This window comes from Streptomyces sp. URMC 124 (assembly GCF_051386455.1).
GTDB lineage: Bacteria > Actinomycetota > Actinomycetes > Streptomycetales > Streptomycetaceae > Streptomyces.
In genome coordinates this window covers 1-55230 of the sequence record NZ_JBPQTS010000008.1, presented here as the reverse complement: position 1 = coordinate 55230, position 55230 = coordinate 1, and the positions used below count along the sequence as shown (strand labels likewise).

The following is a 55230-nucleotide window of genomic DNA, read 5'->3' as shown; positions in this document are numbered from 1 at the left end:
AGGTGCTCGGCGACCACATCGCCAAGGCCACGGACATCCCCTTCGCGGACTACCTGCGGGAGGCGGTCCTGGAGCCGCTGGCGATGACCGCCACGGACCTTTTGGGCTCGCCGGCCAAGGACGGCGTCTCGACCGTCGCCGACCTGGTGCGCTTCGCCGCGGAGCTGCAGGCGCCGCGGCTGCTCTCGCCGGAGACGGTGGCCGGGGCGACGTCGGTGGCCTTCCCCGGCCTGACCGGCATCCTCCCCGGCTACGGGCACCAGCGGCCCAACGACTGGGGCCTCGGCTTCGAGATCCGCGACGGCAAGTCCCCGCACTGGACGGGCGCGTCGTCCTCGCCCCGCACGTACGGGCACTTCGGGCAGTCGGGCACGTTCCTGTGGGTGGATCCCGCCGCGGGCGCGGCGTGCGTCGCCCTGACGGACCGCGCGTTCGGCCCGTGGGCCACCGAGGTCTGGCCCGCCCTGACGGACGCGGTCCTGGCCGAGCTTTCGTAAGAGGGTCTTCCGGCCCGCTCAGCCGAAGTGCGGCTCGGCGTGCATCTCCCAGCACAGGAGCTCCGCATCGGAGCCGATGGCCGTCACCTCCACGCCCGGCGCGTCGAGCAACCGCGCCGCGTCGCCGGCCCCCAGCAGGAGCTCTCCGTCCAGCCGGACCTCGCCACGTACGACGTGCACGTACACCCACGGCGCCCCCGGCAGGGAGCCCCGCTCGCCGGCCCGCAGCCGCCGCACGTGCAGCACCGCCTCGCCGCCCGCGAGGGCGTACGGCGTCCCGTCGGCGACGTCGCGGACCACCTCGTACGAGGGCTCGCCGCCGTACTCCGACGGCGTCAGCCACATCTGGACGAAGCGCAGCGGCACCGCGCCCTCGTTGCGCTCCGAGTGCCGCACCCCCGCCCCCGCGCCGAGCCGCTGCACGTCGCCGGGGCGCACGACCTCGACGTGCCCCGTGGAGTCCTCGTGAGTGAGCTCTCCCTCGACGACCCACGTGACGAGCTCGACGTCGCGGTGCGGGTGCTCGGCGAACCCCGCGCCGGGAGCGAGCCGCTCCTCGTTGCAGGCGGCGAGCGGGCCGAACCGCACGTTGTCGGGGTCGTAGAAGCCGGAGAAGGAGAAGGCGTGCCAGGTCTCGATCCCGGCGTCAGGGTCGCCGCCGCGGAAGCGTTCACCGGCGCGCTGGACGGACCGCTGTACGTGCGTCATCGGGCTACGGTAGCCCGGCGACCCCGCACCGGACCCGAATAAGGCAGGCTTGTCCCCGTGCCTGAACCCGCCGCTAACACCTCGCATCCGCACAGCGCCACCCTCCGCAGCCTGGAGAAGTCCTCGGGCATGCTGGCCGCCGCAGCCATCGCCCGGATGGACGCCCAGCTGCCGTGGTACCGGGCGATGCCCCCGGAGAACCGCTCGTGGATCGGTCTGGTCGCCCAGGCCGGCATCGCGGCCTTCACGGAGTGGTTCCGGCATCCGGAGACCCCGCAGGCCATCAGCACGGACGTGTTCGGCACGGCCCCGCGCGAGCTGACGCGGGCGATCACTTTGCGCCAGACGGTGGAGATGGTCCGCACGACCATCGAGGTCATGGAGTCGGCGATCGACGACGTGGCGGCGCCCGGCGACGAGGGCGTGCTGCGCGAGGCCCTCCTCGTCTACGCCCGCGAGATCGCGTTCGCCACCGCGCAGGTCTACGCGCAGGCCGCCGAGGCGCGCGGCGCGTGGGACGCCCGCCTGGAGTCGCTGGTGGTCAACGCGGTGCTGTCGGGCGAGGCGGACGAGGGCGCCCTGTCCCGGGCCGCGGCCCTGGGCTGGAGCGCCCCGGCACACGTCTGCGTGGTGCTCGGCACCGCCCCGAACGGGGACAGCGAGCTGACGGTCGAGGCGATCCGGCGCGCGGCGCGGCACGCGAAGGTGCAGGTGCTGACGGGGGTGCTCGGCGACCGCCTGGTGGTGATCGCGGGCGGCTCCGACAATCCGCTGCAGACGGCCAAGGCGCTGATCGGGCCGTTCGCGGCGGGCCCGGTGGTGGCCGGCCCGGTGGTGCCGGACCTGTTGTCGGCGACGCGCTCGGCGCAGGCCGCGGCGGCCGGTCTGAAGGCGTGCGCGGCCTGGCCGGACGCCCCGCGCCCGGTCCCGGCGGACGATCTGCTGCCGGAGCGGGCGATGGCCGGGGACACCACGGCCCGCGATCAGCTGGTGGAGGAGATCTACAGACCGCTTCAGGAAGCGGGCTCGGCTCTGCTGGAGACGCTGAGTGTCTACCTGGAGCAGGCGAGTAGCTTGGAAGGCGCGGCGCGGATGCTGTTCGTCCATCCCAACACCGTGAGATACCGCCTCCGACGTGTGACGGACGTCACCGGGTGGTCACCCTCCGATGTCCGGTCGGCGTTCACGCTGCGAATCGCGCTCATCCTGGGGCGTCTGGCCGACACGGAGACGGCCCTCTAGCCTTTTGTCGAACGTCAACAATTCCCCTGACGGTTCTTGGTCCCCATCCCCACGGGTGGCCGGAGCCGTCCACGAGAGAGAGTGTGAGGGTGCTCGTACTCGTCGCTCCCGGCCAGGGCGCTCAGACGCCCGGCTTCCTGACCCCCTGGCTCGACCTCCCCGGTGTCGAAGACCGGCTCCGTGAGTGGTCCGCCGCCATCGACCTGGACCTGGTCCACTACGGCACGAACGCCGACGCGGACGAGATCCGCGACACCGCCGTCGCCCAGCCGCTGCTGGTCGCGTCGGCGCTGGTCTCGGCCCGGCAGCTGTTCCCGGCGGCGGAGGACTTCGCCCGCCTGGTGGGTGCGGCCGCGGGCCACAGCGTGGGCGAGCTGGCCGCGTCGGCCCTGACCGGCGTGCTGTCCGAAGCGGAAGCCATGGAGCTGGTCCGCAAGCGCGGTCTGGCCATGGCCGAGGCCGCGGCGGTCACCGAGACGGGCATGGCCGCCCTCCTCGGCGGTGACCCCGAGGTCGTCGTCCCGCACCTGGAGAAGCTCGGCCTGACCCCCGCGAACGTCAACGGCGCGGGCCAGATCGTGGCCGCCGGCACCGCCGCGCAGCTCGCCGCGCTCGCCGAGGACAAGCCCGAGGGCACCCGCAAGGTCGTGGCGCTGAAGGTCGCGGGCGCGTTCCACACGCACCACATGGCACCCGCCGTGTCGGCCCTGGAGGTCGCCGTGCAGGAGCTGTCGCCCGCCGAGCCGCACACCCGGTACGTCTCGAACAAGGACGGCGCCGTCGTCGCCTCGGGCGCGGAGATCGTGCAGCGGCTGGTCGGCCAGGTGGCCAACCCGGTCCGCTGGGACCTGTGCATGGAGACCTTCAAGGAGCTCGGCGTCACGGCCCTGATCGAGGTGGCCCCCGGCGGCACCCTGACCGGCCTGGCCAAGCGTGCCCTGCCCGGTGTGAAGACCCTGGCCCTGAAGTCGCCGGCCGACCTCGACGCAGCCCGGGAGCTGATCGCCGAGCACGCCGCACCCGCCGGGTCCCCGGCCGAATAAGGAGCCTCAGAGCATGACCTCGAAGATCAAGCCGAGCAAGGGCGCCCCGTACGCCCGCATCCTCGGCGTGGGCGGCTACCGCCCCACCCGGGTGGTGCCGAACGAGGAGATCCTGAAGTACATCGACTCCTCGGACGAGTGGATCCGCTCCCGCTCCGGCATCGCGACCCGCCACTGGGCCGGCCCGGAGGAGACGGTGTCCGCGATGTCGGTCGAGGCGGCCGGCAAGGCCATCGCCGACGCGGGCATCACCCCCGAGCAGGTCGGTGCCGTGGTCGTCTCGACGGTCTCGCACTTCCATCAGACCCCGGCCATCGCCACCGAGATCGCGCACAAGATCGGCGCGGGCAACCCGGCCGCCTTCGACATCTCGGCCGGCTGCGCGGGCTTCGGCTACGGACTGACGCTGGCCAAGGGCCTGGTCGTCGAGGGCTCGGCGCAGTACGTCGTCGTCATCGGCGTCGAGCGGCTCTCCGACCTGACCGACCTGGAGGACCGTGCGACGGCCTTCCTCTTCGGCGACGGCGCGGGCGCCGTGGTCGTCGGCCCCTCCGACGAGCCGGCCATAGGCCCCACCGTCTGGGGTTCCGAGGGCGACAAGTCGCACACCATCAAGCAGACCCTGGGGTGGGACGCCTACCGCACCACCCCGGTGCCCGGCGGTGACGGCCCCGAGGCCCGCAAGGCCCTCGACGAGCTCCGTTTCCCGGCCATCACGCAGGAGGGCCAGGCGGTCTTCCGCTGGGCCGTCTTCGAGATGGCCAAGGTCGCCCAGCAGGCGCTGGACGACGCCGGGGTCAGTGCGGAGGACCTGGACGTCTTCATCCCGCACCAGGCGAACATGCGGATCATCGACTCGATGGTCAAGACCCTCAAGCTGCCGGAGAGCGTCACGGTCGCCCGTGACGTGGAGACCACGGGCAACACCTCCGCGGCCTCCATTCCGCTGGCCATGGAGCGGCTCCTGGCCACCGGCGCGGCGAAGAGCGGGGACACCGCGCTCGTCATCGGTTTCGGGGCGGGTCTCGTCTACGCCGCCACGGTCGTTACCCTCCCCTAGGCGAGATGCGCGCGGCCCGGCCCCCGCCCCGCCGCACGAACCTCGCCGACCAGCAGTTCTCTACCACGCAGTTCCACCGCACAGATAGAAGGAGCGCCACATGGCCGCCACCCAGGAAGAGATCCTCAAGGGCCTCGCCGAGATCGTCAACGAGATCGCCGGCATCCCGGTCGAGGACGTCCAGCTGGACAAGTCCTTCACCGACGACCTGGACGTCGACTCGCTGTCCATGGTCGAGGTCGTCGTCGCCGCCGAGGAGCGCTTCGACGTCAAGATCCCCGACGAGGACGTCAAGAACCTGAAGACCGTCGGCGACGCCGCGGACTACATCCTGAAGCACCAGGCCTGACCTGAGCGTTCGTCGCCACCCCAGCGGTGGCGGTTTCACCAGCACCTCTACACGTGGAGACAGAATTCCTGTGAGCTCGACCAATCGCACCGTGGTCGTCACCGGTATCGGCGCAACCACACCGCTGGGTGGCGACAGCGCGACGACCTGGGAGGCTCTGCTCGCCGGCCGGTCCGGCGTCAAGCCCCTCGAGGGTGAGCGCTTCGCCGGCCTTCCGGTCCGCATCGCCGCCACCGCGGCGGTGGACCCCGGCGATGTCCTGCCCCGCCCGCTCGCCCGGAAGCTGGACCGCTCGGCGCAGTTCGCGCTGATCGCGGCCCGTGAGGCCTGGGCCGACGCGGGCTACACCGCCCAGGCCGGCGAGGACTCCTCCATCGCCCCCGAGCGCCTCGGCACGGTCATCGCCTCCGGCATCGGCGGCGTGACCACCCTGCTCGACCAGTACGACGTGCTCAAGGAGAAGGGCGTCCGCCGCGTCTCCCCGCACACCGTGCCCATGCTCATGCCGAACAGCCCCTCGGCCAACGTCGGCCTGGAGGTGAACGCCCAGGCGGGCGTGCACACCCCCGTCAGCGCCTGCGCGTCCGGCGCCGAGGCCATCGGCTACGCCGTCGAGATGATCCGCACCGGCCGTGCCGACGTGGTCGTCGCCGGCGGCACCGAGGCGGCGATCCACCCGCTGCCCATCACCGCCTTCGCCAACATGATGGCGATGTCGAAGAACAACGAGGAGCCCCAGAAGGCCTCCCGCCCGTACGACAAGGCCCGTGACGGCTTCGTCCTGGGCGAGGGCGCCGGCGTCGTGATCCTGGAGTCGGCCGAGCACGCCGCCCGGCGCGGCGCGCGGGTCTACTGCGAGGTGCTGGGCCAGGGCCTGTCCGCGGACAGCCACCACATCGCCCAGCCCGAGCCGACGGGCCGCGGCATCGCCGCCGCCCTGCAGAGCCTGCTCGACAGCACCGACCTCAAGCCGTCCGAGGTCGTGCACCTCAACGCGCACGCCACGTCCACCCCGCAGGGTGACGCGGCCGAGATCAAGGCGCTGCGCAAGGTCCTGGGCGACGACCTCGACCACGTCGCGGTCTCCGCGACCAAGTCGATGACCGGCCACCTGCTGGGCGGCGCGGGCGGCATCGAGACGGTCATGACCGTCCTCGCCCTGCACCACCGCACGGCCCCGCCGACCATCAACGTCGACGACCTGGACGAGGACATCGACGCGGACATCGTCCGCGACGAGCCGCGCGCGCTGCCCGCCGAGGGCCCGATCGCCGCGATCAACAACTCGTTCGGCTTCGGTGGCCACAACGTGGTCCTGGCGCTGCGCTCGGTCTGACCGCGCTGATCTGCGCGAAACGGCCCGCCCCGGTACTCCCGGGGCGGGCCGTTTCGCGCAGCGGGCGCTTGCGGGTCAGGAGGCGTCGAACGACGCGTAGTACGAGGCGGCCATGTCCTCGTCGCCGTGGCCCGCTTCCACGGCCCGGTGGAAGCGCTCGGCGCCCGCGGCCGCCACGTCCATGCGCACTCCGGCCCGCTCCCCCGCGGCGACGATCAGCCGGGCGTCCTTCTCGGCCGTGGCGGTGGCGAAGCTCGGCGGCGTGAGGCCGCCGCCGAGGATCAGCCCGGCCTTGGCGTGCAGGTAGCCCATGTCGAGCGGGCCCCCGGCGACGGCGTCCAGGAAGCCGGAGGGGTCCACGCCGAGGCCCTTCGCCAGGGCGAGCGCCTCGGCCGTGCCGTGGGTGACGGCGAGCACCCAGCTGTTGATGACCAGCTTCAGGCGGGTGGCCGTGCCGCTCGCGGCGGCGCCGTCGAGCCACACCGTGCGGCTGCCCACGGCCGCGAAGACCGGCTCCAGGGCCTCGCGCACGTCCTGCGGCCCGGCGGCCAGCACGGTCAGCTTCCCCTCTTCCGCGGGCTGCCTGGTGCCGAGGACGGGGGCGTCCACGAGGACCAGTCCGTGCTCGTCCGCGAGGGCGGCGAGGTCCTCGAAGCCCTCCAGGCCGACGGTGCCCGACTGGACCCAGAGCGTGCCGGGCCGCAGCCCGGGTGCGGCGGCGCCCATCGCGGCGAGCGTGGCCGGGCCGTCGTACAGCACGGTCAGGACGACATCGGCGGCCGCGACGGCCTCGGCGGGGGTGCCGGCGATCCGCACGCCGTCGGCGGCGAGGGGCTCGGCCTTGTCCCTGCTGCGGTTCCAGGCGGTGACGGCGAGCCCGGCGCGGGCGAGGTTGCGGGCCATGGCGGCGCCCATGATGCCGGTGCCGAGGACGGCGACGGCCGGTGCGCCAGGAGGAGCGGGCGTGCTGGTTTCGGTCATGCCCCGACGCTAGGCGCTGGAGTCCGCTCCAAGGCAAGCGCTTTAAGGCAAGCGCGCCGGTCAGACGACCTGGTGCAGCCAGCGCACCGGCGCGCCCTCGCCCGCGTACCGGAAGGGCTCCAGCTCGTCGTCCCAGGGCTTGCCGAGGAGCTTGGCGACCTCGGCCTCCAGCTGGGTCTCGCCGCGGGCGGCGCGGGCGAGGGCGGCCCGCAGCCGGTCCTCGGGGACGAGGATGTCGCCGTGGATGCCGGTGACGGCGTGGAAGATGCCGAGGTCGGGGGTGGAGCTGTAGCGCTCGCCCTCCGCGGTGGCGCACGGCTCGGCGGTCACCTCGAAGCGCAGCAGGTGCCAGCCGCGCAGGGCGGAGGCGAGCTTGGAGGCGGTGCCGACCTGGCCCTGCCACGAGAATTCGGCGCGCCAGGTGCCGGGCGAGGCGGGTTGTCGGATCCAGTCGAGGGTGACCCGCACACCGAGCACGCCCGCGACCGCCCATTCGACGTGCGGGCACAGCGCGCGCGGCGCGGAGTGCACATACAGAACTCCACGTGTCGTCACCGGGACCTCCAGTGCGGTTCGAGGTTCGCCTTCCCCAGCGGCCTCGCACCCGTACCGGTCCCGCCTGGGACAGCGTGAGACATTCTGCCCCAATGGCCACTCCCGCACCAGCTCGCGAGGTTACCAACAGTAAACACCATCGGGAGCATTTCTCCTGAAAGGGACAGGATGTGACGTGTCGTATTTCAGTTGTGCCGGAAGTGCAAAGCCGCCCCGGGGCCCGGCACAACCACCCCGGGGAAAAGCTACCGTGCGAACGGACCCCCGCGGTGACGTACCGTCGGACCCGAACAGATATCACCCGGCCGGAGGGGAAGAAGCGATGCGCCGCAGCACGGTGCGGAAGGTGCGCACAGCCGCCAGGGCGGCCGTCGCGGCGGTCTCCGCCTTCTCGGTGACCCTGCTCGTCACGGGCTGTGACAGTGGCGGAGGGGACACTTCGGCGGCAAAGCCCAGCGCGGCGAAGCCCAGCGCCTCACCCGCGGCCCCCGCGTGGAATACCCGCCCGCAGTCCATCGTCTCGCTGGGTGACTCCATTACGCGCGGATTCGACGCCTGCGCGGTGTTCAAGGACTGCCCGGAAGTCTCCTGGGCCACGGGCACCCAGGTCGACAGCGTCGCCCGCAAACTGCTGGCCTCGCCGCAGACCAGCAGCTGGAATTACGCGCGGACGGGCGCCCGGATGGCCGATCTCCCGGGCCAGATGCAGTCGGCGATCGCGCACAAACCGCAGTTGGTGACCGTACTCCTGGGCGCCAATGACGCCTGCCGCCCGAATGTGGCCGACATGACCCCGACGGCCTCGTTCCGCGCCGACTTCGAAGCCGCGGTGAAGGCGCTGCGCACGGCCCTGCCGAAGTCGCAGATCTACGTCGCGAGCGTGCCCGACCTGCAGCGCCTGTGGTCGCAGGGGCGTGTGAACGACTACGCCAAGACGGTCTGGAAGCTGGGCATCTGCCCGTCGATGCTCAAGGACTCCGAGTCCGCCGACCCGGCGGTGGAGCAGCGCCGCGCCCAGGTGGTCAAGCGGGTCGCCGAGTACAACGCGATCCTGAAGGACGTCTGCGGCCGGGACGCGCTCTGCCGCTACGACGGCGCGGTCCACGGCTACGACTTCACCAGTGAGGCGCTGAGCAGGTGGGACTGGTTCCACCCGAGCCGCAAGGGCCAGGGGGAGCTGGCGGCGCTGGCCTACCGGACCATCACCGCGGAGAAGAACCCGGCCTGACGCCCGGCGCCGGGAGGTGGCTGGGGCGGGACCTGTCAGGTGGCCCCGCCCCGGTCAGACGCGGTCGTACGGACCGCGCGCGGCACGGACGGGCGTACCCTCGCTCCGCCATCCGCCGCCGCGCGCACGCGCACTGCACGCCCCCGGCTTTGGCCAAGGCCGTGTCCGGGCGGGCGTCCGCGCCTGCTCATCAGCACGGTATCGGATGAACACACCTTACTCATAAGCAAGTTCACCCCTGCGCGGGTCAACTTCCGTCCCCGGTGCTCCGCTACGGCCCCGCGGACGTCGGCCAAGCTTTACCTATCGTCATCCCGGAGGCGTTCCGCAGGCCGCCCGCGGTCCGTGCCCGACCGGTACGGTCTGGCCATGACGGAAATCGACCCGCAGCGCACCGCCCTCGTCCTCGTCGACCTGATGGAGCGCATGGTCGCGCTCCCCCTCGCGCCCCGCAGCGGGGACGAAGTGGTCCGCACGGCGGAGGAGTTGGCGCGGTCGTTCCGGAAGTCCGGGGGCACGGTGGTCGTGGTGCGCACCGAGCGGCCGGGGCCGGCGGAGCAGCCGCCGGGGAGCGGGCTGCTCGCGGGGTTCGCCGAGGAGGGCGACGTCGAGGTGGTGAAGCGGTCCGTCGGCGCCTTCCACGGCACGGACCTGGACGCGCGGCTGCGCGAGCGCGGCGTGCGCACGCTCGTCCTCGGCGGGATCGCCACCAACCTGGGCGTGGAGTCGACGGCCCGCGCGGCGGCCGACCACGGCTACGGGCTGGTGTTCGCGGAGGACGCGATGAGCGCGCTGACGGCGGAGGAGCACCGGGGGGCCGTGACGCTGGACATGCCGCGGCTGGGCACGGTGACGACGGTCGCGGAGCTGCGCTTTCCCGCGTAGCGGGCCACCCGGGCCGGGCCTTCGGCTGCGGATCGTGCGTGGCCGGTCGCGCAGTTCCCCGCGCCCCTTACGGGGTGCTCAGGCGCCCTGCCCCAGCATGCGGCGCAGCAGGTCCCGCAGGACGCCCCGTTCCTCGGCCGAGAGGCCGGCCAGGGGCTCGCGGGCGAAGTCCAGGGATTCGCCGAGGCGGCCGGCGGTGTCGAGGCCGGCCGGGGTGGCCGCCGCGAGCTTGATGCGGCGGTCGTCGGGGTCGGGGCGCCGCTCGACCAGGCCGCGGGTCTCCAGGCGGTCGACGATGCCGGTGACGTTGGACGGCTCGCACTTGAGGAGCTGGGCGATGCGGCGCATCGGCAGGGGCTCGCGCGCGAGCAGGGCGAGGACCTTGGCCTGGGCTCCGGTGAGCGCGTGCTTGGCCGCCGCCTCCTCGTACTCCTCGTGGTAGCGGGCCACGACGGCCGCGATGAGGTCGACGACCTCACGGGTCAGGGCATCGGTTCGGGGGGCCATGACTCCAGGTTACCCGGTTGCTTGACAACATGAAATATCGAGGAGCATGGTTGTTTCAGTTCCTTAATCATTAGGAGGTCGCGTTCCATGTCCGCCACACCCGCCACCAGCCGTGAATGGCACCTCGTCGCCCGCCCGCACGGCTGGCCGAAGCCGGAGGAGTTCGCGCTGCGGGAGACCGCCGTAGCCGAGCCCGGCGAGGGGCAGATCCTGGTGCGCAACATCCACATGTCGGTGGACCCGTACATGCGCGGCCGGATGAACGACGTCCGTTCCTACATCCCGCCCTTCCAGCTCGACCAGCCGATGGAGGGCGGCGCGGTCGGCGAGGTCGTCGCCTCGCGCAGCGACGCCTTCAAGCCCGGCGACCACGTCCTGCACGGCCTGGGCTGGCGGGAGTACGCCCTGGTCGAGGGGGCGCACGCGGTCAAGGTCGACCCTGCGGTCGCGCCCCTGTCCACCTACCTCGGCGTCCTCGGCATGCCGGGCCTGACCGCCTACGCGGGCCTGCTGGAGGTCGCCTCCTTCAAGGAGGGCGACTCCGTCTTCGTCTCCGGCGCCGCGGGCGCGGTCGGCCTCCAGGTCGGCCAGATCGCCCGCCTCAAGGGCGCCTCGCGCGTCGTCGGCAGCGCGGGTACGGACGAGAAGGTCCGGGCCCTCGTCGAGGAGTACGGCTTCGACGCCGCCTTCAACTACAAGGACGGGCCCGTCGCCGAGCAGCTCAAGCAGGTCGCGCCCGAGGGCATCGACGTCTACTTCGACAACGTCGGCGGCGAGCACCTGGAGGCCGCGATCGGCGCGATGAAGCTGCACGGCCGCGCCACCCTGTGCGGCGCCATCGCCGGCTACAACGAGACCGAGCCGCAGCCCGGCCCGCGCAACATGATCGCGATCATCGGCAAGCGGCTGCGCCTGCAGGGCATGATCGTCCGCGACCACCAGGCGCTGCAGCCGCAGTTCGTGCAGGAGGTCGGCGGCTGGGTGCGCTCCGGCGAGCTGAAGTACCGCGAGACGGTCGTGAACGGCGTCGAGAACGCTCTGGACGCCTTCCTGGGCATGCTGCGCGGCGAGAACACGGGCAAGATGATCGTCACCTTCTGACGCCCGTCCGGCGCCGGCCCGGGCCCGTCCGCGGGCCCGGGCTCGCCGGATACCCTTCCCGCCATGCGAGATCTCATGGCGGGACTGACGTACCTGGGCAAGGGCCAGCGCTGGGTGGCGCGCAACCGGCGGCAGTGGGGGTTCGGCCTGCTGCCCGGGCTCATCACCCTCGTCGGCTACGCGGCGGCGGTCGTCTGCCTCGCCCTGTACGCGGACGACGCCGTCGGCTGGGCCACGCCCTTCGCCGACGGCTGGTCCTCCCCCTGGGCCGGCCTGTTCCGGGGCGCGCTGACCGTCCTCCTCTTCGGCGGCGGCCTGCTGCTGGCCCTCATCTCCTTCACCGCCGTGACCCTGCTGGTCGGCCAGCCCTTCTACGAGGAGCTGTCCGAGCGGGTCGACCGCTCGGAGGGCGGCGACGTCCCCGAGTCGGGGCTGCCGCTCTGGCGCGAGCTGTGGATCGCGGCCCGCGAGAGCCTCGCGGTGCTCGTGCGCGTCGCCGTCTGGGGCGTGCTGCTCTTCGCCCTCGGCTTCGTGCCGGTCGTCGGGCAGACCGTGATCCCCGCCCTCGGCTTCTGCGTCTCCGGCTTCTTCCTCGCCGAGGAGCTCACCGCCGTCGCCCTGCAGCGCCGCGGCGTGCCGCTGCGCGAGCGGCTGCGGCTGCTGCGCTCCCGCAAGCTGCTCGCGCTGGGCTTCGGGGTGCCGCTGACGCTGCTGTTCCTGGTGCCGTTCGTGGCGGTGTTCGTGATGCCGGGCGCGGTGGCCGGCGCGACGCTGCTCGTCCGCGACCTCATGGGAGAGGCAGCCTCGGAGGACACCGCCGACGGCCCCCGGACGCAGGACGAGAACGCCCTCGGCTGAGGGACGGCCCCGGCCGGGAGGCCTCGGCCGGGGGCGGCCTCGGGCAGGGGCGGCCTCGGGCAGGGGCGACCTCAGCCGAGGGGCAGCTCGGCCGGCACCAGCTGCGCCTCCGTCGCCGATCCTTCCGCGAGGACGGTCCCGTCCGGCGCCCACACCGCGCTGAGGCCGCAGGCGTCGTACGGGCCCGAGGGACCGCAGTGGTTGGCCAGCAGGACGTGCAGGCCGCCGGCCCGCGCCAGCTCGGGGAAGATCTCCACGCGCTCCTGCGCGCCGCCGCCCCGCCCGTACAGCGAGCCGGCGAGCAGCACCTCGCACCCGTCGGCGGCGGCGCGGACCGCGCAGTCGGGGAAGTGGGCGTCGTAGCAGATGACGAGCCCGAAGCGGACGCCGTGCAGCGTGAACCGGCCCTCCGCCGTGCCCGCCGCGAAGCCCGCCGCCCGCTCGGTGTCCGTCACGTGCACCTTGTCGTAGCGGGTGAGCAGGGCCCCGTCCGGGCCGTAGACGTAGCTGCTGATCGTCGTGCCCGCGGCGCTGCGGCCCGGGCAGTTGACCACGGCCGCGACGCCCGCCGCGCGGCACGCCTCCCGCACGGGGGAGAGCCGCGGGTCGTCGGGGTCCATGACCAGCCGGCCGTCCCCGCCGGTGATCGCCTCCAGTTCGTAGCCGGTGGCGGCGAGCTCGGCGAAGACGACGAGCGCGGCGCCGCGCTCCCCCGCCTCGGTGACGAACGCGGCCATGCGGGCCGCGTTCGCTTCGATGTCGCACGGGCGGGCGGTGAACTGGGCTGCAGCGATGATCATCCGCTCATCATGGCGTCCGGCCGGCCGCCACGGCCACCGCTGTGACCGACCGCACCTGCGCGACGATCGCCAGCCGGTTCCGTACGAACTCGGGGTCGGTGACGGTGCCGGTCGCCGGGTCCTCGTTGCCCCGGCCGAACGCCAGGACCGGGGTGTGCAGGTGCCCGCCCGGCACGCGCAGCCGCACCGCGTCGCGCAGCAGGGTCGCCCGGTAGGCGATCTCGTTGGAGAGGTAGTCGCCTCCGCCGCCCTCGCGGGCGGTCGAGCCCGGGGTCGGCCCGTCCGGCCGGTGGACCGGCTCGGTGGCGCCCGCCGGGATCTCCGTGACCCCGGTGTTGTCGTGCACGGGGAACGGCCCGGTGGCGGCCGCGGTGATCGCCGCGTACGGCAGGCTGGTGGACGTCCACTGCGGCTGCGGGTGCACGGTGGGGACGCCGGGCGGTACGGGCACCGTCCCGGTACGGGAGACGTTCGCGTTGTCCGGGTAGCCGCCGCGCCAGGCGCCGTTGGTGCGCTCGACGTCGAAGCGGCCGGGGCGGCCCTGGCTGATCGTGGTGAAGACGTCCACGCGGCGGGGGCCCGGCCGGAAGTGCGGCAGCAGCGTCCGCTCCACCGTGCCGTCGGCGAAGTCCGCCCAGCGGACGGGGAAGACGGCGGCTTCGACGCGCGCCGGGCCGGCCGGCGTGTCGATCGTCGTGCCGTCCAGGGCGAGCGCGGCCGCGCCGGAGGGGTTGGAGCGGCGCGGGTCCCCGTCGAGCTGGAACGGGTCGAAGCCGGTGATGAGGACGCGCTTGACCTGCTCGCCCGCCGGGAGGTCGAGGGAGTCCTGGCCGCGCGAGGAGCGCTCGACCCGGCCGGTGAGCTCCGCGCGCTGCGGCCCGGACAGCGCGAAGGCCGGCTTCCATTCCCGCAGGGCGCGGGTCATGCCGAGGCGCGCCCAGTACAGCGGGCGGTCGTCGTCCCGGCTCAGGTCCCCGGCGCGCCCGGGGCCCGGCCCGCGGCCCTGCGCCCGGTCCACGGCCCGCCGCCACAGCCGCTGCCCCTCGGCGGTCGCGAGCCGCTGCGCCTGCGGCAGGGTGCGCGTACGGGCCAGGGCGGCGGCGAAGTCCGGGGCCGCGTCCGCGAAGCCCCCGCGGCGCAGGATCTCCTGCGGTACGGGGCCGGAGAGGCGCTGCTCCTCCACGGTGAGGGCCTGCTGCCCGGCGGCGGGAGCCGGGGCGGCGGCGGCCGGCGGGACGGCCGCGGCGGCGAGAAGGGCGGCACCGAGGACGGCACCGACGGGTATTCCGCCAAGTCGGAAGGGATTCATGGGCCGGAACGTATCCATTGATGCCGGTCGTGCGGTAGAGGGGCGTCAACTCCCTTCTGGACCAGGGGATTTCCGGCCACAATGATGCGGCATGAACACCATGCAGCACATGGCGGCAGCACTGTTCGATCCCGGAAGCGGCCAAGGAGCACGGCAGTTCGCGGAGCTGGGCATCGCCCTGCTGCTCTCCTCCCTCATCGGCCTGGAGCGCGAGTTACAGCAGAAGAGCGCCGGGCTGCGCACCCACACCCTCGTCGGGGTGGGCAGCGCGCTGTTCATGGAGGTCTCCATCCACGGCTTCGGCGCCGTGGCCGACCTCGTCGGCGCCCGCCAGGACCCCTCGCGCGTGGCCGCCCAGATCGTCTCCGGCATCGGCTTCATCGGCGGCGGCCTGATCTTCGTGCGGCGCGACGCGGTGCGCGGCCTGACGACGGCGGCCACGATATGGCTGACCTGCGCGCTGGGCATGGCCTGCGGCGGCGGCCTGCCGCTGCTGGGCGCCGCGGCGACCCTGGTGCACTTCCTCGTGGTGCGCGGCTTCCCCGTGGTCACCCGGCGCATGGCGCTCATACCCGGCGACCGCGTCGAGCTGCACCTGTCGTACCGCACCCGCCGGGGGCTGCTGGGGCGGGTGCTGGAGCTGTGCACCAAGCGCGGGTTCCGGGTCACGGACGTGCACATCGAGCCGGAGCAGCCGGCGGAGGGGCGCGAAAGGGGCAGGGCCAAGGAGGCGGGGGTGGTGCTGTGCCTGGAGGGCAAGGGCCCGGCGTACCCGCTCGTCGAGGAGCTGACGTACTGGGACGGGATCGTCGGGGTCGGGCTGCGGGCGCACCAGGACTCCGGGGACTAGCCCCGGCTCCCGGGGGCTCCGGCCGTCCGCGGCGGGGGCGGCGCGCGTGACCTGCGCCGACGGGCGATTGTCAGTGACGGGTGTCACGCTGGCTTCGCAAAGGACCCGCGAAGGGAGATCACTTCCATGATCACCACCGACTTTGTCCCCGGCTCCCCCTCCTGGCTCGACCTCGGCGCCCCCGACGTCCCGGCCGCGGCCGCCTTCTACGGCTCGGTGTTCGGCTGGGAGTTCCGGCCCCACGGCGAGGGGGCGGGTGACTACGGCGTCTTCCATCTGGACGGCAAGGCCGTCGCCGGCATCGGCCCGCTCACCGAGGAGGGGGCCCGCTCCGCCTGGATGATCTATTTCGGGACCGCCGACGCGGACGCCACGGCCGAGGCCGTCGGGCGCGCGGGCGGCACGGTGCGGGTGCCGCCGACAGCCCCCGGCGAGGGTGCGGGCGAGGGCCGGATGGCCCAGTTCACCGACCCCCAGGGCGGCCAGTTCGCCGTCTTCCAACCGGGGACCTACCCCGGCCTGGAGGCGGCCGACACCCCCGGCACCCTGTCGTGGACCGAGCTGTACACCACCGACGCGGCGGCGGCGCGGGAGTTCTACGGCGCGGTCTTCGGCTGGACCGCGGAGGACATGCCGCTCCCCGGCGGCGGGGGGACGTACGTGCTGCTCACCCCCGCGGACCGGGACAAGGAGCTCATGCACGGCGGCCTGATGCAGCTCCCGTCCGAACACCTCGCCCTGAACGGCGGCCGCCCCTACTGGCACCCGGTCTTCGCCACGGGCGACTGCGACGCGACGGTCGCGAAGGTCGTCGAGGGCGGCGGCACGGTCCAGATGGGCCCGGAGGACGCGCAGGGCGTCGGCAGGCTGGCCGTGTGCCTGGACCCGGCGGGAGCGGACTTCGTGGTCCTGCGGCCGGAGGAGGGGGCGGGCGGCTGAACAAGTGCGCCGGTCTGACGGGGGAACAGCTCGCCGAGCGGACCGTGCCGCCTTCGGACCTGTCGCTGCTGGGCCTGATCCGCCACATGGCGAAGGTCGAGCGCATCTGGTTCCGCGAGCGGTTCGCCGGCCAGGACGTGCCCCGGCTCTTCAGCACGCGGGAGAACGGGAACGCCGACTTCGAACACGGGGACCCGGCCCGCGCCGCCGCGTACTACGCGTGCCTGCTGGAGGAGCAGCGCCTGGCCGACGAGGCGGTCGCGGGGGCGTCCCTGGACGACACGTTCACCGTCGACGGCGAGCCGTATTCGCTCCGCTTCGTCCACCTCCACCTCATCGGCGAGTACGCCCGCCACAACGGCCACGCGGACCTCCTGCGGGAGCGGGTGGACGGCGTCACCGGCGGCTGAGCGCGGGCCGCCGGCCGCGCCGGCCCGTGCGTCAGTGCCGGACCAGGCGGTTCGCCGACCAGGCCGCGAAGGCGAGCAGGCCCGCCGTCAGCAGCCCTGCCACGGCGGCCACATCGGCCACGGCCCCCGCGTCGAGCCCGTGCGCCGGCACCTTGTGCAGGGCGATCCCCAGGCCGCCCACCGTCACCAGCGGCCCGGCCGCGTACCAGCCCAGGAAGAGGAACACGCCGGGGTCGCCCATGGGGGTGCTGAGGCCGGTGACCAGCAGGTGCGTACGGGCCGGGCCCCGGCACGCCGCGAAGACCGCCGCGGCCGCGAACGGCACCGCGCACACCGGCATCAGCAGCAGCGCCCAAGGCTCCCCCGCCACGGCGAACGGCACCGCCGCGAGCAGCGCCATCAGGGCGCCCAGCACCATCGGCACCACGGCGTGCTGGAGCATCAGCGTGCGGAAGCGGAACGGGGACCAGGCCGCGCGCCGCACGTCGTCCGTCTCCAGCCGGGCCGGTTCGGCGAGCGCGCCCACGCCCACGTAGCCGAGCAGCAGAGCGACGGCCAGGCCGATCACGCGCTCCGGTCCGCCGAACCGCATCGCCAGGGCGGCCGCCGCCGTGGCGCACGCGATCCACATCAGGGCCTTCGCCGGGCGCGCGGGCGCCCTCAGCAGGGACAGCAGGTCCCGCCAGACCACCACGAGGTACTTGCTGCGCGGGCGCGGCAGCCGGACCCGGCGGGTGCTGCCGGTGCCCGTGGCGTCCACCAGGGCAAGCTTGGCGGCCCGCAGCTCCACCGAGTACATGACCGAGGAGACGGTCTGGGCGGTCGCCGCGCGCCGCCGCAGCTGCGTGGTGGGCACCCGCGCCGCGTCCCGGTGCCCCTGCACCAGGCCGGCGGCCGCCAGCAGCCCCAGCAGGGCCACCGCGGCGGGCCACCCGGGCGCGTGCCCACCGGTCGCGGAGACGACGGGCTGGGCCGCCCACCCCCACGGCCCGGACCACAGCTCCACCTGCTCCACCACCGCGCTCCGGTGCCCGTAGGCCGCTCCCGCGACCTGTCCCGCGAGCAGCATCAGCACGAGGACGGCCAGGGGCGAGTATCGCCGTACGAGGCGCGCGAGTCCGGCCCGGTGCTCCACCGCCATGCCGAGCGCGACGGCCAGCAGCGGCAGGCACACCGCGGCCGGCAGGAGCGCGAGCAGCGCGGTGCCGAGCGGGGCGAGGTCCATCACGCGCAGGACGACGGCACCGGCGACCGCCGCAAGCAGCGCCGGGACGACCGACACCGCGGCCGACAGCCAGAACCACGGGCGCAGGACGGCGCCCCTGCGCACGGGGTGCGCGAGCAGCCAGCCGACCGAGGGCGCCGGCAGGACGACGGGGCCGCGCCACAGGGCGTCGCGCGCCGCGAGCAGGGCCAGGGCGGCGGTCAGGAGGGTGAACAGGGCGGGCAGAGTGTCCTGGACGCGCTCGCCCAGGCCGCCGTAGTCCGCGCCCAGCCGGGCCCGCTGCAGGAAGTGGACGGCGTAGCTGCTGCCGTATCCGACGACGACGAGCGCGGTCCCGTAGAGGAAGACGGCGAGGTCGCGGCCCTTCTGCCGGCGGTGCGCCTTGCGCTTCTCGCGCAGCCAGGCCAGCGTCTCGGCGGTGCGGTCGTCCTCCTCCTCGGTCCACGTGCGCTCGTCGGCGCCGGCGTCGGTACCGGCGTCGGCGCCGGCGTCCATGCCCGGGGCCGGGTCTTCGTCCACGCCGGTGCCGTCGCCGAGGGCCCTCGCCTCGCCGCTCATCCGCGCAGCCCCAGCTCGTCCAGGACCTCCGCCGGCGGGCCCTCGGCGATCACCCGGCCGTCCTCCAAGGCGATCATCCGGTCGGCGACGGACCGCGCGAGGTCGGCCTGGTGGGTCGCCAGCAGGACGGCGACGCCGTCGCGCTTCTCGCCGTTGAGCAGCTCGGCGAGGCGGACGCGGGCGTCCGGGTCGAGCCGCTGCTCGGGCTCGTCCAGGACGAGCAGGTCGCGGGGGCGGACGAGCGCCGCGGCCAGCAGCAGCGACTGCAGCTGGCCGGAGGAGAGCGAGCCGGGCAGCGCCCGCGCGTGGTCGGACAGCCGGCGGTCGGCGAGCACGTGGTCGATCCAGGCGTCGGCGTCGTCCACGGCGTGGGCGACGGTGACGAGTTCGAGGTGCTCGCGCACGGTCAGGTCCGGGTAGGTGGCGACGGTGTCACCCACGACCGCGACCCTGGCCCGCACCTCGGGGTCGTCCTCGGAGACCTTGCGGCCCGCGAACCGCGCGGTGCCCGCGGTGGGCTCGTCCCGGCCGGCGGCGATGCGCAGCAGCGTGGACTTGCCCGATCCGTTGTGGCCGAAGAGGGCGGTGCAGCTCCCCGCCTCCAGGTCGAGGTCGAGCGGGTGCAGGGCCTCCCTCTCCCCGTAGGTGCGGCTGACTCCGCGCAGGCGGAGCAGAGGGGCGGTGTGGGACGCCCCGCCGTCCTGGGGGGCCTTCGAGCCGGGCATCAGAGCCTCCGTACGACAGTGATCGTTCCCGTCGACCTTAATGACCGGGGCGGTGTCCCCCGGGCCCCGCCCCGGCCCGCCGCCGGGCGCGCGACGATGGCCGTCATGAACCCAGCCTCCGACTCCCCCTCCGGTCCCGGGGATGCCTTCGGTCCCGGGGGTGCCTTCGGCCCCCTCGCCTTTCAGCTCGTCCTCCTGCGGCGGATGGCCGACCACCAGCCCGGCCTGGTCGAGGACGCCCTGCGCGAGCTCGGCGTCGGCCGTGCGGAGATGCGGGAGGCCAACCGCCGCTGGCAGGCCATGCTGCGCGCCCCGGGGCGGCGCGGGGCCGGCCCGCGCTACCGCTCGGTGCTCGGCCCGCCGGACGCCACCGGCGAGCGGCACGTGGGCGACCTGACGTTCGAGGCGGCGACGTGGCGGGTGCCGCTCTGGCCGGATCTGCGCTTCGAGGTGCTCGCGACCCCCGGCGGGTCCGTCTGGAACGAGTGGCTGGTCCGCGCCCCGGGCGCCACCGGCCCCGGCCTGCGGACCGTGGAGGACCTGCAGCCCTGGTCGTGCACCGTGGACGAGGTGGCACGGGCCTTCGCGCCCGCCCGCCCGCTGGAGGGCACGGCCCCCACCCGCTGGCGGCTCGCCTTCACGGCGCCGGACGCCTCCGGGAAGCCGGGCGAGTACACGGTCGAGTTCACGTGGGGGCTGCTGCAGCGGTTCGTCTGAGCCGCCGGGGGCCCACCACCCGGCGGGGGTGCGACTCCTCCTTCCGGCGGAGGCAGAACTGGCCGTTCACCCGAAGCCCGGGCACCCCGCCCGTCCCTAGCGTGGGCAGCGTTCCCTCCACCCCCACGCCCGGACGGATCCGATGCCCCGTACACCCCGCGCATCCCGTACGCCCCCCGCATCCTGCACGTCCCGTACGCCTCGTAGGTCCCGTACGCGCCTGCCCGCCCTCCTGCTCGCCCTCACGGCCCTGCTGCTCCCCGCGACGCTCGCCGCGGCCCTGCTCACCGGCTGCTCGTCGGGCACGGCGGACAGCACGGCCGCCAGCGGCACCCCGGCCTCGGCGGAGGAGCCCGCCCGCGTCTCGATCCCGTCCATCGGCGTGGACAGCGCCCTGCTGCGGCTCGGCAGGAACGGGGACGGCACGGTGCAGGTGCCGCCGCCGGAGAAGGACACGACGGCCGGCTGGTACACCGGCGGCGCGACGCCCGGCGAGCCCGGCGCCGCCGTCCTCATCGGCCACGGCGAGGCCCGCGACGGCAAGGCGGTCTTCCACGACCTGGGGAAGGTGGAGAAGGGGACCGTCGTGGACGTCCGGCGGGGCGACGGCACGGTGCTGCACTTCTCCGTCACCGGGAAGGAGACCGTCGACAAGTCCGCCTTCCCCACGCAGAAGGTCTACGGGCAGACGAAGGAGCGGGCGCTGCGCCTGGTCACCTGCGCGGGCGACCTCGACGCGGACGGGCACCCGGCGCGGAACCTGATCGTCTACGCGGCCCTGGCGCCGTGACGCCGAGGGCCGCGCAGCGACGGAGGGGCGGGGTCAGGCCAGCTCGGCCGTCAGCGTGATCGTCGTGCCCGTGAGGGCCTGGCTGACGGGGCAGTTCTTCTTGGCGCCCTCGGCGGCCTCCTGGAAGCCCGCCGCGTCCAGCCCCGGCACCTCGCCGCGGACGGTGAGGTGGATGCCGGTGATGCCCTCGCCCGGCTGGAACGTGACGTCGGCCTTGGTCTCCAGGCGGGTGGGCGGGTTGCCCGCGCCCGTCAGGCCGTGCGAGAGGGCCATGGAGAAGCAGCTCGAGTGCGCGGCCGCAATCAGCTCCTCGGGGCTGGTCTTGCCGTTGGCCTGCTCGGCGCGCGACGGCCAGGACACCGGCTGGGAGCCGATGCCGGACGAGTCGAAGGTGACGGTGCCGCTGCCCTTGAGCAGCTCACCTTCCCAGACGGTGTGCGCGGTGCGGGTGGTGGCCACGAATTTTCCCTCCACTGGAAATCGGTCGGTACGCAGGCGGTCGTACGGGGACCGGGGCGTCACCGGCCCTGCCGGTCCGCCCCGATCATGGGTCCGCGGCGGCCGCGGCCCCGGTTCCGACACGCTCCGCCGCCCCGGCAACGGATCACGCCGACGGCAGGTTCCAGGCCACGAGCGCGGGGCGGCCGTGCTCGGTGCCGATCCGGCTGAGGGTCGCGGTGTCGAGGCGGAAGAGCGCGCCCGCGGCCGGCGGCAGGCCGAGCCTACGGGCGGTCAGCACGCGCAGGAAGTGGCCGTGCGCCACCAGCACCACGTCGCCCTCGCCCCCGCGGTCCCCGTCCAGCCAGGGCGCGATGCGGGCGAGGACGCGGTCGGCGCGGGCGCCGACCTCCGCGGGCGTCTCCCCCGGGTGCTCGGGCGGCCCGGGGGCGACCCCGTCGTCCCACAGGTACCAGCCGGGGCGGGTGCGGTGGATCTCCGCGGTGGTCACGCCCTCGTAGCCGCCGTAGTCCCACTCGTGGAGGTCGGGGTCAATCCCGCCGTCCAGACCGGCGAGCTCGGCCGTGCGCAGGGCCCGCTTCATGGGGCTCACCAGCACCTTCGCGAGCGTACGGCCCGCGAGCAGCGGCCGCAGGGCCTCCGCCTGCCGCTCGCCGCGCCCGGTCAGGGCCACATCCGTGAAGCCGGTGTGGCGGCCGTCGCGGCTCCACTCGGTCTCGCCGTGCCGGACCAGCAGCAGCTCACTCACCGGCGGACTGCCCCTCGCCCTGCGCGGCGTCCCCGGCCTTGGCCCGCTCCTCGGCGACGGAGGCGCGCACCTCGTCCATGTCGAGCGCGCGGGCCTGGCGGATGACGTCCTCCAGGGCGGCCTCCGGCAGGGCGCCCGGCTGGGCGTAGACCGCGATGTTGTCCCGCACGATCATCAGCGTGGGGATCGACCGGATCTCGAACGCGGCCGCCAGCTCGGGCTGGGCCTCGGTGTCGACCTTGCCGAAGACCAGGTCGCCGTGGCGCTCCGCGGCCCCCTCGTACACCGGCGCGAACTGCCGGCAGGGACCGCACCACGACGCCCAGAAGTCGATGAGGACGAATCCGCTGCCGGAGACGACCTCGTCGAAGTTGTCCTTGGTGAGCTCCACCGTGCTGCTGCTCATGCGTCGCTACCTGCTTCCGCTGTGGCGTCGGGTGACCGTCGGACCGGCCCAGCAGCGCCAACAGGATGAAGCCGGGCGGTATTCCGCCGCATACCCGGGCCGGGAGCGGGCAGACGGGCGGCGTGGCCGAAGACGTGCGGCGCCCGGCCCCCGACAGCACGAAGCCCCACCGGGTCATCGCTGCGCGGGACCGGGCGGGGCATCGAAAACGCTGGTCGCATCGTTTCTGCACCAACGTCACGCGTGTGGGGCGGGTGGGACTCGAACCCACGGCCGACGGATTATGAGTCCGCTGCTCTAACCGGCTGAGCTACCGCCCCGTTCACGGCGCGTCGCGCACATCTGTGCGCGCCGTCTGCCGCAGCATAGCCGCTCATACGATCTGCTGCCCCTGAGGGGGCGTATTGCGTGACCGACCTGACCATGAGGACTTCGATCACGGCGGGATCGGTTCCCTCCGGACGGCTCCGGATACGAAAAAGGACCCCCGAAGGGGTCCTCGATCGCTTGCTCCTCCGACTGGACTCGAACCAGTAACCTGCCGGTTAACAGCCGGCTGCTCTGCCAATTGAGCTACAGAGGATCGCGCTCCCCCGACTGGACTCGAACCAGTAACCTGCCGGTTAACAGCCGGCTGCTCTGCCAATTGAGCTACAGGGGATTGCTGCGTGTGCCTCGAATGCTCGTCCGGCCGGGGTCCCGGGCGGCGTGCGCTCGCTGCGAGACATACATTAGCGCAAGCAGGGGGGTGCTCCGCCAATCGGTTCCCCGGGAGTGACCTTCGCACCCGGCGGGTAGGCGGCGACCACAGCGTCCGAGGGAAGGGTGGAGCGGGATGCGCTACCGGCTGACGTTCATGATCGGGGCAGCCGTCGGGTACGTGCTGGGCGCGCGGGCCGGCCGCGAGCGGTACGAGCAGCTGCGCAAGGGAGCCCGGCAGATCGCCCAGAACCCCGCGGTCCGCAATACGGTCGAGTCCGCCGCCCAGAACGGCAGGGCCATGGGCTCGCGGGCCTTCGCGAAGGTGGGCGACCGGCTGCCGGACTCGGTGGGCGAGCGGGTGCGGTCGCTGCGCGAGCGGGGACAGGGCACCGAGGACGACTGGGGCACCAGTAACACCTGACCCGGCCGTACGCCCCTGACCCGGCCCCGTGTGTGGCCGGGTCAACACCCGACCGGCGCACGGAGCATGCCCCGGGGTTTGGCATCATCTCGGCATGGGCATAGTCGCGGGCTTGGACAGTTCCACCGAGAGCACACGGATCGTCGTCTGCGATACGGACACGGGGGCCGTTCTCCGCCAGGGGTACGCCCCCCATCCGCCGACCGACGGCGATCCCCAGGCATGGCTGATCTCCCTCGGCGAAGCCGCCGCCGGAGGCCTCCTGGAGGGCGTGCAGGCCATCGGCGTCTCCGCGCAGCAGAACGGCCTGCTCGCGCTGGACGCCGGCGGGGTCCTCGTCCGCCCCGCCATGCTCGGCAACGACAAGCGCATGCAGCCCTCCGCGGCCGACCTGACCGACGCGCTCGGCGGCCGCGCCGCCTGGGCACAGGCCGTCGGCTCGGTGCCCCAGCCCGGCCAGATGGTCGCCAAACTGCGCTGGCTCGCCCGCAACGAGCCCGAATCCGCCCAGCGCATCGCCGCCCTGCTCCAGCCGCACGACTGGCTCGTGTGGCAGCTCCTCGGCCGCCCGCTGCGGCGCACCACCGACCGCGGCGACGCCTCCGGCACCGGCCTGTGGTCCGCCGCGACCGGCTCCTGGCGGCCGGACCTGGTGGAGCTGGCCCTGGGCCGCCCCGCCGTCCTCCCCGACGTCCTCGCGCCCGCCGAGCCCGCCGGGCACACCCCCGAGGGCCTGCTGATCTCCGCCGGAACGGGCGAGACGATGGCGGCGGCCTTCGGACTGGGCGTGGGTCCGGGGGACGCCGTGATCTCCCTCGGCGCCTCCGGCTCGGTCTTCGCCGTGCACCACGAGGCCCTCGTGGACCCCTCCGGGACGATCACGTCCTACGCCGACGCGACCGGCATGCACCTGCCCGTGGTGCACACCCTCAACGCCGTGCGCGTGCTGCGCGGCACCGCGGAGCTGCTCGGCACGGACCTGCCGGGCCTGTCGGAGCTGGCGCTGCAGTCGAGCCCGGGCTCGTACGGGCTCGTGATGCTGCCGTACCTGGAGGGCGAGCGGACCCCGCACCTGCCGCACACCGCGGGCACGCTGGCCGGGCTGCGGCGCGAGAGCATGAAGCCGGAGCACCTGGCGCGAGCCGCGTTCGAGGGCATGCTGTGCGGGCTCACGGACGCGCTGGACGTCCTGCGGGGGCGCGGGGTGCAGGTGCGCCGGGTGTTCCTGCTGGGCGCCGCGGCGGAGCTGCCCGCCGTGCAGGCCATCGCTCCCGCGCTGTTCGGCGCGCAGGTCGTCGTGCCCCAGCCGGCGGACTACGCGGCGCTGGGCGCGGCCCGGCAGGCCGCCTGGGCGCTGGGCGTCCAGCAGGGCGCGCTGGCCCCCCACGAGCCGCCCCTGTGGCCGTCCGCGGCCAGCCAGGTGTTCGAGCCGGGCGAGGACCTGCCGGTCGGGCAGGCGGTGCGGCAGCAGTACGCGGCCGTGCGCGAGCAGACCCACCCCGGGGCGTTCGACTAGGCCCGGCCTGCCGGGCTAGTCGAGGTAGCCGCGCAGCTGGTCCGCGAAGGCGTGGTCGCGCAGCTTGTTGAGGGTCTTGGACTCGATCTGGCGGATGCGCTCGCGGGTCACGCCGAAGATGCGGCCGATCTCCTCCAGGGTGCGGGGGCGGCCGTCGACCAGCCCGTAGCGCAGCTGCACCACCTTGCGCTCGCGCTCCCCGAGCGTCGACAGGACCGCCTCCAGGTGCTCGCGCAGCAGCAGGAAGGCGGCCGACTCCACGGGCGAGGCCGCGTCGCCGTCCTCGATCAGGTCGCCGAGGGCGACGTCGTCCTCCTCGCCGACCGGCGCGTGCAGCGAGACGGGCTCCTGCGCCAGCCGCAGCACCTCGCTGACCCGCTCCTGGGTCAGGTCGAGGTGGGCGGCCACCTCGTCCGCCGTCGGCTCGTAGCCGCGCTCCTGCAGCATGCGGCGCTGGACCCGGACGACGCGGTTGATGAGCTCCACGACGTGCACCGGGACGCGGATCGTGCGGGCCTGGTCCGCGAGGGCGCGCGACATGGCCTGGCGGATCCACCACGTCGCGTACGTGGAGAACTTGTACCCGCGGGCGTAGTCGAACTTCTCGACCGCCCTGATCAGGCCCAGATTGCCCTCCTGGACGAGGTCGAGCATCGTCAGGCCGCGGCCGATGTAGCGCTTGGCGACGGAGACGACGAGGCGCAGATTCGCCTCGATCAGCCGCCGTTTGGCCATCCGGCCGAGCACCACGAGGCGGTCGAGGTCGAGGGCGAGCTGGGAGTCGAGGTCCGGGGCGCCGGCCAGCTTCTCCTCCGCGAACAGCCCGGCCTCCACGCAGCGGGCGAGCTCCACCTCCTCGGCGGCGGAGAGCAGGGGGATGCGGCCGATCTCGCGCAGGTACTGCCGGAAGAGGTCGGAGGAGGGGCCACCGGTGTCGGCGCGCGCGGTCCGGGCAGACTCCGCCTCCACCTCCGGCTCCGCCGCCTCCGCCGGCTCGGGCTCGGCCTCGTGGGCCTCGTGCGGGGCGGCCGGCGCGCCGGCCGACGCCGGATCCGGCGGGGAGGGCTCGTCGGAGAGGCTCTCGGCCTGGGGCGCGGCGGGCTGCCGGGGGACGCCCTGGGCCGGGGCGGCCGCGGGCCGTGACGGGAGCCTGGTCGGTGTCCGGGTCTGCACGGGGGCGACCTCCAAGGTGATCGCTGCCGGTTTCGGGGCGGCATGCGCCGGAGGGGCGGCAGCGGCCTGGCCGCCGGCCGTCCCGGGGGTCAGGAGCGGCTTCGCGAAGGGTTCCGAGTTCCGGGTCCGAGCGGCCGGGCCTGCCGCGTCCGAGGACTCAGGCACCGCCCACCAGTGTGGGGTACGACGCGGGCCCGCCACGAGGGGCTTGCGGGCACTTTCTGATTCCGTTCAGTGACCGGGGGTTACGACCTCCGCCGCGGCGAGCACCCCCCTGTGTGACCGGCGGTGCCGGGCGGCCCGACCGGGCATAGCTGGCCGTCGAGGGGCCAGGCCCTCGAATCCGCCGCCGCGGCGATCAGCCGTAGTGAACCTGTCCGGCGGTGCCGAGCTGCCCGGAAGTGTTGTCCGGCACCGCCGGTTACGTCGTAGGGGTTGCTCGCCGCTGCGGCGGTATTGAAGGGCCGGGCCCTTCACCTAGTGGCCCGGCACCGCCGGACGGGCTCGCGGCGGCTGATCGCCGCGGCGGATTCGAGGGGCCGGGCCCCTCGACGGCGAGCGACGGCGCCCGATCCGAGCGCCGTCGCGCTAGAGCGCCGCGGCGCCGCGGTCCTTCAGGGAGCGGGCGTACTGCTCCAGTACCCACAGTTCGTTCTGCACGGCGGCCAGGTGCTCCGGATCCGGGCGGCTGCCGAGGCGGATCAGGCTGCCCTGGACCTCCTGGATGCGGCGTTCGACGGCGCGCAGGCGGACCTGGACGAGCTGTATTCCCGCGTAGACCTCGTCCACGTTCTTGTGCCGGATCGCTTCGACGGCCAGCTCGGTGATCATGGCCCGGACGGTGTCGTCGGGGGCGACGTCACGGACGCAGGTGAGGTAGTCGGCGGGGGCGGCGGTGACGCCGCCGGCCTCCTCGATGGCGCGGCGCACGGCCACGTAGGGCGCGGCGGTGAACTCGTCCTCGCCGAAGGCGTCGAAGGCGGGGGCGACGAGCTCGGGCCGCTGCAGGGCGAGCTTGAGCAGCTCGCGCTCGGTGAGCGCGACGGGGCTGCGCAGGTTGAGCGCGGGGCCGCGGACGGCCTGCGGCCCGCCGGTCCGGTGGTTGTCGGGCCCCGCCGCGGACCCGGCGGCGGGCCTGGGGGCCGGCGCGCCGGCCCGGACGGCCGAGCGCTGCTGGGGGCCGCCGCGCTCCCCCCGCTCGCGCGCCCAGCGGGCCAGCTGTCCCACGCGCATGACAACGAACTGGGTGTCGAGAATGCCCAGCAGGCCGGCGAGCCGGACGGCGTACTGGTGCCGGATGGAGCCGTCCTTGATGTTCGCCACGATAGGCGCGGCCTCCTCCAGGGCGGCGGCCTGGCCCTCGGGCTCCTCGACGGCGTGCCGGGCGACCACGGAACGGATCGCGAACTCGAAGAGGGGGGTGCTCTCCTCGACCAGTCGCCGTACGGCGTCGTCGCCGTCGGCGAGGCGGAGCTCGCACGGGTCCATCCCGCCGGGACTAACAGCGATCTTGGTGCTCGCGGCGAACTTCTGGTCGTCCTCGAAGGCCCGCAGGGCCGCGCGCTGCCCGGCGGCGTCACCGTCGAAGGTAAAAATCACCTTCGCGCCGGAGTTGTCCATCAGCAACCGCCGGAGGATCTTGATGTGGTCGCCGGCGAAGGCGGTGCCGCAGGTGGCGATGGCGGTGGTGACGCCGGCCAGGTGGCAGGCCATGACGTCGGTGTAGCCCTCGACGACGACGGCGCGGCTGGTCTTGGCGATGTCCTTCTTGGCGAGGTCGATGCCGTAGAGGACGTGCGACTTGCGGTAGAGCGGCGTTTCGGGGGTGTTGAGGTACTTGGGGCCGTTGTCGTCGTCGCGGAGCTTGCGCGCGCCGAAGCCGACGACCTCGCCGGTGATGTCGCGGATGGGCCACATGAGGCGGCCGCGGAAGCGGTCGATGGGCCGGCCGCCGCGGCTCTCCTGGGCGAGGCCGGAGAGGATCAGTTCCTTGTCGCTGAAGCCCTTGCCGCGCAGGAAGCGGGTGAGGTGGTCCCAGCCGGCGGGGCTGTAGCCGACGCCGAAGTGCTCGGCGGCGTCCTGGCCGAAGCCGCGGCTCGCCAGGAACTGCCGGCCGATCTCGGCCTCGGGACTGCCGAGCTGCTCGGCGTAGAACGTGGCGGCGTGCTTGTGGGCCTCGACGAGGCGGATGCGCTCGCCCTGCTGGCGGCCGGGGGTGTAGCCGCCCTCCTCGTAGCGCAGGGTGATGCCGGCCTGGGCGGCCAGCCGCTCGATCGTTTCGGCGAAGGAGAGGTGGTCGATCTTCATGACGAAGTCGACGGTGTCCCCGCCCTCCTGGCAGCCGAAGCAGTAGAAGAGGCCCTTGGCCGGGCTGACCTGGAAGGACGGGGACTTCTCGTCGTGGAAGGGGCACAGGCCCTTGAGGTTGCCGCCGCCCGCGTTGCGCAACTGGAGGTACTCGGACACGACGGCGTCGATCGGGACCGCGTCCCGTACCGCCTTCACGTCGTCGTCGTTGATCCGTCCTGCCACGCGTGAATTCTACGGGCGGGGGCCGCCGGCCCGGGACCGTCAGGGCTGCGCGGGGCTGGGCAGCAGGGCGTCGAGGGGCACGGCGGGGTCGGCGAGGGCCTCGGGGTCCAGGGGGGCGCCGGAGCGGATGAGCTTCTGGACGGTCTCCGTGACATCCCACACATTGACGTTCATCCCGGCGAGGAGGCGCCCCTCGGCGAGCCAGAAGGCGATGAACTCGCGCTTGCCGACGTCGCCGCGGCAGACGACCTGGTCGTAGGAGCCGGGCGGGGCGTAGCCGGAGTACTCCAGACCGACGTCGTACTGGTCGGAGAAGAAGTAGGGCACCCGGTCGTAGGCGATCTCCCGGCCGAGCATGGCGCGGGCGGCGGCGGGGCCGGTGTGCAGGGCGTTGGCCCAGTGCTCGACGCGGAGCCTCGTGCCCGGCCACGGGGTCCCCCTGAGATGGGCAAGAGGTGTGGCGGCGACGTCGCCCGCGGCGTAGATCTCGGGGTCGGAGGTGCGCAGGGAGGCGTCGACGGCGATGCCGCCGCCGTCGGCGCGGTCGACGAGGGCGAGGCCGGCGGCCTCGGCGAGGGCGGTGCGGGGGGCGGCGCCGATGGCGGCGAGGACGGCGTGGGCGGGGTGTTCCTCGCCGTCGTCGGTGCGGGCGGCCAGCACCATGCCGTCCTGGCCGGTGATCTCGGTGAGGCGGGCGCCGAAGTGGAAGCGGACGCCGTGCTCGCCGTGCAGGTCGGTGAAGAGCTGGCCGAGCTCGGGGCCGAGGACGGGGTGCAGCGGCGTGGGCTCGGGCTCGACGACGGTCACCTCGGCACCGTAGGAGCGGGCGGCGGCGGCGACTTCGAGGCCGATCCAGCCCGCGCCGGCGATGACGAGGTGGCCGTTGTCGCGGCCGAGGGAGGCGAGGACGCCGCGCAGCCGCTCGGCGTGGGCGAGGCGGCGCAGGTGGTGGACGCCGACGAGGCCGGTGCCGGGGATGTCCAGGCGGCGGGGTTCGGCGCCGGTGGCCAGGAGCAGCTTGTCGTAGTGGACGCGGGTGCCGTCGCCCAGGCGCACGGAGCGGGCCGCGCGGTCGAGGTGGACGGCGGGCTGGCCCAGGTGCAGCTCGACATCGGCCTGGGCGTACCAGCCGGGCTCGTGGACGAAGACGCTGTCGCGGTCCTCCTTGCCCGTGAGGTAGCCCTTGGAGAGCGGCGGGCGCTCGTAGGGGTGCTCGCGTTCGTCGCAGATGAGGATCACCCGGCCGGTGAAGCCCTCCGCGCGCAGGGTCTCCGCGGCCTTCGCCCCGGCCAGGCCCCCTCCGACGATGACGAACGTCTGGTTCGCGTCGACCACTTGCTGCCTCCTCGCTGCCACGCAGTGCGTCTGCGTTGGACCGCCCCCGGCCGGAATCGCCCGTGCAGAGGTTGCCGCACGGGGCCCGCCGCCGGAAGAGGGACTACCCCGGACGGGTCAGTACCCGCAGGGTGCGGGGGAAGTCCTCGGATTCTGTGGACATTCGGTCACCCTTGTGACACGGCGCGCCCGTCGGTGAGGCGGGTGAGCAGGGAGCGCGCGGAGACGTCGGTCAGGGCGGCGATCTGGTCGACGACGGCGCGCTGGCGGCCCGCGTCGTCGGCGGCGGCCGCGTAGAGGGAGCGGAACTGCGGGTCGAGGCCGTCGGGGGCGCGGGCGGTGAGGGCCTCGGCGAGCTCGGCGATGACGACGCGCTGCTCGGCGCGGAGCTTCTCCTGGTCCGGGCGCTGTATCACGTAACGGTCGGCGACGGCCTTCAAGACGGCGCATTCGAGGCGGGTTTCGCGCGGGACGACGAGCTCGGCGGCGTAACGGGTGAGCCGGCCGGGGCCGTAGGCGGCGCGGGTGGCGCTCTCGGCGGCCAGGCAGAAACGGCCGATGAGCTGGCTGGTGGCGTCCTTCAGGCGGGCCTGGGCGACGGCGGACCCGTCGTAGCCGTGCGGCCACCACTCCTGCTCCAGGAGGCGGTCGAGGGCCTCGGCGAGCTCTTCGGGCGCGGCGCCCGGGGCGTAGCGCCCGGCGGCGACGGCGAAGACGTCGCGGCGCTCGGGCTCGGCGAGCAGCACGTTGGGGTCGAGGTGGCCGGCGTGCAGGCCGTCCTCGACGTCGTGCACGGAGTAGGCGACGTCGTCGGCCCAGTCCATGACCTGGGCCTCGAAGCTGCGCCGCCCCTCGGGGGCGCCCTGCCGGAGCCAGGCGAAGACGGGCAGGTCGTCGTCGTAGGCGCCGAACTTGCGGGAGGACGGGTCGGTGGGGTGGGCGCCGCGAGGCCAGGGGTACTTGGTGGCGGCGTCGAGGGCCGCCCGCGTGAGGTTGAGCCCGACGCTGACGAGCTCGCCGGTGGCGTCGCTGGGGACGAACCGCTTGGGCTCCAGGCGGGTGAGCAGGCGCAGCGACTGGGCGTTGCCCTCGAAACCGCCGCACAGTCCGGCGACTTCGTCGAGCGCCTGCTCGCCGTTGTGGCCGAACGGGGGGTGGCCCAGGTCGTGCGCGAGGCAGGCGGTCTCCACGAGGTCGGGGTCGCAGCCGAGCGCGGCGCCGAGCTCGCGGCCCACCTGGGCGCACTCCAGGGAGTGCGTGAGGCGGGTGCGGGGGCTGGCGTCCCAGGCCTGGGCGCTGACGCCGGGCGTGACGACCTGGGTCTTGCCGGCCAGCCGGCGCAGGGCCGCCGAGTGCAGCACGCGGGCCCGGTCCCGCTGGAAGGCGGTGCGCCCGGGGCGCTTGTCCGGCTCGGGGGCCCAGCGCTCCAGGTCCTGCTCGTCGTATCCGGCGAGGACGGGCTTCTCTCGGGGGGTGCGTGCCGCTGCGTTCATACCCCGACGGTAACCGCCGGGTGTGACAGCAGCGACGGCGTGAGCTGGAGCGGAGCGGGAACCCGCGGTGCCTCCGCACCGTCCTTACCGGTCGACGGGGAGGTTGATCGACATGACGTGGGGCCGCGTGCTGCGGATGCGGGTGCGAATGCCGCGGACGCGGCGGGAGAGGCGGCGGCTGCTGTGGGCGGCCGTGGCCGGCTGCGTGCTCGCGCTGCTGCCGGCGACGTGGGTGTACGCGGCGGCGGAGCCGCGGATGCGGACCGTTGAGAACGTGCCGTCCGCGCCCGTCGCCATGGTCTTCGGCGCGGGCCTGTTCGACGGCAAGCCGTCCCCGTACCTGGCGCACCGCCTGGACGCGGCCGTCGAGCTGTACCGGGCGGGCAAGGTCCGCGTCGTGCTCGTCACCGGCGACAACAGCCGCGAGGAGTACGACGAACCGGACGCGATGCGCGCGTACCTGACGGACCGGGGGGTGCCGGCGGACCGCATCGTGAGCGACTTCGCGGGCTTCGACACCTGGGACTCGTGCACGCGCGCCGTCCGCATCTTCGGGGTGAAGAGGGCGGTGCTGATCACCCAGGGCTTCCACGTCCGGCGGGCGCTGGCGCTGTGCGGGGCCGCGGGCATCGACGCGTACGGGGTGGGGGTGGCCGCCAAGCACGACGTCACCTGGTACGCGGGCGGTGCGCGCGAGGTGTTCGCCTCGGGGAAGGCGGCGCTGGACGCGCTCGTGCGGCCGGGGCCGCGGTTCCTGGGGCCGCACGAGCCGGGCGTCCAGCAGGCGCTGGCGGAGGCGGACGGGCGGTGAATCCGGCCGGAAGCGGAGGCGACGGCCCGTACGGCTTCCGGGCCAGTGCGGCTACGTCTTCCTCGTCGGGGCGCCGCGCGCAGTGAGTATTCCGGGCTCAGGACCGGGCCGTCGCGCGCGGCCCACGATGCGCGCCGCATTTCCCTACGCCGTCCCGTAGGCGTGCCTCTGACCTGGCTGCAGAAATCCACTGCCGACCATATAAAGGGACTGTCGCACCATCCCCGGTCTTGGGGATTCGTTGAAGCGCCGTTTACACCTCCCGGAATCTTCTGACAGCGTTGTCCGCCACTCCGGTGAATTCATCGGAAACCGGACGTCAGGAGGACGGATGCGCCACGGCACTGCTCTGCGGGACGACATCGCAGCACCCGGTACCACCCCCCTCATCGGCATCTACGACATGTACTCGGCCTCCATCGCCGCGCAGCACTACAACGGATTCTTCGTATCCGGGTTCGGATTCGCCGCGTCCCACTACGGCCTCCCCGATATCGGCTTCATCGCCTGGCCCGACATGCTCGGCTTCGTGGAACGCCTGCGCCCGGCCTTCCCCCGCCACCACCTCCTGGTGGACATCGACGACGGCTACGTCGACCCGGAAGTGGCCTGCCACGTGGTGCGGCGCCTGGAGCGCGCCGGTGCCTCCGGGGTCATCCTGGAGGACCAGAAGCGGCCGCGCCGGTGCGGACACGCGGACGGAAAGATCATTCTTCCGCTGGACGAATACCTGAACAAACTCGAACTGGTGCTGGCGGCCCGGGAGGATCTCCTCGTCGTGGCACGCACCGACGCCACCGAGGAGAACGAGATCCTGCGCCGCGCGGCGGCCCTGGCGGAAACGGATGCGGATGTCGTCCTGGTCGACGGGGTCCGCAGCGTGGAGTGGATTCGCAAGGTCCGTTCCGTGATCGGTGACAAACCGCTGCTGTTCAACCAGATCGCGGGCGGGAAATCCCCGCGCCTTTCCCTCACCGAGCTCGCCGGACTCGGCGTCGATCTCGCCATTTACAGCACCCCGTGCCTTTTCGCGGCGCACCGGGCGATCGACGGGGCGCTGACCGCCCTGCGGGAGGAGGACGGGCGGCTGCCGGACACCGCGGCGGGCGGCGAGGTCGGGGTGGCGAGCTCGACCCGCCTGCTGGAGCGCAACATCGGCGGGAACACCGGCGGGCACACCGGCGGGCACCTCCCGGCCCGGCAGGCGGTCCCGGCGTGATCCGTGGCACCGCCCTCCTCGCCGCGGGCGTGGCCGGCGCCGTGATCGCGGGCACGTTCCTGGGCGGCGAGGCCGCGGCCGGCGTCCGCGTACGGGCCGAGGCGCGCAAGCCCTTCCCCAAGGGCATCGGGCCCTCCAACTTCGGCGTCATCGTGGTGGACAACTCCCACGCCGACTCCTGGCTGGAGGTCGACCGGACGGCCAACGCGCTCGTCGGCAGCAAGGGCACGGCCGGCAGCGACCACGACGGCGGCGGTGGCGCCATCGACGTGCGCAACCGGGACGTGGGCGGCTCCGCCCAGTCGCAGCCGGAGGGCGGCTGGATCGGTCACGCGCCCGGCGGCGAGGGCACAGAGGACTGAGGGAGCCCGCAAAGACGAGGGGCGACGCGTCGGGGCGAGGGGCGAGGACGAGCAGGGTCGGAGCACGGGCGCGGGGAGCCGCGGGGGCGTCAGGCCCGCTGCGGCTCCCGTCCGTTTATCGCGTCCATGTACAGCGCGAAGATCTCGTCGTCGTTGACCGGGCTGTACGAGATCTGCGCGCTCTCGTCACCGTCCGGCCCGCCTCCGTTGAGGCCGCCGAGGACGCCGACGAGGTCGCCCGTCTTCGTGCGCTCGTCGAAGTGGGTGAGCCACGGGCTGCCGGAGGTGCCCGAGACGTAGCCGTCGCAGCGCATCCGCAGCTGCCGGCGGTCGTCGAGGCGGCTGGTCATCGTCGTGCAGCGGATCGCCTGGTCGGCGGGGTCGTCGTCGGCGTCGGGGTAGCCGATGACTGTGACGCGGTTGACGTAGCCGGGGGTGCGGACCAGGCGGTTGGCGCCGGTGACGCGCTCGACCTGGCGGCCGCGGCCGTCGGGTCTGAGGGTGGCGAAGGCGAAGTCCAGGTCGGAGCCCTCGCCGGTGTCGGAGCGGCGGGGGTCGACGAAGGCGCGGTCGACGGCCCACACGCCGTACGGCTGCCGGTCGGAGCCGGTCCGGTAGCCGGGGACGAACGCGGCGTCGGAGCCGACGGAGCAGTGCCCGGCCGTGATGATCAGATTGCCCTTGGGGCTGTGCACCACGCTGGCCGTGCAGTGGTGGTCGCGCATGTCCTCGCCGACGGAGAAGAGCACGCCCACGGACGGCACGCCGTCGAAGTGGCGGGCACTGCCGGTGATGCGCTGCGCGGCGGGAGGCGCGGCGCCACCGGCGTCGTCGCCGTCGGTGCCGGCGGACTGCTCCATCCGGGTCGGGCCCCAGAACCGCCGGGCCTCCTCGCTGGACCAGCTGCCCTCCCGGCCATGGCCTCCGGCCCCCCGGGGCACGGCCGCCGCAAGGGTGACGACATAGAGCCCCGCGAGCACGGCCCGGACCCATCGGACCCGGCCCCACCGGGAGAAACGCACGAGAACCCCCACCACGTCAGGAAGGTAGTCGACAGGCTAACCGCATCTGCCGCGCCCGGGATCGCGCCGGGCCGATTTCCCTATCGCTTTACCTCCTGCTTTACCTCCTGCACCGCCTCCCGTCGTCCCCCGGTCAGCCGGACCACTGGTCGTAGGCCAGCTTGCAGACCAGCGACACGACCACCACGAGGAGGACCGCCCGGACGAAGCCGCTCCCCCGCTTGAGCGCCATCCGGGCCCCCACCGCGCCGCCGGTGAGGTTGAACAGCGCCATGGGAGCGGCGACCTTCCAGATCACGGAGTCGTGCAGGGAGAAGGTGACGAGGGCGCCCACGTTGGTGCACACGTTGACGATCTTGGCGGTGCCGGAGGCCGTCACCAGGTCCATGTGCAGGATCGCGGCGAGGGCGAGCACGAGGAAGGTGCCGGTGCCCGGGCCTATGAGGCCGTCGTAGAAGCCGATGCCGAGGCCCGCGACGAGGATCGCGGCGAGCGCGCGGCGCCGGGAGACCGGCCCGGCGGAGGGCACGGCCGTGCCGAAGGAGGGGCGCAGCAGCACGAAGGCGAGCACGGCCAGCAGGATGGCCATGATCAGCGGGCGCAGGACGGCGTTGCTGATGCCGGTGGCGAAGACCGCTCCGGCGAGCGAGCCGCCGAGCGCGGCGAGGCCGATGCGCAAGGCCGTGCGCGGGTTCACCGGCGCCCGGCGGGCGTAGGCGAAGGCCGCCGCCGCGGTGCCGCAGATGGCCACGGCCTTGTTGGTGCCGAGGACGTGCGCGGGCGGCACGTGGGGCAGGCCCACCATGAGCGCCGGGAGCTGCAGGAGGCCGCCACCGCCCACCACCGCGTCGATCCACCCCGCCGCGGCCGCGGCGAGGCAGAGCACGAGCAGGGTCGACAGCGATATGTCGGTGGTCACCTCGGCGATCGTACGGGTTCCTTCCGGCCCGCCCGCGGAACAGCGCCGCGCTCCCGGTGGGACTCGGACACCCGGGCGTCGCGGCGACGGTGAAAACGTGTGCCACGGTGACGACAGGAGGCGGTGGCTGTGCCACAGTTCTGGGCGCTCCGCAGCCCGCTCTCCCTCCCCCACCGTCCCTGTCCGCTCTCCCGAAGGGACTCCCCGCGATGACCGTCGCCCCCGAGCAGGTGCCGCACGCGCTCGCACCCGTCTCCGCCCGCGTCGAGGCGCTCCTGGGGCGCCGGTGGCACACGCTCTGCGAGCTGGGCGACCTGCGGCCGGGGCGGGGGGTGGCGGTCCTGCTGCCGGACGGCCGGCAGGTCGCCGTCTTCCTCGACCGGGCCGGGCGGGCGTACGCGATAGGCAACCAGGACCCGTTCAGCGGCGCGTACGTCCTCGCGCGCGGGCCGCTGGGCTCGGCCGGCGGGCGGCCGTACGTCACCTCGCCGCCCCGCGGGCGCCGGTTCGACCTGACGGACGGCACGTGCCTGGACGACGCGGCGGTGTCGGTCCCGGCGTACACGGTCCGGCTGCGCTGAGCGGGGGCGTCCCGCGGCGGGCCACCGTATCGGGCGAATGCCCGTCCTGCGCGGCCGTGCCCTCGCCTACGCTGGTTCGTACGAGGGCTACTGACGCGTATGGGCCGCGTGCGGACCGCAGAGGAGCGCAGCAGACGTGACTGGATGGAACGCGAGCGAGATCCCCGACCAGAGCGGCCGTACGGCGGTGGTCACCGGCGCCAACAGCGGCATCGGCTTCGTCACCGCCCGCGAGCTGGCGCGGCGGGGCGCGCGGGTGGTCCTGGCCTGCCGGGACGCCACGCGCGGCAAGGCGGCCGAGGAGCGGGTGCGGGCGGCGGCGCCCGGCGCCGACGTGGAGTTCGCCCCGCTGGACCTCGCGGACCTCGCCTCCGTCCGCGCCTTCGCGGACGGCCTCGCCGGCGACCGGCTGGACCTGCTGATCAACAACGCCGGGGTGATGGCGCTGCCGCAGCGCCGCACGGTCGACGGCTTCGAAATGCAGTTCGGCACGAACCATCTCGGCCATTTCGCGCTGACCGGGCTGCTGTTGCCGCGGCTGCGCGAGGCCGGGCACGGCGCGCGGATCGTCACCGTCTCCAGCGGGCTGCACGTCCTGGGCACGGTCGACCCGCGCGATCTCAACATGGAGCACCGCTACCGCCGCTGGATCGCCTACGGCCGCTCCAAGAGCGCCAACCTGCTCTTCACGCACGAGCTCGCGCGGCGGCTGACGGCGGAGGGCTCGCGGATCGTCGCGGCGGCCGCCCACCCGGGGTACGCGGCGACGAACCTGCAGACGGCCGGCGTACGGATGGAGGGGCGGGAGGTCGCCGAGCGGGTCGTGGAGCTCGGCAACCGCCTCTTCGCGCAGAGCCCGGAGAACGGCGCGCTGCCCACGCTGTACGCGGCCGCCGCGTCCGACGTCGGGCAGGACGACTACTTCGGCCCGCGCCTGGAGCTCCGCAGCGGCGGGACGCCCACGCGGCGGGCGGTCCGGGCGCCCTGGACGCGCAACGACCGGGCCAGCGCCGGCCTTTGGGCGGCCTCCGAGCGCCTCACGGGCGTCACGTACCCCTGGCTGTGAGACGGGCCCCGCCCGGGGCGCTCCCCCGCTCGCCGGACGGGCCGCGGACCGGCGGCCCTCACTCGGCGGCCCTCACCCGGCGGCCTTCACCCGGCGGCCGGGCCGTCGAAGCCGCAGGTCTCCAGCAGGCGCCGCGCGCCCTCGCCGTCGATCCGTTCCGCGAGCTCCGCCAGCGGCGCCCCGCCCTCGCGCAGCAGACCGCTCTCGCGCGAGCGCCGGGCGCCCGCGTCCAGCCGGTGCCACAGCAGCGGGTTGGCGACGAGCACCTGCGGATCGAGCTCCACCCGGTTCCCCCCGGCGTCCCGCAGGACGAGGCGCGGCGTCATGCCGTCCGCGCGGCGCACCCGCGTCAGCAGGTCGGTCCGCACGCGCTTCTCGCCCAGCAGGCCGCGCACGGCGAGCCAGCCGTCGCCGGCGGTGACCCGGTGCGGCATCAGCACGGCCAGGAGGAGGGCCCCGAGCCCGGCCCAGCAGGCGCCGCGCGGCCCGTTCAGGCTCCCCCGGCCGAGGTCGGCGAGGACCAGGACGCCCGCGAGGGCCGTCCCGCAGTACCAGGCGGCCCGCGCCTCGCTGCGCCAGTGGCGGTCGTGGGCGAGGACGGCGCCGCCCGGCGGATGTGTCCGCGTCCGTGCGGCCTGCGCGGCGTGCCCGCCCGCCCGCGTCCTGTCGTGCCCGCCCGCCCGCACCCTTAAGGGCTGTCGCCGTCCCATGCTCGTGACGCTAGGCCCGGGCCGGGGGCGGACCGCCCGCTGTTGACGCAGTGCTGACGCTGTTTGGGCCAACCCTTACGCCCCGCTGACGTAACCCGGGCCGGGCCGTCAAGAACGCGTGAAGATCCCCCCAGGGCGCGCCAAGAGGCCGCCAAGACCGTGCGCGGGCGCGCGGAACCGGCTGCACGCTGGGCGTCCCACTCACGGAGGTACGAACGAAATGTCCCTGCTCGCCCACGCGAAGCCGCGGCCCGGCGGGGCCGACGAGGAACCGCCCGATACCGGCGCCGCGCGGCCCTGCGCCGAGGACCGGCACCGGCTGACCGCCACGCAGGGCCTCGCCGCCCTGTCCCTGGACGCGATGGCGTCGGTGGCCTACGGGCCCGAGTCGATCGTCCTGGTGCTGGCCGCGGCGGGCGCGTACGGACTGGGCTTCACGCTCCCGGTCACGCTCGCCATCGCCGCCCTGCTGGCGGTGCTCGTCGCCTCCTACCGGCAGGTCATCGCGGCGTTCCCCGACGGCGGCGGCTCGTACGCCGTCGCCAAGCGGCACCTCGGCCGGCGCACGGGCCTGGTGACCGCGGCCTCCCTGGTGCTGGACTACGTGCTGAACGTGGCGGTGTCGGTCACCGCCGGCGTCGCGGCCCTGACCTCCGCCTTCCCCTCCCTCTACGGCGACCGGCTGTGGATCTGCCTGGCCGTGCTCGCCCTGGTGACCGCGGTGAACCTGCGCGGCATCGTGGAGTCCGCCAAGTGGTTCATGGTGCCGACGGCCGTCTTCGTCGGCTCGATCCTGACCATGATCGTGGCCGGGCTGCTGCGGGACGCCCCTGCGAGCACCGAGGCCGCCGCCGGACACGCCTCCGTCCTCGCCGGCAACGCCACCTCCGTCGGCGCGCTGCTGCTCCTGAAGGCCTTCGCCGCGGGCTGTTCCGCCCTGACCGGCGTGGAGGCCGTGGCCAACGCCGTGCCGTCGTTCCGCGCCCCGGCGCAGCGGCGGGCCCAGCGCACGGAGGTCGCGCTCGGCGCCCTGCTGGGCGTCATGCTGATCGGCCTGTCGGTGCTGATCGGCCGCTTCCACCTGCAGCCGGCCGAGGGGGTCACCGTCCTCGCCCAGCTCGCCGACGCCTCCCTCGGCCACAACGGGGCCTTCTACGTGGTGCAGTTCGCGACCGTCGTCCTGCTGGCGCTGGCCGCGAACACTTCCTTCGGCGGGCTGCCGGTCCTGATGGCCCTGCTGGCCCGGGACAACTACCTGCCGCACGTCTTCGGCCTCAAGGCCGACCGGCAGGTGCACCGGCACGGCGTGCTGGCCCTGGCCGCCGTCTCCGCGCTGCTGCTGGTCTTCTCCGGCGGCGACGTCAACACGCTCGTGCCGCTGTTCGCGATCGGGGTGTTCGTCGGCTTCACCCTCTGCCAGGTGGGCATGGTGCGGCACTGGCGGCAGGAGCGCTCGGCGGGCTGGGCGGGCAAGGCGCTGCTCAACGGCTTCGGCGCGCTGCTGACGGGCGTGTCCGCGGTCGTCGTCACGGCCACGAAGTTCACGGAGGGCGCCTGGCTGATCGTCCTGGCGCTGCCGCTGATCGTGCTGGTCTTCGAGACCGTCCACCGCGCGTACGGGCGGATCGGCGAGCGGCTGGGGCTGGGCCGGGTGCCCGAGGCGCCGCGCCGCTGCCACAGCGTGGTCGTCGTCCCCGTCTCCTCCCTCTCCCGGCTGACCAGCAAGGCCCTGACCGCGGCCGTCTCCCTGGGCGACGAGGTCGTCGCGGTGACGGCCGTCCGGCCCGACGCGGAGGGGGCGCGGGCCGCGGAGACCCTGCGGCGCGACTGGGAGCTGTGGAACCCGGGCGTCGACCTGGTCGAACTGCCCGCGCCCACGCGCGCCCTGGGCCGCCCGATCGTCGACTACGTCCACGAGCTCACCGGCCGGCACCCCGACCACCGCGTCACCGTCCTCATCCCCGAGGTCGAGCCCGCGCACGTGTGGCAGCGGCTGCTGCAGAACCAGCGCGGCGCCGTCGTCGCCCACGCGGTGCGCCGCGACACGGACGCGGTGATCTGCCGCCTGCGCTTTCGCATCGGTGCATCACCGGGCGGCCGGAAGGCCGGCACGCGGCGGTAATCGCCCCGCCGCCCTGTCGTAATCCTCCCCCATCGCTGATCGTTGGTCCGTACGGTCCCGACCGCGAGGGGGAGAACCGACATGCCGATCAGCCGCAGACTGCTCCTGTCCGCAGGCGCCGCGCTCACCCTGACCGGGTGCGGGTCCGACACCGGGCGGGGCGACAAGGGCCGGGGCAGACCCCGGCTCTCCCACTGGTACCACCAGTACGGCGAGGCGGGCACCCGGCAGGCCGTGGGCCGCTACGCCGCCGGCTACGACAAGGCCGACGTGCGCATCGAGTGGCGGCCCGGCAACTACGACCAGCAGACCGCCGCCGCCCTGCTCACCGACTCCGGGCCCGACGTCTTCGAGGTCGACGGCCCGACCCTGGACCAGATCCGCGGCGGCCAGGTCACCGACCTCACCGCCCTGCTGGAGGGCGTGAAGGACGACTTCCACCCGGCGGTGCTCGCCCCCAAGACCTGGGACGGGCGAGTGTGGGGCATCCCGCAGGCGATCGACACCCAGCTGCTCTACTACCGCCGGAGCCTGCTGGAGAGGGCCGGGGTGCGCCCGCCGCGGACCCTGGACGAGCTGGTCGACGCCGCCGGGAAGCTCACCACCGGCTCCGTCAAAGGACTCTTCCTCGGCAACGACGGCGGCGCGGGCGTCCTCGGCGGCACACCGCTGTACGCGGCGGGCCTGACGCTCGTGACCGCCGACGGCAGGCCCGGCTTCGACGACCCGGCCGCCGCCCGCACCCTCGGCAAGCTGCACCGGCTGTACGCGGCCAAGTCCCTGCTGCTGGGCGCGCCCGCCGACTGGTCCGACCCGGCGGCCCTCGTCCAGGGCCTCACCGCCATGCAGTGGTCCGGGCTGTGGGCCCTGCCGCAGGTGAAGAAGGCCCTCGGCGACGACTTCGGGGTGCTGCCCTTCCCCGCCGACGGGCCCGCGGGCCGGCCGGCCGTGCCCCTCGGCGCGTACGCCGCGGCGGTCAGCGCCCGCAGCGGGCGGCGGAAGGAGGCCGAGGCGTACGTGAAGTGGCTGTGGGTCGACCGCACCGACCACCAGGAGGATTTCGCGCTCTCCTACGGCTTCCACGTCCCGGCCCGCACCTCTCTGGCCGCGAAGGCCGCGAAGCTCAAAACGGGGGCGGCCGCCGAGGTCGTACGGTTCACCGCCGACCACGGCTACGCCCAGCCGCTGCTGTGGACGGTCGCCGCGCGGACCGCCTACCAGGACGCGCTCAGCCGGATCATCAAGGAGGGCGCCGACCCGGAGCGCGAGCTGAAGGCGGTCGTGCGCCGCACCGCCGACGAACTGCGGCGCGCCGGGAAGAAGCCCTGACGTGGCGGCGCGCGGCATGTCGCGCCGGCGGCGGCAGGCCCTGTGGTTCTGGGCCTTCACCGGCCCGTTCGTGCTCGGCCTCGTCCTCTTCACCTACGTGCCCCTGGCCTGGAGCGTCTGGCTGAGCCTCTTCGAGGCGCACAACACCGTCACCCCCACCGACTTCGCGGGCCTGGACAACTACCGCGAGGTGCTCGGCGATCCGGCCTTCCGCTCCGCGCTCGGCACGTTCGTGCTGTTCACGGCCTTCATCGTGCCCGCCACGTATGGGCTGTCGCTGGGGCTCGCGCTGGCCGTGGGGCGGCTGCGGACCGCGCAGGCCTTCTTCCGGTCGGTCTTCTTCCTGCCCACGGCGTGCAGTTACGTGGTGGCGGCGCTGGTGTGGAAGCTGTCGGTCTTCAACGGGGTGCGGTTCGGGCTGGCCAACACCGTCCTCGGCTGGTTCGGCGCCGAACAGGTCGCGTGGCTGTCGACGACCGACCCGCCCTGGTACTGGCTGGTCCTGGTCACCGTCCGGCTGTGGCTGCAGGCCGGCTTCTACATGGTGCTCTTCCTCGCCGGGCTCCAGCGCATCCCGCCGCAGCTGTACGAGGCGGCGGCCGTCGACGGGGCGCGGCCGGGGTGGCAGACCTTCCGGCACATCACCTTCCCGGCGCTGCGGGCCACGTCCGTGGCGGTGGTGCTGCTGCTGGTCATCAACGCCTTCCAGGCGTTCGACGAGTTCTACAACCTGCTGTCGGACGCCCGCGGCTACCCGCCCTACGCCCGGCCGCCGCTGGTCTACCTCTACTACACGGCGCTCGGGCAGGGGCAGAACCTGGGCCTGGGCAGCGCGGGCGCGGTCGTCCTGGCGCTGGTGATCGCGGTGGTGTCGGTGGTGCAGGTGCGCTGGTTCGGCCTGGGCAGGAGGGAAGCATGAGGCGCACGGACGACGCCCTCGTACGGGCCGGGCGGGCGCTGCGGCTGGTGCTGCTGATCGTGCTGGCCGGGCTGTTCCTGATCCCCTTCTACCTGCTGGTGCGCAACGGCCTCGCCGCGGAGGAGGACATCACCTCGCCGGAGTGGACGTTCTTCCCCTCCGACGTGCACTGGTCGAACGTGCGGGAGCTGTTCGCCGACCCCGACGTGCCGATGGCGCACGCGCTGCTGAACTCCTCGCTGATCGCCGTGGCGACCACGCTCGGCACGCTGCTCCTCGCCTCGCTCGCCGGCTACGGCCTGGCCCGCATCCCCTACCGGCACGCCGACGCCGTCCTCTACGCGGTCCTGGGCACCCTGCTGGTGCCGGCGGCGGTCACCTTCGTGCCGTCGTTCGTGCTGGTGTCGTCGCTGGGCTGGGTCTCCAGCCTGCGCGGCCTCATCGTGCCGACGCTCTTCAGCGCCTTCGCCTGCTTCGTCTTCCGCCAGTACTTCCTGGGCTTCCCCCGGGAACTGGAGGACGCGGCGCAGGTCGACGGCCTGGGCCCGTGGCGCACGTACTGGCTGGTCGTCGTGCCCAACTCCCGCCCGGTGTTCGCGGCGGTCGGCACGATCGTCTTCATCGGCGCGTGGAACTCCTTCCTGTGGCCCCTGGTCATCGGCCAGGACCGCGACGCCTGGACGGTCCAGGTGGCCCTGTCGACGTTCACCACCGCCCAGTCCGTCAACCTCCACGAACTCTTCGTCGCCGCGGCGGTGTCGGTCGTACCGCTCCTGGTGGTGTTCGTCGTGCTGCAGCGCTACATCGTGGCCGGCGTGGAACGCTCGGGGATCGACGACTGAGCCGGCCTCGACGCGAGCTGTGGCGACCGGTGGCCGCCGCGCAGGAGGGCCGCGCCCAAGGGGGTCAGGGTGTGCATGACGGCGCTGCCGTTGCGCAGGGTCAGGACGAGGCCCGCCTCGCGGAGGACGCCCGCGTGCTGGCTGGCGGAGGCCGCGGACACCCCGACGCGCCGGGCGAGTTCGCTCGTCGTGCAGCCGCCGCCGATGGAGCCGAGCACCGCCGAGCGGGTGTGCCCGACGAGCTTGCCGAGCGAGCGCGGGGCGGTCTGCACGGCGGGTGCGGACTCCGACATGTGCCGGGCGGGGTAGACGAGGACGGGGGTGAGGTCGGGGTCCCGGTAGGTGACGGGCGTGCGCCGGCAGAAGAAGGAGGGCACGAGCAGCAGGCCCCGCCCGTTCAAGTGGACGTCGCGGTCGACGGGGTAGTCCGCTTCCAGGACGGGGGCGCGCCAGCGCATCATGGGCGGCAGTGAGGAGAGCAGGGCGTCCGCGCCGCCGTCCAGCAGGGCGCGCCCGCGCACGGCCCGGTCGGCTTCGATCTGGGCTTGGATGTGCTGCCAGTAGGGGGCTATCGCGGCCTCGTGGTAGGCCTGGAGCGCCCCGGTGAGCTTGGCGAAGGCACGGTCGTCGCCCTCGGCCATGGATCGTATCCAAGCGGGGAGCGTGCGGGCCGTGGAGAGCCGGCCGAGCTCGCGGTGCACCCGCTCCCCCGGCGTCTCGCGCAGGGCCTGCATGCCGGAGTCGAGTCCGAGTACCCCTTCGGGGGGCGTGAGGAAGTCCGGAAAATACCCGCGGGATGGCACCAGCGGGGCGAGAAGCCGAGTTTCACCATTCAACCGGGTCCGGGTTTCCGAGCGCCAATCCCCGAAGATCGACTCGCCTTGTTTGTCCCGGAGCCGGTGGAGGCTCAATACGGTTTCCCAGAGTGCGTCCGGGTCTCCGGCCAGGCGCAACCGGGCCAGATCGAGTCCAGTGAAATGGACGCGCAGCACCAAACCCCCACATGAGACATCCGCAACCACCCCCCGCTCACTGAGTATGCACACCGATACGAGCTGTTACCACGCCCTTTTGGCCACAGTTGAAAGGACTCGCGGCGAACGTGGGGGAAGCGAAATGCTATTCACGCACTCGGGGCCGCCCCCGCTCGTTCCCGTGGGGGGTGGCGAGCGAAAAAGCGGCCGCTGAGTATGCGAGTTGCCGCCCGAGCCGATGCGGGCGGCAACAACTCCCGGTGGGGGAGTAAAGAGGGGCGGCGCTCCCGCACGGGCGCCGCCCCTTCGCCCTGTCCGGGCCCGGCATGACCACAGGTCAGCCACATGTCGGGCACATCTCGGGCGCAGGACCACCACACGACGATCACCTGCCGGTAACCCCTGCGTCATGTGCCGGAGACACTGCCGCACCACCACTCGTCCCACGGGCCCCGCGCGAGGGGCGGTTTTCCGCCACGGCCCACCGGGCCGAGGGGCCTTGGTCCGTACCGACCGGTCAGTCCCGGTCCGCCCCCGGCCGTCCTTCCGCCGGGCCGCGGCCGCCCGGAAACGCCTCGCGGCCGCCTCTCCACCGTACGCACTCTCCGCACACGGACGAAGGGGCGGCCCCCCGCACGGGTGCCGCCCCTCCAGGATCCGGAGCCGTCGCCGGGGCTGAGGGTCGGGGTCGCCCCGGCGACGGCTCCGCCGCGCCGGCCCGGTTCGTGCCGGGCCGGTGCGGCCGCCGCATCAGCGGCTGTCGGAGCCCCCGTTGCCGAGCGCTGCGGCACGGCCCGCCTCCAGGCGCGCCACGGGGATGCGGAAGGGGGAGCAGGAGACGTAGTCCAGACCCACCTCGTGGAAGAAGTGCACCGACTCGGGGTCGCCGCCGTGCTCGCCGCAGACGCCGAGCTTGAGGTCGGGGCGGGTGGCGCGGCCGGCCTTGGCGGCCTCGCGGACCAGCGAGCCGACGCCGTCCTTGTCGATGGTCTCGAAGGGGCTGACGCCGAAGATGCCCTTCTCCAGGTACGCGGTGAAGAAGCTCGCCTCGACGTCGTCGCGGGAGAAGCCCCACACGGTCTGGGTCAGGTCGTTGGTGCCGAAGGAGAAGAACTCGGCGGCCTCGGCGATCTGCCCGGCCGTCAGCGCGGCCCGCGGCAGCTCGATCATGGTGCCGAGGGTGAGCTTGAGGTCGGTGCCGGTGGCCTGCTCGACCTCGGCGATGACCCGCTCGGCCTCCTCGCGGACGATCTCCAGCTCCTGGACGGTGCCCACCAGCGGGATCATGATCTCGGCGCGCGGGTCGCCGTTGGCGTTCGCGCGCTCGGCCGCGGCCTCGGCGATGGCCCGCACCTGCATGGCGAACAGGCCCGGGATGACGAGGCCGAGGCGGACGCCGCGCAGGCCGAGCATCGGGTTCTGCTCGTGGAGCTTGTGCACGGCCTGCAGCAGGCGCAGCTCGTTCTCGTGCGCCTCCTGGCGGGCCTCGGCGAGCGCGACCCGCACCGACAGCTCGGTGATGTCGGGGAGGAACTCGTGCAGCGGCGGGTCGAGCAGGCGGACCGTGACCGGCAGCCCGTCCATGGCCTCGAAGAGCTCCACGAAGTCGGCCTTCTGCAGCGGCAGCAGGGCCCCGAGCGCCTCGTCGCGCTCGGACTCGGTGTCGGCGAGGATCAGGCGCTCGACCATCTCGCGGCGCTCGCCGAGGAACATGTGCTCGGTGCGGCACAGGCCGATGCCCTGGGCGCCGAAGCGGCGGGCGCGGGCGGCGTCCTCGGCGTTGTCGGCGTTGGCGCGCACGCGCAGGCGGCGTACGCGGTCGGCGTAGGCCATGACGCGGTGGACGGCCTGGACGAGCTCGTCGGCGTCGTCGGCGCCGGCGTGCATGCGGCCCTCGAAGTACTCGACGACCGGGGAGGGCACGACGGGCACCTCACCGAGGTAGACCTTGCCGGTGGAGCCGTCGATGGAGACGACCTCGCCCTCCTCGATGACGACACCGCCCGGCGCGGTCATGCGGCGCCGCTTGGTGTCGACCTCCAGCTCCTCGGCGCCGCAGACACAGGTCTTGCCCATGCCGCGGGCGACGACGGCCGCGTGCGAGGTCTTGCCGCCGCGCGAGGTGAGGATGCCCTCGGAGGCGATCATGCCGTCGAGGTCGTCGGGGTTGGTCTCGCGGCGGATGAGGATGACCTTCTCGCCCGAGCGCGACCACTTGACGGCGGTGTAGGAGTCGAAGACGGCCTTGCCGACGGCGGCGCCGGGCGAGGCGGCGATGCCCCGGCCCAGCAGCTCGGTCTTCGCCTTGTCGTCGAAGCGCGGGAACATCAGCTGAGCCAGCTGCGCGCCGGTGACGCGCTGCAGCGCCTCGGCCTCGTCGATCAGGCCCTGGTCCACCAGCTGCGTGGCGATGCGGAAGGCGGCGCCCGCGGTGCGCTTGCCGACGCGGGTCTGCAGCATCCACAGCTTGCCGCGCTCGATGGTGAACTCGATGTCGCACAGGTCCTTGTAGTGCGTCTCGAGCGTCTCCATGATCTGCATCAGCTGGTCGTAGGACGCCTTGTCGATGCGCTCCAGGTCGGCGAGCGGCACGGTGTTGCGGATGCCCGCGACGACGTCCTCGCCCTGGGCGTTCTGCAGGTAGTCGCCGTAGACGCCCTGGTGGCCGCTGGCGGGGTCGCGGGTGAAGGCGACGCCGGTGCCGGAGTCGGGGCCGAGGTTGCCGAAGACCATGGAGCAGATGTTGACGGCGGTGCCGAGGTCGCCGGGGATGCGCTCCTGGCGGCGGTAGAGCTTGGCGCGGTCGCCGTTCCACGAGTCGAAGACCGCCCGGACGGCGAGGTCCATCTGCTCGCGCGGCTCCTGCGGGAAGTCGCGGCCGGTGCCCTGGGCGACGATGCCCTTGAACTCCTCGACCAGGCGCTCGAGGTCGGCGGCGTCGAGCTCGACGTCGGTGGTGACGCCCTTGGCGCGCTTGGCCTCGTCGAGGGCCTCCTCGAAGAGCTCGCCGTCCACGCCGAGGACGGTCTTGCCGAACATCTGGATGAGGCGGCGGTAGGAGTCCCACGCGAACCGCTCGTCCCCGGCCTGGGCGGCGAGGCCGGCCACGGAGGCGTCGGAGAGCCCGATGTTGAGGACGGTGTCCATCATGCCGGGCATGGAGAACTTGGCTCCGGACCGGACCGAGACCAGCAGCGGGTCGTCCGCCTGCCCCAGCTTCTTGCCCATCTGCTTCTCGAGGGCGTCGAGGTGGGCGGAGACCTCGTCGCGCAGGGCGACGGGCTCGGTGCCGCTCTCGAGGTAGACCTTGCAGGCTTCGGTGGTGATGGTGAAGCCGGGGGGGACGGGCAGGCCGAGGTTGGTCATCTCGGCGAGGTTGGCGCCCTTCCCGCCGAGCAGGTCCTTCAGGTCCTTGTTGCCCTCGGTGAAGTCGTAGACGAACTTCTGCTGATTGGTGGTTTCCGGCACGGGACTCGACTCCTCACTGGGGTCCCCCCGTACACAGTTGGGGGAAGGCGTGCTCAAACGTGCTGACGGCGGGGAGCGTACCCAGATCGAAGGCTTATGAGGAGGTCCACCCCCCGGCCATATGGGCGTAACCGCCTGTCAGCCAGCAGATCGAAAGTCACGCCCCGGTAAAGGGCCCGAGAGCCGATCGTTCGACTTCTGAAGACAGGATGACAAAAAGAAGTCGGCAGATCACGGAGGGTCGAGGAACGGCGGGGTGAGCCGTCGACTTGTGAAAGCAAGAGGGGTGGCACGCAGTGCCACCCCTCAAGAGATGCACCCCCGGATCAGGCGCTCATCTGAGCATGCCCCCGATCAGAGGTGGCGAGAATCACGCCCTCTCAGCCGCCGGACGTGTCGAGTTCGGCGTCCGCGCTGACGGCCGCGCAGTCGTACGGGTCGTCCAGCCAGCCGTCCGGGAGCACCACGCGGTTGCGGCCGGACGTACGGCCGCGGGGGCCGTCGGCGCCCACCGGCCAGGCCTGGTCCAGATCCAGCTCGCTCAGATGAGCGTCCAGCTCGGCCAGGGACGAGGTGATCGCCAGCTTCTTGCGCATGTCCGAGCCGATGGAGAAGCCCTTGGTGTACCAGGCCACGTGCTTGCGGAAGTCGATGACGCCGCGCTCCTCGCTCTCCAGCCACTCCCCCAGCAGCGTGGCGTGGCGCAGCATCACGCGGGCGACCTCGCGCAGGGTGGGCGCGGTGAAGGCGTCCCCGCCCTCGAAGGCGGTGACCAGGTCGCCGAAGAGCCAGGGGCGCCCCAGGCAGCCGCGGCCGACCACGACGCCGTCGCAGCCGGTCTCGCGCATCATCCGCACGGCGTCCTCCGCCGACCAGATGTCGCCGTTGCCGAGCACGGGGATCTCCGGCACGGCCTCCTTGAGCCGGGCTATGGCCTCCCAGTCGGCGGTGCCGCCGTAGTGCTGGGCGGCCGTGCGGCCGTGCAGGGCGACGGCGGTCACGCCCTCCTCGACGGCGATCCGGCCGGCGTCGAGGAAGGTGATGTGGTCGTCGTCGATGCCCTTGCGCATCTTGATCGTCACCGGGAGGCTGCCGGCGTTGCCGACGGCCTCGCGCAGGATCGAGCGCAGCAGGTTGCGCTTGTACGGCAGGGCCGAGCCGCCGCCCTTGCGGGTGACCTTGGGGACCGGGCAGCCGAAGTTCAGGTCGATGTGGTCGGCCAGGTCCTCGTCCACGATCATGCGGACGGCCTTGCCGACGGTGACCGGGTCGACGCCGTAGAGCTGGATCGAGCGGGGCTTCTCGGTGCCGTCGAAGTGGACCAGCCGCATGGTCTTGGCGTCGCGCTCGACCAGGGCGCGGGTGGTGATCATCTCGCTGACGAACAGCCCCTTGCCGCCGGAGAACTCGCGGCACAGCGTGCGGAAGGGCGCGTTGGTGATGCCCGCCATGGGGGCGAGGACCACGGGCGGCCACACGGTGTGCGGGCCGATCTGGAGCGGCGTGGCGGCGTCATTCGTCATGGCCCCATTGTCGCGTACCGCGCCGGGGTATTTAGTTGTACTCTTTAAATTATTAGAGGCGTACAACTATTGCTTCCGGTCATCTTCCGTGCGCCCACTCCCAGGGGGTCCCGTGCCTGAGCTCTCCCGGCGTCGCCGGTTTCTGATCCTGGCCATCTGCTGCACCAGCCTGCTGATGGTCAGCCTCGACAACACGATCCTGAACGTCGCGCTGCCCTCCATGCAGCGGGAGCTCGACGCCTCCGTCCCCGGGCTGCAGTGGACGATCGACGCCTACACCGTCGTCCTCGCCTCGCTGCTGATGCTCGCCGGCTCCACCGCCGACCGGCTGGGCCGCCGGCGCGTCTTCCAGGCCGGGCTGGTCCTCTTCACCGCGGGCTCCGTGCTGTGCAGCCTCGCGCCGGGGCTCGGCTGGCTGATCGCCTTCCGCATGGTGCAGGCCGTGGGCGGCTCCATGCTCAACCCCGTCGCCATGTCGATCATCACCAACACCTTCACCGACCCCCGGGAACGGGCCCGCGCCATAGGCGTGTGGGGCGCCGTCGTCGGCATCAGCATGGCCGCCGGGCCGATCATCGGCGGCGCGCTCGTCGAGACCACCGGCTGGCGCGCCATCTTCTGGATCAACCTGCCGGTCGGGCTGGCCGCGCTCGCCATGACCGCGCGGTACGTGCCCGAATCCCGTGCCGCCACCGCCCGCCGGGCCGACCCCGTCGGACAGCTGCTGGTGATCGCCCTCCTCGGCTCGCTCACGTACGGGATCATCGAAGGCGCCGTCGCCGGGTGGGGCTCCCCCCTCATCCTCGGCTGCTTCGGGCTCGCCGCCGCCTGTCTGGCCGTCCTCGTCCCCTACGAGCGGCGCCGCGCGGAACCCCTGATCGAGCCGCGGCTCTTCCGCAGCGCGCCCTTCGGCGGGGCCACCGTCATCGCCGTGTCCGCCTTCGCCGGGCTCGGCGGCTTCCTCTTCCTCACCACCTTGCACCTGCAGAACGAGCGCGGCCTCTCCGCACTCGACGCCGGCCTCTACATGCTGCCCATGGCCCTCATGTGCCTCGTCTTCGCGCCGGTGTCCGGCCGGCTCGTCGGGACCCGTGGCCCGCGGCTGCCGCTGCTGCTCGCCGGGATCGCCATGACGGCCAGCGGGGTGCTCTTCGCCGCCTTCGACGCCGGCTCCTCCGACACCCTCCTGATCACCGCCTACGTCCTCTTCGGCGCCGGCTTCGGCCTGGTCAACGCGCCCATCACCAACACCGCCGTCTCCGGCCTGCCGCGCGCCCGCGCCGGGGTCGCCGCCGCCGTCGCCTCCACCAGCCGGCAGGTCGGCAGCTCGCTGGGCGTCGCCGTGATCGGCGCGGCCGTCGCCGCGGGGCTGCAGGGCACCGGCTGGTGGATCATCACCGGCTGCGGCGCGGCCGTCCTCGTGGTCGGTACGATCACCACCGGCCGCTGGGCCGCCCGGACCGCCGAGCGCGCCGCGGCCCGCCCCGACCCCCACGCCGAGCGGAGCAGGATCCCGGTGACGACACCATGACCACGCATGACACACACGACGAGGCGGCGCAGCGTGCCTGGGGGCAGCTGCGGGAGATCGTCCTCGGCGGCAACGAACGCCGCAAAGAGGTCGTCGACGCGCTCGGCATGAGCTTCTTCCGGGTGAAGGCGCTGCGGCGCATCGCCCGCGGCCCGCTCACGCTCCGCGAGCTGGCCGAACAGCTGATGACCGACCGCCCGTACACCACGCTCGTCGTGGACGACCTCGCCGGGCGCGGCCTGGTCGAACGCACCGCGAACCCGGCCGACCGCCGCTCGAAGATCGTCTCGGTCACCCCGGCGGGCCGCGAGGCGGCGGCCCGCGCGGAACGCATCCTGGGCACCCCGCCCCCGGCCCTCCTGGCCCTCCCCCCGGAAGACCTGGCGGCCCTGGACCGCATCACGGCCCATTTGGCGGGAGCCCCATCCCGACCCGCCGAGGACTGACCCGGCGAACGCAGGGGCCCGGTCCGGCACCGCCGCCACGACCGCGGTGGGCACTCGCGCGGCAGCAGCAACTGCCCACCACGCTGGTCGCTCGCCGCGGCAGCGGCAAATCCCCGCGGCACGCTCAGGACGTCGTAGCGCGCGTCAGAGCCGTCAGGCGGGTGCGTGTTTCCTCGTCCGCCGGAGTGAACGTCACGACGCGGCCGCCGGGGTGCGGCCCCGTCCACAGGCTGGTGTGGTTCAGGCGCAGTTCGCCGGTGCGGGCGTGCCACAGCGTGCGCACGCGGTAGGCCGTGACGGGAGCGACCTCGTGCCGTGCCCACAGCACCCGGAACTCCGGCGACGCCCGCAGCAGCTTCGCCAGCAGGTGTTCCCACGCCGGATCGGCGAGGTGCTCGGCCATGGCCGCCCGGAACTTCGCGGCCATGGCCCCTATCGTCTCCTCCCGGTCGACGAACGTGGCCCGCACCTCCTCGTTGGTGAACGCGAGCCACATGCAGTTGCGTTCCTCGGGCGGCAGCTTGTCGAGGTCGCACATCAGCGCGCTGTACGTGCGGTTGTAGGCGAGGATGTCGTACCGCGAGTTCTGGATGCAGGCGGGGAACGGCTCCAGCTGCTCCAGCATCATGCGCAGGTCCGCGGAGACCCCGGGGCAGTCGGTCTCCGGCAGCGGGTCGATCGCCCCCGCGAGGGCGAAGAGGTGGCTGCGCTCGCTGCGGTCGAGCTGCAGCGCGCGGGAGACGGCGTCGAGGACCTGCGGGGAGACCTTGATGTCGCGGGCCTGCTCCAGCCACGTGTACCAGGTGACGCCCACCGCGGCGAGGTGGGCGACCTCCTCCCGGCGCAGCCCGGGCGTGCGCCGCCGCGGCCCGCGCGGCAGCCCCGCCCGTTCGGGCGAGACGCGTTCGCGGCGGCTGCGCAGGAAGGCGGCGAGCTCCCCGCGGCGGACGTCGTCGGCGGTGGGCGCGGGGACGGCCCGGGTCTCCTGCAGCATCGTGGTCATGTCTCCAGCGTGCGCGAGGCCGGCGGCCCGTTCCAGGTAGTGCTGGTACCAGGATAAGAAGGCTCTGGTACCGGGCTGGGAGAGCGGGCACCGTCAGAGTGTGAGCGATACCCGAATACCCTCCCCCGCCGCCGCGGCCGTCGCGGCTTCCCCCTCGATCCCGAAGTCCCGTCCCGCGCTGACCCCCCTGGGCCTGTTCACCGTGCTGACGGGCGCGGCGCTGCCCATGGTCGACTTCTTCATCGTCAACGTCGCCCTGCCGGCCATCGACCACGACCTGCACGCGGGCCCGGCGCTGCTGGAGATGGTGGTCGGCGGCTACGGGGTCGCGTACGCCGTGCTGCTGGTGCTCGGCGGCCGGCTGGGCGACATGGTGGGGCGGCGCCGGCTGTTCCTGTGGGGCACGGCCGCGTTCGGGGTGACGTCGGTGGCGTGCGGTCTGGCGCCGGGCGCGTGGGAGCTGGTGGTCGCGCGGATCGCGCAGGGCGCGGCGTCCGCGCTGATGCTGCCCCAGGTGCTGGCCACGATCCAGGCGACGACGAGCGGGCCGGCCCGGGCCAGGGCGCTCAGCTTCTACAGCGGTACGGCCGGGGTGTCCGCCTCGGTCGGCCAGGTGCTGGGCGGGGTGCTGGTGGCCGCCGACGTGGCGGGCACCGGCTGGCGGTCGATCTTCCTGGTGAACGCGCCGATCGCGGTGGTCGCGCTGGTCCTGGCGGGCCGCGCGGTGCCCGAGACCCGCTCGGAGCGCCCGACGCGGGTGGACGGTGCGGGGACGGTGCTGCTGTCGCTGTCGCTGGTCTCCTTGCTGGTGCCGCTGACGGAGGGCCGGGCGACGGGCTGGCCGGTGTGGTCGTGGGTGCTGCTGGCGGTCTTCCCGTTCGCGGCGGTGGCGTTCGCGGTGACGGAGCGGCGCCTGGAGCGGTCCGGCGACGGGGCGCGGACGCCGCTGGTGCCGCCGTCGCTGCTGCGCGTGCGCTCGGTGCGGACGGGGCTGACGGTGCTGGTGCCGTTCTCGCTCGGCTGGGGCGGCTTCATGTTCGTGCTGGCGGTGGTGCTGCAGGAGGGGCTGCGGCTGGGGCCGATGGCGGCGGGGCTGTCGCTGCTGCCGATGTGCCTGGCGTTCTTCGCGGCGTCCCTCGCCTGCCCCCGGCTGTTCGGCCGGTACGGGCGGCGGGCCGTGACGGCCGGGGCGCTGATCCAGGGGGTGGGGCTGCTCGGGGTGGCGGTGTCCTTCTTCCGGGGCTGGGACAGCGGGGCCGGTCTGTGGTGGGCGTGCGCGGCGCTGGCCGTCCAGGGCGCGGGCCAGGGCTTGGTGCTGCCGCTGACGCTGCGGACGGTGCTGAGCGAGGTGCCGGTGGCGCAGGCGGGCGTGGGCAGCGGGGTCATGGTCACCACGCAGCAGGCGTTCATGGCGCTGGGGGTGGCCACGCTCGGGTCGCTGTTCCTGTCCCTGTCGGACGCGGTGGGGATGCGGGATGCGCTCGCGGTGACGCTGGGGGTGCAGTTGGTGACGGTGGTGGCGACGGTGCTGCTGACGCTGCGGTTGCCGCGCGTGGAGGGCTGAGCGGACGAGCCGAGGGGCCGGGCCTGTCCGGGGCCGGGACGACGTACATGGAATGACAGATATTGAAATCTGTCATTCCATGTGTCACTCTTCAGGGGAGCCCGGATGCCTCCGGCTACCCGCCTTGAGCGGATTCCTACCGATTCATCGCGTCGGTTCCCCTGATCTCCCGAAGGAGCCCCCCATGCAGCACCGCACCCTCGGCACCACCGGCCCCCGGGTCTCCGCCCTCGGACTCGGCGCGATGGGCATGTCCGCCCTCTACGGCGAAGCCGACCGCGCCGAGTCGATCGCGACGATCCACGCCGCGCTCGACGCCGGCGTCACCCTGATCGACACCGGCGACTTCTACGGCATGGGCCACAACGAGCTGCTCATCGGCGAAGCCCTGCGCACCACGAGCGAGGCCAACCGCGCCAAGGCGCTCACCAGCGTCAAGTTCGGCGCCCTGCGCGACCCCGACGGCGGCTGGTCCGGCTACGACGGCCGGCCCGCCGCGGTGAAGAACTTCGCCGCGTACTCGCTGCAGCGGCTGGGCACCGACCACATCGACGTCTACCGCATCGCCCGCGTCGACCCCGACGTGCCGATCGAGGAGACGGTCGGCGCCATCGCCGACCTCGTCCAGGCCGGCCACGTGCGCCACATCGGCCTCTCCGAGGTGGGCGCCGACACCCTGCGCCGGGCCGCGGCCGTGGCGCCCATTTCCGACCTGCAGATCGAGTACTCGCTGATCTCCCGCGGCATCGAGGAGCAGATCCTGCCCACCGCGCGCGAGCTGGGCATCGGCGTCACCGCGTACGGCGTGCTCTCCCGCGGACTCATCAGCGGCCACTTCGACCGGGACCGGCAGCTCGGCGCGGGTGACTTCCGCGGCATGAGCCCGCGCTTCCAGGGCGAGAACCTGCAGCGCAACCTCGACCTCGTCGACGCGCTGCGCAAGGTCGCCGAGGACAAGGGCGCGAGCGTCGCCCAGACCGCCATCGCCTGGGTCCTCGCCCAGGGCGAGGACATCGTCCCCCTCGTCGGCGCCCGCCGCCGCGACCGCCTCACCGAGGCGCTCGGCGCGCTCGACCTGACCCTGGACGCCGCCGACCTCGCCGCCATCGAAAAGGCCGTCCCCGCCGGCGCCGCGGCCGGCGCCCGCTACCCGGCCTCCCAGATGGCCCACCTCGACAGCGAACGATGAGCCCTGCGGGCGGCTTGCGACCCCGGGCCCGCGGCCCGTTCGGCACCGCCGGACACCACCACGGTGCTTGCCCGCCACGGCGGCGGAAGAAAGTGCCCGGCGCCACCGGACCGGACCCAGCCGTCACTGCGTACGGCCACCCTGGGCAACCCACAGCGCAACCCGGCGGCGC

Annotated in this window: 52 protein-coding genes and 3 tRNA genes (1 of these 55 only partly in view); 30 read left to right on the top strand and 25 right to left on the bottom strand. The window is 73.5% G+C overall.

What is annotated here, in order from left to right; translation table 11 throughout:
* On the top strand, nucleotides 1–497 hold the 3' portion of the coding sequence (locus tag ACSNOG_RS03055) for a serine hydrolase domain-containing protein (protein ID WP_436750933.1). The gene continues 316 nt to the left of window position 1, outside the view; only the last 497 of its 813 coding nucleotides appear in the window; its start codon lies off the left edge, out of view; its stop codon occupies nucleotides 495–497.
* Nucleotides 498–515: 18 nt separating this feature from the next.
* On the opposite strand, the gene ACSNOG_RS03050 is transcribed toward ACSNOG_RS03055, so the two are convergent.
* Nucleotides 516–1205 (bottom strand): pirin family protein, encoded by a 690-nt coding sequence (locus ACSNOG_RS03050; protein ID WP_436750932.1) that lies wholly within the window; start codon nucleotides 1203–1205, stop codon nucleotides 516–518.
* A 57-nt stretch (nucleotides 1206–1262) separates the two neighbouring features.
* Between ACSNOG_RS03050 and ACSNOG_RS03045 the strand changes: the two genes are divergently transcribed.
* From ACSNOG_RS03045 to fabF, 5 genes are all read left to right on the top strand, one after another.
* On the top strand, nucleotides 1263–2447 hold the full coding sequence (locus ACSNOG_RS03045; RefSeq protein WP_436750931.1) for a PucR family transcriptional regulator: 1185 nt from the start codon (nucleotides 1263–1265) through the stop codon (nucleotides 2445–2447).
* Nucleotides 2448–2536: 89 nt separating this feature from the next.
* Nucleotides 2537–3490, top strand: a complete 954-nt coding sequence (locus tag ACSNOG_RS03040) for an ACP S-malonyltransferase (RefSeq protein ID WP_436750930.1) — start codon at nucleotides 2537–2539, stop codon at nucleotides 3488–3490.
* Between the two features lie 13 nt (nucleotides 3491–3503).
* A complete protein-coding gene (locus ACSNOG_RS03035) occupies nucleotides 3504–4550 on the top strand; it encodes a ketoacyl-ACP synthase III (protein WP_436750929.1) in 1047 nt (348 codons plus the stop codon).
* Nucleotides 4551–4650: 100 nt separating this feature from the next.
* Nucleotides 4651–4899, top strand: a complete 249-nt coding sequence (locus ACSNOG_RS03030) for an acyl carrier protein (RefSeq protein ID WP_359094158.1) — start codon at nucleotides 4651–4653, stop codon at nucleotides 4897–4899.
* Nucleotides 4900–4969: 70 nt separating this feature from the next.
* Nucleotides 4970–6235, top strand: coding sequence for a beta-ketoacyl-ACP synthase II (gene fabF, locus ACSNOG_RS03025; RefSeq protein WP_436750928.1), 1266 nt, complete (start codon nucleotides 4970–4972; stop codon nucleotides 6233–6235).
* 75 nt (nucleotides 6236–6310) lie between these two features.
* Here the strand turns inward: fabF and ACSNOG_RS03020 are convergent, their stop codons facing one another.
* Both ACSNOG_RS03020 and ACSNOG_RS03015 read right to left on the bottom strand, forming a co-directional pair.
* The gene (locus ACSNOG_RS03020) at nucleotides 6311–7216 is read right to left on the bottom strand and encodes an NAD(P)-dependent oxidoreductase (RefSeq protein ID WP_436750927.1); all 906 of its coding nucleotides are present in this window, start codon (nucleotides 7214–7216) and stop codon (nucleotides 6311–6313) included.
* Nucleotides 7217–7276: 60 nt separating this feature from the next.
* The gene (locus tag ACSNOG_RS03015; protein WP_190020853.1) at nucleotides 7277–7771 is read right to left on the bottom strand and encodes a DUF3145 domain-containing protein; all 495 of its coding nucleotides are present in this window, start codon (nucleotides 7769–7771) and stop codon (nucleotides 7277–7279) included.
* Between the two features lie 322 nt (nucleotides 7772–8093).
* Between ACSNOG_RS03015 and ACSNOG_RS03010 the strand changes: the two genes are divergently transcribed.
* Both ACSNOG_RS03010 and ACSNOG_RS03005 read left to right on the top strand, forming a co-directional pair.
* Nucleotides 8094–8999, top strand: coding sequence for an SGNH/GDSL hydrolase family protein (locus ACSNOG_RS03010; RefSeq protein WP_436750926.1), 906 nt, complete (start codon nucleotides 8094–8096; stop codon nucleotides 8997–8999).
* Between the two features lie 369 nt (nucleotides 9000–9368).
* A complete protein-coding gene (locus tag ACSNOG_RS03005) occupies nucleotides 9369–9884 on the top strand; it encodes an isochorismatase family protein (protein ID WP_436750925.1) in 516 nt (171 codons plus the stop codon).
* 78 nt (nucleotides 9885–9962) lie between these two features.
* On the opposite strand, the gene ACSNOG_RS03000 is transcribed toward ACSNOG_RS03005, so the two are convergent.
* Nucleotides 9963–10391: a MarR family winged helix-turn-helix transcriptional regulator gene (locus ACSNOG_RS03000; RefSeq protein WP_436750924.1), complete on the bottom strand. Its 429-nt coding sequence runs from the start codon at nucleotides 10389–10391 to the stop codon at nucleotides 9963–9965.
* A gap of 87 nt (nucleotides 10392–10478) precedes the next feature.
* On the opposite strand from ACSNOG_RS03000, the gene ACSNOG_RS02995 reads away from it, so the two are divergent.
* Together ACSNOG_RS02995 and ACSNOG_RS02990 are read left to right on the top strand one after the other, a co-directional pair.
* The gene (locus ACSNOG_RS02995; RefSeq protein ID WP_436750923.1) at nucleotides 10479–11492 is read left to right on the top strand and encodes an NADP-dependent oxidoreductase; all 1014 of its coding nucleotides are present in this window, start codon (nucleotides 10479–10481) and stop codon (nucleotides 11490–11492) included.
* Nucleotides 11493–11555: 63 nt separating this feature from the next.
* Nucleotides 11556–12350 carry an EI24 domain-containing protein gene (locus ACSNOG_RS02990; protein WP_436750922.1) on the top strand — a complete coding sequence of 265 codons (795 nt, stop codon included), beginning with the start codon at nucleotides 11556–11558 and terminating at the stop codon, nucleotides 12348–12350.
* Nucleotides 12351–12421: 71 nt separating this feature from the next.
* Here the strand turns inward: ACSNOG_RS02990 and ACSNOG_RS02985 are convergent, their stop codons facing one another.
* Entirely contained in the window at nucleotides 12422–13150 is a 729-nt protein-coding gene (locus ACSNOG_RS02985; RefSeq protein ID WP_436750921.1) for a carbon-nitrogen hydrolase family protein, read from the bottom strand.
* 7 nt (nucleotides 13151–13157) lie between these two features.
* Nucleotides 13158–14459 (bottom strand): pyroglutamyl peptidase, encoded by a 1302-nt coding sequence (locus ACSNOG_RS02980; RefSeq protein WP_436750920.1) that lies wholly within the window; start codon nucleotides 14457–14459, stop codon nucleotides 13158–13160.
* A 100-nt stretch (nucleotides 14460–14559) separates the two neighbouring features.
* On the opposite strand from ACSNOG_RS02980, the gene ACSNOG_RS02975 reads away from it, so the two are divergent.
* The 3 genes from ACSNOG_RS02975 (at nucleotide 14560) to ACSNOG_RS02965 (ending at nucleotide 16658) form a co-directional block, all read left to right on the top strand.
* Nucleotides 14560–15309: an MgtC/SapB family protein gene (locus ACSNOG_RS02975; protein WP_436750952.1), complete on the top strand. Its 750-nt coding sequence runs from the start codon at nucleotides 14560–14562 to the stop codon at nucleotides 15307–15309.
* A gap of 126 nt (nucleotides 15310–15435) precedes the next feature.
* Nucleotides 15436–16248, top strand: a complete 813-nt coding sequence (locus tag ACSNOG_RS02970) for a VOC family protein (protein ID WP_436750919.1) — start codon at nucleotides 15436–15438, stop codon at nucleotides 16246–16248.
* Complete coding sequence (locus tag ACSNOG_RS02965; protein ID WP_436750918.1) at nucleotides 16185–16658, top strand: DinB family protein; 474 nt, start codon at nucleotides 16185–16187, stop codon at nucleotides 16656–16658. The genes ACSNOG_RS02970 and ACSNOG_RS02965 overlap by 64 nt, the downstream gene beginning before the upstream one ends.
* Nucleotides 16659–16689: 31 nt before the next feature.
* Here the strand turns inward: ACSNOG_RS02965 and ACSNOG_RS02960 are convergent, their stop codons facing one another.
* Complete coding sequence (locus ACSNOG_RS02960; RefSeq protein WP_436750917.1) at nucleotides 16690–18441, bottom strand: hypothetical protein; 1752 nt, start codon at nucleotides 18439–18441, stop codon at nucleotides 16690–16692.
* Entirely contained in the window at nucleotides 18438–19166 is a 729-nt protein-coding gene (locus ACSNOG_RS02955) for an ABC transporter ATP-binding protein (RefSeq protein WP_436750916.1), read from the bottom strand. Before ACSNOG_RS02955 ends, ACSNOG_RS02960 begins: the two co-directional genes overlap by 4 nt.
* A 105-nt stretch (nucleotides 19167–19271) precedes the next feature.
* On the opposite strand from ACSNOG_RS02955, the gene ACSNOG_RS02950 reads away from it, so the two are divergent.
* The gene (locus ACSNOG_RS02950) at nucleotides 19272–19883 is read left to right on the top strand and encodes a hypothetical protein (RefSeq protein ID WP_436750915.1); all 612 of its coding nucleotides are present in this window, start codon (nucleotides 19272–19274) and stop codon (nucleotides 19881–19883) included.
* Nucleotides 19884–20025: 142 nt separating this feature from the next.
* The gene (locus ACSNOG_RS02945; RefSeq protein ID WP_436750914.1) at nucleotides 20026–20673 is read left to right on the top strand and encodes a class F sortase; all 648 of its coding nucleotides are present in this window, start codon (nucleotides 20026–20028) and stop codon (nucleotides 20671–20673) included.
* A 33-nt stretch (nucleotides 20674–20706) separates the two neighbouring features.
* Here ACSNOG_RS02945 and ACSNOG_RS02940 read toward each other — a convergent pair whose 3' ends face one another.
* The 6 genes from ACSNOG_RS02940 to ACSNOG_RS02915 form a co-directional block, all read right to left on the bottom strand.
* Nucleotides 20707–21132 carry an OsmC family protein gene (locus tag ACSNOG_RS02940; protein ID WP_436750913.1) on the bottom strand — a complete coding sequence of 142 codons (426 nt, stop codon included), beginning with the start codon at nucleotides 21130–21132 and terminating at the stop codon, nucleotides 20707–20709.
* A gap of 145 nt (nucleotides 21133–21277) precedes the next feature.
* Nucleotides 21278–21880, bottom strand: coding sequence for a histidine phosphatase family protein (locus ACSNOG_RS02935; RefSeq protein ID WP_436750912.1), 603 nt, complete (start codon nucleotides 21878–21880; stop codon nucleotides 21278–21280).
* Nucleotides 21873–22286 (bottom strand): thioredoxin, encoded by a 414-nt coding sequence (gene trxA / locus ACSNOG_RS02930; protein ID WP_436750911.1) that lies wholly within the window; start codon nucleotides 22284–22286, stop codon nucleotides 21873–21875. The genes ACSNOG_RS02935 and trxA overlap by 8 nt, the downstream gene beginning before the upstream one ends.
* 246 nt (nucleotides 22287–22532) lie before the next feature.
* Nucleotides 22533–22606, bottom strand: a tRNA-Ile gene (locus ACSNOG_RS02925).
* Nucleotides 22607–22796: 190 nt separating this feature from the next.
* A tRNA-Asn gene (locus ACSNOG_RS02920) sits at nucleotides 22797–22869 on the bottom strand.
* A 5-nt stretch (nucleotides 22870–22874) separates the two neighbouring features.
* A tRNA-Asn gene (locus tag ACSNOG_RS02915) sits at nucleotides 22875–22947 on the bottom strand.
* 174 nt (nucleotides 22948–23121) lie between these two features.
* Here ACSNOG_RS02915 and ACSNOG_RS02910 point away from each other — a divergent pair.
* Together ACSNOG_RS02910 and ACSNOG_RS02905 are read left to right on the top strand one after the other, a co-directional pair.
* Complete coding sequence (locus ACSNOG_RS02910) at nucleotides 23122–23409, top strand: YtxH domain-containing protein (protein ID WP_436750910.1); 288 nt, start codon at nucleotides 23122–23124, stop codon at nucleotides 23407–23409.
* A gap of 94 nt (nucleotides 23410–23503) precedes the next feature.
* A complete protein-coding gene (locus tag ACSNOG_RS02905) occupies nucleotides 23504–24925 on the top strand; it encodes an FGGY family carbohydrate kinase (RefSeq protein ID WP_436750909.1) in 1422 nt (473 codons plus the stop codon).
* Between the two features lie 15 nt (nucleotides 24926–24940).
* Here the strand turns inward: ACSNOG_RS02905 and ACSNOG_RS02900 are convergent, their stop codons facing one another.
* From ACSNOG_RS02900 to ACSNOG_RS02885, 4 genes are all read right to left on the bottom strand, one after another.
* A complete protein-coding gene (locus tag ACSNOG_RS02900) occupies nucleotides 24941–26263 on the bottom strand; it encodes an RNA polymerase sigma factor (RefSeq protein WP_436750908.1) in 1323 nt (440 codons plus the stop codon).
* A 423-nt stretch (nucleotides 26264–26686) separates the two neighbouring features.
* Nucleotides 26687–28630, bottom strand: a complete 1944-nt coding sequence (dnaG, locus tag ACSNOG_RS02895; RefSeq protein WP_436750907.1) for a DNA primase — start codon at nucleotides 28628–28630, stop codon at nucleotides 26687–26689.
* A gap of 39 nt (nucleotides 28631–28669) precedes the next feature.
* Nucleotides 28670–29965, bottom strand: coding sequence for an NAD(P)/FAD-dependent oxidoreductase (locus ACSNOG_RS02890; RefSeq protein WP_436750906.1), 1296 nt, complete (start codon nucleotides 29963–29965; stop codon nucleotides 28670–28672).
* Between the two features lie 167 nt (nucleotides 29966–30132).
* On the bottom strand, nucleotides 30133–31458 hold the full coding sequence (locus tag ACSNOG_RS02885) for a deoxyguanosinetriphosphate triphosphohydrolase (RefSeq protein ID WP_436750905.1): 1326 nt from the start codon (nucleotides 31456–31458) through the stop codon (nucleotides 30133–30135).
* 112 nt (nucleotides 31459–31570) lie between these two features.
* On the opposite strand from ACSNOG_RS02885, the gene ACSNOG_RS02880 reads away from it, so the two are divergent.
* The 3 genes from ACSNOG_RS02880 to ACSNOG_RS02870 all read left to right on the top strand — a co-directional run bounded on the left by ACSNOG_RS02880 (nucleotide 31571) and on the right by ACSNOG_RS02870 (nucleotide 33850).
* The gene (locus ACSNOG_RS02880; protein ID WP_436750904.1) at nucleotides 31571–32269 is read left to right on the top strand and encodes a SanA/YdcF family protein; all 699 of its coding nucleotides are present in this window, start codon (nucleotides 31571–31573) and stop codon (nucleotides 32267–32269) included.
* 331 nt (nucleotides 32270–32600) lie between these two features.
* Nucleotides 32601–33488: an isocitrate lyase/PEP mutase family protein gene (locus ACSNOG_RS02875; RefSeq protein WP_436750903.1), complete on the top strand. Its 888-nt coding sequence runs from the start codon at nucleotides 32601–32603 to the stop codon at nucleotides 33486–33488.
* On the top strand, nucleotides 33485–33850 hold the full coding sequence (locus ACSNOG_RS02870) for a hypothetical protein (protein WP_436750902.1): 366 nt from the start codon (nucleotides 33485–33487) through the stop codon (nucleotides 33848–33850). The genes ACSNOG_RS02875 and ACSNOG_RS02870 overlap by 4 nt, the downstream gene beginning before the upstream one ends.
* A gap of 89 nt (nucleotides 33851–33939) precedes the next feature.
* Here ACSNOG_RS02870 and ACSNOG_RS02865 read toward each other — a convergent pair whose 3' ends face one another.
* Nucleotides 33940–34887 (bottom strand): trypsin-like serine peptidase, encoded by a 948-nt coding sequence (locus ACSNOG_RS02865; protein WP_436750901.1) that lies wholly within the window; start codon nucleotides 34885–34887, stop codon nucleotides 33940–33942.
* Between the two features lie 118 nt (nucleotides 34888–35005).
* A complete protein-coding gene (locus ACSNOG_RS02860; protein WP_436750900.1) occupies nucleotides 35006–35791 on the bottom strand; it encodes a sulfite exporter TauE/SafE family protein in 786 nt (261 codons plus the stop codon).
* 209 nt (nucleotides 35792–36000) lie between these two features.
* Here ACSNOG_RS02860 and ACSNOG_RS02855 point away from each other — a divergent pair, with 209 nt between their 5' ends.
* Both ACSNOG_RS02855 and ACSNOG_RS02850 read left to right on the top strand, forming a co-directional pair.
* On the top strand, nucleotides 36001–36372 hold the full coding sequence (locus ACSNOG_RS02855) for a nitrite reductase (NAD(P)H) small subunit (RefSeq protein ID WP_436750899.1): 372 nt from the start codon (nucleotides 36001–36003) through the stop codon (nucleotides 36370–36372).
* Nucleotides 36373–36508: 136 nt separating this feature from the next.
* Complete coding sequence (locus tag ACSNOG_RS02850) at nucleotides 36509–37438, top strand: oxidoreductase (RefSeq protein WP_436750898.1); 930 nt, start codon at nucleotides 36509–36511, stop codon at nucleotides 37436–37438.
* 86 nt (nucleotides 37439–37524) lie between these two features.
* On the opposite strand, the gene ACSNOG_RS02845 is transcribed toward ACSNOG_RS02850, so the two are convergent.
* Nucleotides 37525–38124, bottom strand: a complete 600-nt coding sequence (locus tag ACSNOG_RS02845; protein ID WP_436750897.1) for a hypothetical protein — start codon at nucleotides 38122–38124, stop codon at nucleotides 37525–37527.
* Nucleotides 38125–38368: 244 nt separating this feature from the next.
* Between ACSNOG_RS02845 and ACSNOG_RS02840 the strand changes: the two genes are divergently transcribed.
* The 4 genes from ACSNOG_RS02840 to ACSNOG_RS02825 all read left to right on the top strand — a co-directional run bounded on the left by ACSNOG_RS02840 (nucleotide 38369) and on the right by ACSNOG_RS02825 (nucleotide 43360).
* Nucleotides 38369–40270: an APC family permease gene (locus ACSNOG_RS02840; protein WP_436750896.1), complete on the top strand. Its 1902-nt coding sequence runs from the start codon at nucleotides 38369–38371 to the stop codon at nucleotides 40268–40270.
* Nucleotides 40271–40351: 81 nt separating this feature from the next.
* The gene (locus ACSNOG_RS02835; RefSeq protein ID WP_436750895.1) at nucleotides 40352–41599 is read left to right on the top strand and encodes an ABC transporter substrate-binding protein; all 1248 of its coding nucleotides are present in this window, start codon (nucleotides 40352–40354) and stop codon (nucleotides 41597–41599) included.
* A 16-nt stretch (nucleotides 41600–41615) separates the two neighbouring features.
* A complete protein-coding gene (locus tag ACSNOG_RS02830; RefSeq protein ID WP_436750951.1) occupies nucleotides 41616–42518 on the top strand; it encodes a carbohydrate ABC transporter permease in 903 nt (300 codons plus the stop codon).
* Complete coding sequence (locus ACSNOG_RS02825) at nucleotides 42515–43360, top strand: carbohydrate ABC transporter permease (RefSeq protein ID WP_436750894.1); 846 nt, start codon at nucleotides 42515–42517, stop codon at nucleotides 43358–43360. The genes ACSNOG_RS02830 and ACSNOG_RS02825 overlap by 4 nt, the downstream gene beginning before the upstream one ends.
* Here the strand turns inward: ACSNOG_RS02825 and ACSNOG_RS02820 are convergent.
* From ACSNOG_RS02820 to dusB, 3 genes are all read right to left on the bottom strand, one after another.
* Nucleotides 43318–44352, bottom strand: a complete 1035-nt coding sequence (locus ACSNOG_RS02820; protein ID WP_436750893.1) for an ArsR/SmtB family transcription factor — start codon at nucleotides 44350–44352, stop codon at nucleotides 43318–43320. The two genes, ACSNOG_RS02825 and ACSNOG_RS02820, sit on opposite strands and share 43 nt — an antisense overlap.
* Nucleotides 44353–45084: 732 nt before the next feature.
* On the bottom strand, nucleotides 45085–47802 hold the full coding sequence (gene ppdK / locus ACSNOG_RS02815; protein ID WP_436750892.1) for a pyruvate, phosphate dikinase: 2718 nt from the start codon (nucleotides 47800–47802) through the stop codon (nucleotides 45085–45087).
* A 380-nt stretch (nucleotides 47803–48182) separates the two neighbouring features.
* A complete protein-coding gene (gene dusB, locus ACSNOG_RS02810; RefSeq protein ID WP_436750891.1) occupies nucleotides 48183–49325 on the bottom strand; it encodes a tRNA dihydrouridine synthase DusB in 1143 nt (380 codons plus the stop codon).
* Between the two features lie 112 nt (nucleotides 49326–49437).
* Here dusB and ACSNOG_RS02805 point away from each other — a divergent pair, with 112 nt between their 5' ends.
* Both ACSNOG_RS02805 and ACSNOG_RS02800 read left to right on the top strand, forming a co-directional pair.
* Nucleotides 49438–50856 carry an MFS transporter gene (locus tag ACSNOG_RS02805; RefSeq protein ID WP_436750890.1) on the top strand — a complete coding sequence of 473 codons (1419 nt, stop codon included), beginning with the start codon at nucleotides 49438–49440 and terminating at the stop codon, nucleotides 50854–50856.
* Nucleotides 50853–51302 (top strand): MarR family winged helix-turn-helix transcriptional regulator, encoded by a 450-nt coding sequence (locus tag ACSNOG_RS02800; protein WP_436750889.1) that lies wholly within the window; start codon nucleotides 50853–50855, stop codon nucleotides 51300–51302. Before ACSNOG_RS02805 ends, ACSNOG_RS02800 begins: the two co-directional genes overlap by 4 nt.
* Nucleotides 51303–51426: 124 nt before the next feature.
* Here the strand turns inward: ACSNOG_RS02800 and ACSNOG_RS02795 are convergent, their stop codons facing one another.
* Nucleotides 51427–52305 (bottom strand): helix-turn-helix transcriptional regulator, encoded by an 879-nt coding sequence (locus tag ACSNOG_RS02795; RefSeq protein WP_436750888.1) that lies wholly within the window; start codon nucleotides 52303–52305, stop codon nucleotides 51427–51429.
* A gap of 100 nt (nucleotides 52306–52405) precedes the next feature.
* On the opposite strand from ACSNOG_RS02795, the gene ACSNOG_RS02790 reads away from it, so the two are divergent.
* Both ACSNOG_RS02790 and ACSNOG_RS02785 read left to right on the top strand, forming a co-directional pair.
* Nucleotides 52406–53869: an MFS transporter gene (locus ACSNOG_RS02790; RefSeq protein ID WP_436750887.1), complete on the top strand. Its 1464-nt coding sequence runs from the start codon at nucleotides 52406–52408 to the stop codon at nucleotides 53867–53869.
* A 184-nt stretch (nucleotides 53870–54053) separates the two neighbouring features.
* Nucleotides 54054–55058: an aldo/keto reductase gene (locus tag ACSNOG_RS02785; protein ID WP_436750886.1), complete on the top strand. Its 1005-nt coding sequence runs from the start codon at nucleotides 54054–54056 to the stop codon at nucleotides 55056–55058.
* Nucleotides 55059–55230 lie beyond the last annotated feature (172 nt).

Bases quoted from the DNA above. Each gene is read 5' to 3' on its own strand.
- ACSNOG_RS03050 (WP_436750932.1), bottom strand. From the start codon at position 1,205: ATGACGCACGTACAGCGGTCCGTCCAGCGCGCCGGTGAACGCTTCCGC.
- ACSNOG_RS03035 (WP_436750929.1), top strand. From the start codon at position 3,504: ATGACCTCGAAGATCAAGCCGAGCAAGGGCGCCCCGTACGCCCGCATC.
- ACSNOG_RS03030 (WP_359094158.1), top strand. From the start codon at position 4,651: ATGGCCGCCACCCAGGAAGAGATCCTCAAGGGCCTCGCCGAGATCGTC.
- ACSNOG_RS03020 (WP_436750927.1), bottom strand. From the start codon at position 7,216: ATGACCGAAACCAGCACGCCCGCTCCTCCTGGCGCACCGGCCGTCGCC.
- ACSNOG_RS03010 (WP_436750926.1), top strand. From the start codon at position 8,094: ATGCGCCGCAGCACGGTGCGGAAGGTGCGCACAGCCGCCAGGGCGGCC.
- ACSNOG_RS03005 (WP_436750925.1), top strand. From the start codon at position 9,369: ATGACGGAAATCGACCCGCAGCGCACCGCCCTCGTCCTCGTCGACCTG.
- ACSNOG_RS03000 (WP_436750924.1), bottom strand. From the start codon at position 10,391: ATGGCCCCCCGAACCGATGCCCTGACCCGTGAGGTCGTCGACCTCATC.
- ACSNOG_RS02995 (WP_436750923.1), top strand. From the start codon at position 10,479: ATGTCCGCCACACCCGCCACCAGCCGTGAATGGCACCTCGTCGCCCGC.
- ACSNOG_RS02990 (WP_436750922.1), top strand. From the start codon at position 11,556: ATGCGAGATCTCATGGCGGGACTGACGTACCTGGGCAAGGGCCAGCGC.
- ACSNOG_RS02985 (WP_436750921.1), bottom strand. From the start codon at position 13,150: ATGATCATCGCTGCAGCCCAGTTCACCGCCCGCCCGTGCGACATCGAA.
- ACSNOG_RS02980 (WP_436750920.1), bottom strand. From the start codon at position 14,459: ATGAATCCCTTCCGACTTGGCGGAATACCCGTCGGTGCCGTCCTCGGT.
- ACSNOG_RS02975 (WP_436750952.1), top strand. From the start codon at position 14,560: ATGCAGCACATGGCGGCAGCACTGTTCGATCCCGGAAGCGGCCAAGGA.
- ACSNOG_RS02970 (WP_436750919.1), top strand. From the start codon at position 15,436: ATGATCACCACCGACTTTGTCCCCGGCTCCCCCTCCTGGCTCGACCTC.
- ACSNOG_RS02960 (WP_436750917.1), bottom strand. From the start codon at position 18,441: ATGAGCGGCGAGGCGAGGGCCCTCGGCGACGGCACCGGCGTGGACGAA.
- ACSNOG_RS02955 (WP_436750916.1), bottom strand. From the start codon at position 19,166: ATGCCCGGCTCGAAGGCCCCCCAGGACGGCGGGGCGTCCCACACCGCC.
- ACSNOG_RS02950 (WP_436750915.1), top strand. From the start codon at position 19,272: ATGAACCCAGCCTCCGACTCCCCCTCCGGTCCCGGGGATGCCTTCGGT.
- ACSNOG_RS02945 (WP_436750914.1), top strand. From the start codon at position 20,026: ATGCCCCGTACACCCCGCGCATCCCGTACGCCCCCCGCATCCTGCACG.
- trxA (WP_436750911.1), bottom strand. From the start codon at position 22,286: ATGAGCAGCAGCACGGTGGAGCTCACCAAGGACAACTTCGACGAGGTC.
- ACSNOG_RS02910 (WP_436750910.1), top strand. From the start codon at position 23,122: ATGCGCTACCGGCTGACGTTCATGATCGGGGCAGCCGTCGGGTACGTG.
- ACSNOG_RS02905 (WP_436750909.1), top strand. From the start codon at position 23,504: ATGGGCATAGTCGCGGGCTTGGACAGTTCCACCGAGAGCACACGGATC.
- ACSNOG_RS02885 (WP_436750905.1), bottom strand. From the start codon at position 31,458: ATGAACGCAGCGGCACGCACCCCCCGAGAGAAGCCCGTCCTCGCCGGA.
- ACSNOG_RS02880 (WP_436750904.1), top strand. From the start codon at position 31,571: ATGACGTGGGGCCGCGTGCTGCGGATGCGGGTGCGAATGCCGCGGACG.
- ACSNOG_RS02875 (WP_436750903.1), top strand. From the start codon at position 32,601: ATGCGCCACGGCACTGCTCTGCGGGACGACATCGCAGCACCCGGTACC.
- ACSNOG_RS02855 (WP_436750899.1), top strand. From the start codon at position 36,001: ATGACCGTCGCCCCCGAGCAGGTGCCGCACGCGCTCGCACCCGTCTCC.
- ACSNOG_RS02840 (WP_436750896.1), top strand. From the start codon at position 38,369: ATGTCCCTGCTCGCCCACGCGAAGCCGCGGCCCGGCGGGGCCGACGAG.
- ACSNOG_RS02835 (WP_436750895.1), top strand. From the start codon at position 40,352: ATGCCGATCAGCCGCAGACTGCTCCTGTCCGCAGGCGCCGCGCTCACC.
- ACSNOG_RS02830 (WP_436750951.1), top strand. From the start codon at position 41,616: ATGTCGCGCCGGCGGCGGCAGGCCCTGTGGTTCTGGGCCTTCACCGGC.
- ACSNOG_RS02825 (WP_436750894.1), top strand. From the start codon at position 42,515: ATGAGGCGCACGGACGACGCCCTCGTACGGGCCGGGCGGGCGCTGCGG.
- dusB (WP_436750891.1), bottom strand. From the start codon at position 49,325: ATGACGAATGACGCCGCCACGCCGCTCCAGATCGGCCCGCACACCGTG.
- ACSNOG_RS02800 (WP_436750889.1), top strand. From the start codon at position 50,853: ATGACCACGCATGACACACACGACGAGGCGGCGCAGCGTGCCTGGGGG.
- ACSNOG_RS02795 (WP_436750888.1), bottom strand. From the start codon at position 52,305: ATGACCACGATGCTGCAGGAGACCCGGGCCGTCCCCGCGCCCACCGCC.
- ACSNOG_RS02785 (WP_436750886.1), top strand. From the start codon at position 54,054: ATGCAGCACCGCACCCTCGGCACCACCGGCCCCCGGGTCTCCGCCCTC.